The organism is Deltaproteobacteria bacterium, from assembly GCA_016875395.1.
In the GTDB taxonomy this organism is placed as follows: domain Bacteria; phylum Myxococcota_A; class UBA9160; order UBA9160; family UBA6930; genus VGRF01.
The window spans coordinates 57,672-110,667 of sequence record VGRF01000015.1; the positions used below are offsets into that span (position 1 = coordinate 57,672).

52 protein-coding genes and 2 tRNA genes (1 of these 54 running past the window's edge) are annotated in these 52,996 nt (G+C 70.7%); 5 read left to right on the forward strand and 49 right to left on the reverse strand.

Annotation, left to right across the window (positions count from 1 at the left end):
* The 10 genes from bamA to FJ091_12865 form a co-directional block, all read right to left on the reverse strand.
* On the reverse strand, positions 1 to 1,120 hold the 5' portion of the coding sequence (gene bamA, locus FJ091_12820) for an outer membrane protein assembly factor BamA (protein MBM4384232.1). 2,234 nt of this gene lie to the left of the window's left edge; only the first 1,120 of its 3,354 coding nucleotides appear in the window; it begins with the start codon at positions 1,118 to 1,120; its stop codon lies off the left edge, out of view.
* Between the two features lie 389 nt (positions 1,121 to 1,509).
* The gene (locus FJ091_12825; GenBank protein MBM4384233.1) at positions 1,510 to 2,193 is read right to left on the reverse strand and encodes an ABC transporter ATP-binding protein; all 684 of its coding nucleotides are present in this window, start codon (positions 2,191 to 2,193) and stop codon (positions 1,510 to 1,512) included.
* Positions 2,193 to 4,184 (reverse strand): ABC transporter permease, encoded by a 1,992-nt coding sequence (locus FJ091_12830; GenBank protein MBM4384234.1) that lies wholly within the window; start codon positions 4,182 to 4,184, stop codon positions 2,193 to 2,195. Before FJ091_12830 ends, FJ091_12825 begins: the two co-directional genes overlap by 1 nt.
* Positions 4,181 to 5,659 carry a lysine--tRNA ligase gene (lysS, locus tag FJ091_12835; GenBank protein MBM4384235.1) on the reverse strand — a complete coding sequence of 493 codons (1,479 nt, stop codon included), beginning with the start codon at positions 5,657 to 5,659 and terminating at the stop codon, positions 4,181 to 4,183. The genes FJ091_12830 and lysS overlap by 4 nt, the downstream gene beginning before the upstream one ends.
* Positions 5,656 to 6,777, reverse strand: a complete 1,122-nt coding sequence (prfB, locus tag FJ091_12840; GenBank protein ID MBM4384236.1) for a peptide chain release factor 2 — start codon at positions 6,775 to 6,777, stop codon at positions 5,656 to 5,658. Before prfB ends, lysS begins: the two co-directional genes overlap by 4 nt.
* Before the next feature lie 27 nt (positions 6,778 to 6,804).
* A complete protein-coding gene (gene lnt, locus FJ091_12845; GenBank protein MBM4384237.1) occupies positions 6,805 to 8,376 on the reverse strand; it encodes an apolipoprotein N-acyltransferase in 1,572 nt (523 codons plus the stop codon).
* A 22-nt stretch (positions 8,377 to 8,398) separates the two neighbouring features.
* Complete coding sequence (gene ybeY / locus FJ091_12850) at positions 8,399 to 8,833, reverse strand: rRNA maturation RNase YbeY (protein ID MBM4384238.1); 435 nt, start codon at positions 8,831 to 8,833, stop codon at positions 8,399 to 8,401.
* Positions 8,830 to 9,855 (reverse strand): PhoH family protein, encoded by a 1,026-nt coding sequence (locus FJ091_12855; protein ID MBM4384239.1) that lies wholly within the window; start codon positions 9,853 to 9,855, stop codon positions 8,830 to 8,832. Before FJ091_12855 ends, ybeY begins: the two co-directional genes overlap by 4 nt.
* Positions 9,856 to 9,880: 25 nt before the next feature.
* On the reverse strand, positions 9,881 to 10,978 hold the full coding sequence (locus tag FJ091_12860; protein ID MBM4384240.1) for a DUF4388 domain-containing protein: 1,098 nt from the start codon (positions 10,976 to 10,978) through the stop codon (positions 9,881 to 9,883).
* A gap of 1 nt (position 10,979) precedes the next feature.
* Positions 10,980 to 12,866 carry a hypothetical protein gene (locus FJ091_12865; GenBank protein MBM4384241.1) on the reverse strand — a complete coding sequence of 629 codons (1,887 nt, stop codon included), beginning with the start codon at positions 12,864 to 12,866 and terminating at the stop codon, positions 10,980 to 10,982.
* A 170-nt stretch (positions 12,867 to 13,036) separates the two neighbouring features.
* Between FJ091_12865 and rpsT the strand changes: the two genes are divergently transcribed.
* Positions 13,037 to 13,300 (forward strand): 30S ribosomal protein S20, encoded by a 264-nt coding sequence (gene rpsT, locus FJ091_12870; protein MBM4384242.1) that lies wholly within the window; start codon positions 13,037 to 13,039, stop codon positions 13,298 to 13,300.
* Between the two features lie 299 nt (positions 13,301 to 13,599).
* Here the strand turns inward: rpsT and holA are convergent, their stop codons facing one another.
* From holA to FJ091_13005, 27 genes are all read right to left on the reverse strand, one after another.
* Positions 13,600 to 14,580, reverse strand: a complete 981-nt coding sequence (holA, locus tag FJ091_12875) for a DNA polymerase III subunit delta (GenBank protein MBM4384243.1) — start codon at positions 14,578 to 14,580, stop codon at positions 13,600 to 13,602.
* Positions 14,577 to 15,098 carry a hypothetical protein gene (locus FJ091_12880; GenBank protein MBM4384244.1) on the reverse strand — a complete coding sequence of 174 codons (522 nt, stop codon included), beginning with the start codon at positions 15,096 to 15,098 and terminating at the stop codon, positions 14,577 to 14,579. Before FJ091_12880 ends, holA begins: the two co-directional genes overlap by 4 nt.
* Before the next feature lie 103 nt (positions 15,099 to 15,201).
* Positions 15,202 to 15,348: a hypothetical protein gene (locus FJ091_12885; GenBank protein ID MBM4384245.1), complete on the reverse strand. Its 147-nt coding sequence runs from the start codon at positions 15,346 to 15,348 to the stop codon at positions 15,202 to 15,204.
* Positions 15,349 to 15,468: 120 nt separating this feature from the next.
* Complete coding sequence (locus FJ091_12890) at positions 15,469 to 17,616, reverse strand: chemotaxis protein CheA (GenBank protein MBM4384246.1); 2,148 nt, start codon at positions 17,614 to 17,616, stop codon at positions 15,469 to 15,471.
* 1 nt (position 17,617) lies between these two features.
* Positions 17,618 to 17,998, reverse strand: a complete 381-nt coding sequence (locus FJ091_12895) for a response regulator (protein ID MBM4384247.1) — start codon at positions 17,996 to 17,998, stop codon at positions 17,618 to 17,620.
* Positions 17,999 to 18,187: 189 nt separating this feature from the next.
* On the reverse strand, positions 18,188 to 19,999 hold the full coding sequence (locus FJ091_12900; GenBank protein MBM4384248.1) for a DUF4388 domain-containing protein: 1,812 nt from the start codon (positions 19,997 to 19,999) through the stop codon (positions 18,188 to 18,190).
* A 119-nt stretch (positions 20,000 to 20,118) separates the two neighbouring features.
* Complete coding sequence (locus FJ091_12905) at positions 20,119 to 20,754, reverse strand: hypothetical protein (GenBank protein ID MBM4384249.1); 636 nt, start codon at positions 20,752 to 20,754, stop codon at positions 20,119 to 20,121.
* Positions 20,751 to 21,188, reverse strand: a complete 438-nt coding sequence (nusB, locus tag FJ091_12910) for a transcription antitermination factor NusB (GenBank protein MBM4384250.1) — start codon at positions 21,186 to 21,188, stop codon at positions 20,751 to 20,753. The genes FJ091_12905 and nusB overlap by 4 nt, the downstream gene beginning before the upstream one ends.
* Positions 21,185 to 21,670 carry a 6,7-dimethyl-8-ribityllumazine synthase gene (locus FJ091_12915; GenBank protein MBM4384251.1) on the reverse strand — a complete coding sequence of 162 codons (486 nt, stop codon included), beginning with the start codon at positions 21,668 to 21,670 and terminating at the stop codon, positions 21,185 to 21,187. Before FJ091_12915 ends, nusB begins: the two co-directional genes overlap by 4 nt.
* A 13-nt stretch (positions 21,671 to 21,683) precedes the next feature.
* The gene (gene ribD, locus FJ091_12920) at positions 21,684 to 22,796 is read right to left on the reverse strand and encodes a bifunctional diaminohydroxyphosphoribosylaminopyrimidine deaminase/5-amino-6-(5-phosphoribosylamino)uracil reductase RibD (GenBank protein ID MBM4384252.1); all 1,113 of its coding nucleotides are present in this window, start codon (positions 22,794 to 22,796) and stop codon (positions 21,684 to 21,686) included.
* Positions 22,797 to 22,803: 7 nt separating this feature from the next.
* The gene (nrdR, locus tag FJ091_12925; protein ID MBM4384253.1) at positions 22,804 to 23,274 is read right to left on the reverse strand and encodes a transcriptional repressor NrdR; all 471 of its coding nucleotides are present in this window, start codon (positions 23,272 to 23,274) and stop codon (positions 22,804 to 22,806) included.
* Between the two features lie 18 nt (positions 23,275 to 23,292).
* A complete protein-coding gene (locus FJ091_12930; protein MBM4384254.1) occupies positions 23,293 to 24,996 on the reverse strand; it encodes a serine hydroxymethyltransferase in 1,704 nt (567 codons plus the stop codon).
* Positions 24,997 to 25,136: 140 nt separating this feature from the next.
* Positions 25,137 to 26,393 (reverse strand): beta-ketoacyl-ACP synthase II, encoded by a 1,257-nt coding sequence (gene fabF, locus FJ091_12935; GenBank protein ID MBM4384255.1) that lies wholly within the window; start codon positions 26,391 to 26,393, stop codon positions 25,137 to 25,139.
* A gap of 28 nt (positions 26,394 to 26,421) precedes the next feature.
* Positions 26,422 to 26,664 (reverse strand): acyl carrier protein, encoded by a 243-nt coding sequence (locus tag FJ091_12940; protein MBM4384256.1) that lies wholly within the window; start codon positions 26,662 to 26,664, stop codon positions 26,422 to 26,424.
* A gap of 36 nt (positions 26,665 to 26,700) precedes the next feature.
* Complete coding sequence (fabD, locus tag FJ091_12945) at positions 26,701 to 27,597, reverse strand: ACP S-malonyltransferase (protein ID MBM4384257.1); 897 nt, start codon at positions 27,595 to 27,597, stop codon at positions 26,701 to 26,703.
* A 49-nt stretch (positions 27,598 to 27,646) separates the two neighbouring features.
* On the reverse strand, positions 27,647 to 27,835 hold the full coding sequence (gene rpmF / locus FJ091_12950) for a 50S ribosomal protein L32 (GenBank protein ID MBM4384258.1): 189 nt from the start codon (positions 27,833 to 27,835) through the stop codon (positions 27,647 to 27,649).
* 19 nt (positions 27,836 to 27,854) lie between these two features.
* Positions 27,855 to 28,433, reverse strand: coding sequence for a DUF177 domain-containing protein (locus FJ091_12955; protein ID MBM4384259.1), 579 nt, complete (start codon positions 28,431 to 28,433; stop codon positions 27,855 to 27,857).
* Positions 28,434 to 28,600: 167 nt separating this feature from the next.
* Positions 28,601 to 28,674, reverse strand: a tRNA-Gln gene (locus FJ091_12960).
* 45 nt (positions 28,675 to 28,719) lie between these two features.
* The gene (locus FJ091_12965; GenBank protein ID MBM4384260.1) at positions 28,720 to 29,571 is read right to left on the reverse strand and encodes a methyltransferase domain-containing protein; all 852 of its coding nucleotides are present in this window, start codon (positions 29,569 to 29,571) and stop codon (positions 28,720 to 28,722) included.
* Positions 29,572 to 29,646: 75 nt separating this feature from the next.
* On the reverse strand, positions 29,647 to 31,788 hold the full coding sequence (locus tag FJ091_12970; GenBank protein ID MBM4384261.1) for a sulfatase-like hydrolase/transferase: 2,142 nt from the start codon (positions 31,786 to 31,788) through the stop codon (positions 29,647 to 29,649).
* 51 nt (positions 31,789 to 31,839) lie between these two features.
* Positions 31,840 to 32,703, reverse strand: a complete 864-nt coding sequence (locus tag FJ091_12975; protein MBM4384262.1) for a prepilin peptidase — start codon at positions 32,701 to 32,703, stop codon at positions 31,840 to 31,842.
* A 13-nt stretch (positions 32,704 to 32,716) separates the two neighbouring features.
* Positions 32,717 to 33,493, reverse strand: coding sequence for an ABC transporter permease (locus tag FJ091_12980; protein MBM4384263.1), 777 nt, complete (start codon positions 33,491 to 33,493; stop codon positions 32,717 to 32,719).
* Complete coding sequence (locus tag FJ091_12985) at positions 33,490 to 34,440, reverse strand: ABC transporter ATP-binding protein (GenBank protein MBM4384264.1); 951 nt, start codon at positions 34,438 to 34,440, stop codon at positions 33,490 to 33,492. Before FJ091_12985 ends, FJ091_12980 begins: the two co-directional genes overlap by 4 nt.
* Before the next feature lie 12 nt (positions 34,441 to 34,452).
* Entirely contained in the window at positions 34,453 to 35,322 is an 870-nt protein-coding gene (locus FJ091_12990) for a hypothetical protein (GenBank protein ID MBM4384265.1), read from the reverse strand.
* An 11-nt stretch (positions 35,323 to 35,333) separates the two neighbouring features.
* Positions 35,334 to 35,894, reverse strand: a complete 561-nt coding sequence (locus FJ091_12995) for a prepilin-type N-terminal cleavage/methylation domain-containing protein (GenBank protein MBM4384266.1) — start codon at positions 35,892 to 35,894, stop codon at positions 35,334 to 35,336.
* A 109-nt stretch (positions 35,895 to 36,003) separates the two neighbouring features.
* Positions 36,004 to 36,519 (reverse strand): prepilin-type N-terminal cleavage/methylation domain-containing protein, encoded by a 516-nt coding sequence (locus FJ091_13000; protein MBM4384267.1) that lies wholly within the window; start codon positions 36,517 to 36,519, stop codon positions 36,004 to 36,006.
* A 385-nt stretch (positions 36,520 to 36,904) separates the two neighbouring features.
* Complete coding sequence (locus FJ091_13005) at positions 36,905 to 37,396, reverse strand: prepilin-type N-terminal cleavage/methylation domain-containing protein (protein ID MBM4384268.1); 492 nt, start codon at positions 37,394 to 37,396, stop codon at positions 36,905 to 36,907.
* 210 nt (positions 37,397 to 37,606) lie between these two features.
* On the opposite strand from FJ091_13005, the gene FJ091_13010 reads away from it, so the two are divergent.
* Together FJ091_13010 and FJ091_13015 are read left to right on the forward strand one after the other, a co-directional pair.
* Positions 37,607 to 37,682, forward strand: a tRNA-Glu gene (locus tag FJ091_13010).
* A gap of 87 nt (positions 37,683 to 37,769) precedes the next feature.
* Complete coding sequence (locus tag FJ091_13015) at positions 37,770 to 38,354, forward strand: 3'-5' exonuclease (protein ID MBM4384269.1); 585 nt, start codon at positions 37,770 to 37,772, stop codon at positions 38,352 to 38,354.
* On the opposite strand, the gene FJ091_13020 is transcribed toward FJ091_13015, so the two are convergent.
* The 11 genes from FJ091_13020 to FJ091_13070 form a co-directional block, all read right to left on the reverse strand.
* Positions 38,297 to 38,941 (reverse strand): hypothetical protein, encoded by a 645-nt coding sequence (locus FJ091_13020; protein MBM4384270.1) that lies wholly within the window; start codon positions 38,939 to 38,941, stop codon positions 38,297 to 38,299. The two genes, FJ091_13015 and FJ091_13020, sit on opposite strands and share 58 nt — an antisense overlap.
* 53 nt (positions 38,942 to 38,994) lie before the next feature.
* The gene (locus FJ091_13025) at positions 38,995 to 39,234 is read right to left on the reverse strand and encodes a hypothetical protein (protein ID MBM4384271.1); all 240 of its coding nucleotides are present in this window, start codon (positions 39,232 to 39,234) and stop codon (positions 38,995 to 38,997) included.
* On the reverse strand, positions 39,231 to 39,800 hold the full coding sequence (locus FJ091_13030; protein ID MBM4384272.1) for a sigma-70 family RNA polymerase sigma factor: 570 nt from the start codon (positions 39,798 to 39,800) through the stop codon (positions 39,231 to 39,233). The genes FJ091_13025 and FJ091_13030 overlap by 4 nt, the downstream gene beginning before the upstream one ends.
* A 194-nt stretch (positions 39,801 to 39,994) precedes the next feature.
* Positions 39,995 to 40,663 (reverse strand): sigma-70 family RNA polymerase sigma factor, encoded by a 669-nt coding sequence (locus FJ091_13035; protein ID MBM4384273.1) that lies wholly within the window; start codon positions 40,661 to 40,663, stop codon positions 39,995 to 39,997.
* Between the two features lie 366 nt (positions 40,664 to 41,029).
* Entirely contained in the window at positions 41,030 to 41,551 is a 522-nt protein-coding gene (locus tag FJ091_13040) for a hypothetical protein (GenBank protein MBM4384274.1), read from the reverse strand.
* Positions 41,548 to 44,286: a pyruvate, phosphate dikinase gene (locus FJ091_13045; protein ID MBM4384275.1), complete on the reverse strand. Its 2,739-nt coding sequence runs from the start codon at positions 44,284 to 44,286 to the stop codon at positions 41,548 to 41,550. Before FJ091_13045 ends, FJ091_13040 begins: the two co-directional genes overlap by 4 nt.
* Positions 44,277 to 45,575, reverse strand: coding sequence for a glycine--tRNA ligase (locus FJ091_13050; protein ID MBM4384276.1), 1,299 nt, complete (start codon positions 45,573 to 45,575; stop codon positions 44,277 to 44,279). The genes FJ091_13045 and FJ091_13050 overlap by 10 nt, the downstream gene beginning before the upstream one ends.
* A gap of 279 nt (positions 45,576 to 45,854) precedes the next feature.
* Complete coding sequence (gene recO / locus FJ091_13055; protein MBM4384277.1) at positions 45,855 to 46,622, reverse strand: DNA repair protein RecO; 768 nt, start codon at positions 46,620 to 46,622, stop codon at positions 45,855 to 45,857.
* Positions 46,603 to 47,454: a helix-turn-helix domain-containing protein gene (locus tag FJ091_13060; GenBank protein MBM4384278.1), complete on the reverse strand. Its 852-nt coding sequence runs from the start codon at positions 47,452 to 47,454 to the stop codon at positions 46,603 to 46,605. The genes recO and FJ091_13060 overlap by 20 nt, the downstream gene beginning before the upstream one ends.
* Entirely contained in the window at positions 47,412 to 48,194 is a 783-nt protein-coding gene (locus FJ091_13065) for a tetratricopeptide repeat protein (GenBank protein ID MBM4384279.1), read from the reverse strand. The genes FJ091_13060 and FJ091_13065 overlap by 43 nt, the downstream gene beginning before the upstream one ends.
* Before the next feature lie 17 nt (positions 48,195 to 48,211).
* Positions 48,212 to 48,943 (reverse strand): hypothetical protein, encoded by a 732-nt coding sequence (locus FJ091_13070; protein MBM4384280.1) that lies wholly within the window; start codon positions 48,941 to 48,943, stop codon positions 48,212 to 48,214.
* Between the two features lie 186 nt (positions 48,944 to 49,129).
* Here FJ091_13070 and FJ091_13075 point away from each other — a divergent pair, with 186 nt between their 5' ends.
* Positions 49,130 to 51,025 carry a 2-oxoacid:acceptor oxidoreductase subunit alpha gene (locus FJ091_13075; GenBank protein ID MBM4384281.1) on the forward strand — a complete coding sequence of 632 codons (1,896 nt, stop codon included), beginning with the start codon at positions 49,130 to 49,132 and terminating at the stop codon, positions 51,023 to 51,025.
* Positions 51,025 to 52,050, forward strand: a complete 1,026-nt coding sequence (locus tag FJ091_13080; protein ID MBM4384282.1) for a 2-oxoacid:ferredoxin oxidoreductase subunit beta — start codon at positions 51,025 to 51,027, stop codon at positions 52,048 to 52,050. Before FJ091_13075 ends, FJ091_13080 begins: the two co-directional genes overlap by 1 nt.
* A gap of 294 nt (positions 52,051 to 52,344) precedes the next feature.
* Here the strand turns inward: FJ091_13080 and FJ091_13085 are convergent.
* Positions 52,345 to 52,996 (reverse strand): polyphosphate kinase 2 family protein (locus tag FJ091_13085; GenBank protein MBM4384283.1); only part of this gene is annotated, 652 nt, incomplete at its 5' end.

A 52,996-nucleotide genomic window follows, 5' to 3' on the forward strand; every position in this document is an offset into this window, starting at 1 on the left:
CGGCGCGGTAGAGGCCCTGAATGCGCTGCACGTTCTCGGTGAGCAGCGGGTAGTCGAGCGTCGAGCCCGTGGTCAGCGTGAGGTTGTCCTTGATCTTGTCGCTGTCGACTTCGTCGTTGCCGGTGACGGAGACCTGCCGAACGATGGGGTTCTCTTCGACCGCGAACGTGATCGCGACGCCGCCGGCCACCTCGTCCTGCAGCACGCGCACGTTCTTGAAGAAGCCGAGCGAGTAGATCTCGCGGACATCGCGCGCGAGGCGCGCCGCGCTGAGCTGCCCGTTCACGGCGGTGGTGATGCGCGCGCGGATCGCGGCTTCCTCGATGCGGCGGTTACCGCGCACGCGCACCTCGGCGACGCGCGAGCCGGCGGTCGCCTGCTGCTCGCCACCCGGGACGATGCGGGCGATCTCGACGACGCGGAACACGATGTCGATGCCGCGCTCGCTCTGGCTCGACTCGACCGTGGCAGTCGCGAAGCCAGGCTGCCGCCCGAGCAGCTCCGCGTCGGCGCGCGCGACGTCGCCGTCGAACGGCTCGCCGACCTGGGTCTCGATCAGCGCCTTCGCGGCGAGCTCGTCCGGGACGCCCTCGATCTCGATGCTCGCGACGCGCGGCCGCGCGGCGCGCCCGCCCACCACCTCGGCGATCTGGAGCGCGAGGTCGCCGATGCGGTCGAGCAGCTGATCGTCGCCGCTCGCTGCGGCGTCGAGCGTGGTCGCCGCGCCGCCCGCGGCGGGCGCCACGCGTAGGTCGAGGCTGTACTGCCCAGCGAGCTCGGTCAGGCTGCCCGTGATCACGAAGCGCGCACCGCGCTCGAGCGCGATCGCGCGCAGGCCGGGCTCGGAGCCCGTCGCGTTCTTGTACGGGTCGGTCGCGGCGTCGCGCTCCAGCACGTCGACCGCGCCGGTCGCTTCGAGGCGGGTCGTGAGCAGATCCGCGAGCGAGGCTTCGAGGTACCCGAGCTGGCGCGCGCTGTGCACCTGGAACGGGAGCACGATCACGCGCGCGCTCGGCTCGCGCGCCGGCTGCGCGGCGACCGGCAGCGCGGCGACCAAGAATGCGAGCGCCGCCGCGAGGGCGCGCGTCAGCAGGGGATGGACATGGCGCTCGGCACCCAACGTGGGCCGTCCTCCTGTGTTGGGTCCGGAAAGCTCAGCAAGCAAGGCGCGCAGCGAGGCGGAGTGCCCGAAGCCGAGCGGAGTCGAACAGTGGCTCGGACGCACGATACGTCGTCGCTGTCCGGTGCTCGCGCATCCTGAGGCGTCTCCTACTTCGAGTCTCGGACCCCGCAGCCAGCGGGGCGGTTTTGTTTGGCAGAAAAATCTGAGCCGCGGAGGTCCAACCCAGGGCCGAGCGAGACGTCACTCATCTCGCACGCGAATCGAAGCCCACGGCGCGGCCGGCCCCGAAGCGGCGCGCACTCTAACCGGGTGGGTTTTCGCGAGCAATCGGAATCGCGAGAGAATTCGGGGCGTTAGCGCGTGCGGAGCGCTGCTCTCGGAGCGCACTACAGCGCCGCAGGCTCGAGCTTCCCCTCTCGCACGACCAGCGCGCGGCCCATTCGCCGCGCCAGCTCATAGTTGTGGGTCACCACGACCAGCGCCGTGCCGCGCGCGCGGTTGAGGCCGAGCATCAGCTCGTGCACGCGCTCGCCGGTGTCGGGATCGAGGTTGCCCGTGGGCTCGTCGGCGAGCACGAGCGCGGGATCCATCACGAGCGCGCGCGTCACCGCCACGCGCTGGCGCTCGCCACCGGAGAGCTTGCCCACGCGCTGATCGATGCGGTGCCCGAGCCCGGCTTCCTCGAGCAGGCCGCCAGCCTTCGCGCGCAGCTCGGCGCGCGGCAGGCCTGCGAGCAGGCCCGGCATCATCACGTTCTCGAGCGCGCTGAACTCCGGCAGCAGGTGATGCAGCTGGAAGATGAAGCCGAGCGAGCGGCCGCGGAAGCGCGCGAGCTCTTCGGGCGGCTTCGCGAAGGCGTCTTCGCCCTGAAACAGCACGCGCCCGCTGGTCGGGCGATCGAGCGTGCCGAGCACGTGCAGCAGCGTCGACTTGCCCACGCCCGACTGGCCGAGGATCGCGACGGTCTCGCCGGGCGCGACCGCGAGCTCGAGCTCGCGCAGGATGTGCAGCTCGCCGTTCGGTGTCGCGAACGACTTCGAGAGCGCGATGGCTTCGAGGATCGCGCCCATCACTCGGCCCGGAGCGCTTCGGCGGGATCGAGCTTCGAGCCGTGGCGGCTCGGCAGCAGCGTCGCGCCGAGCGCCAGCACCATCGCGATCGCGACCACGATCGCGACCTGCCCCGGGTCGATCTCCCACGGCAGCGTGCCGAACTGGTAGATCGTGGCGGGCAGCACGTCGATGCCGGTGATGGTCTCGATCTGCGCCTGCACCCACGGCAGGCGGGTCGTCACGGCGATGCCGGCGACGACTCCCGCGGCGGTCCCTAACAATCCGATCAGCGTGCCTTCGATCGCGAAGATGCGCTCGACCGCCGAGTCGGTCGCGCCCATCGTCTTCAGAATCGCGATGTCCGCCGACTTCTCCATGATCATCATGATGAGCGTCACGACGATCGCGAACGCCGCGACGACCATGATCATCGTGAGCAGCACGAACATCATCACGCGCTCGGTCTTCAGCGCCTGGAAGAACGCAGGGAAGAACTCCTTCCAGTCGCGCGCGAAGTAGGGGAAGCCGAGGCCTTCTTGCAGCTGCGCGGCGACGCGGCCCGAGCGGTAGAAGTCGGTGGTGCGCACCTCGATGCCGTCGACGATGTCGCCGGCTTTGCGGAAGTCGCGCGCGGCTGCGAGGTCGACGAAGGTGAAGACCTCGTCGTATTGGAAGAAGCTCGTCTGGAACACGCCCGCGACGCGGAAGCGCTTGAGGCGCGGGCCGGGGCCGAGCGGCGTGGGCGGCCCGCCGAAGGGCGAGATCACGACGATCGAGTCGCCGGGGCCGACGTTCGCCGTCGCGGCCAGCTGGCTCCCTAACAAGATGCCGGGCAGGGGCACGCCGTCTGCGCTTGGCTCGGGTGCGAGGTGCGCGAGCGCGTCCTCGGAGCCGTAGAGCAGATCCTCCTGCAAGTCCGTCACCTGCGTGATGCGCTGCGGATCGATGCCGCGCACCTTCACGCCCACGATCTCGCCGTGCGGCCCGCGGATCATGCCCTCGGCATCGAGGAACGGAGACGCGCCCACGACGTCGGGGTGCTTCAGGATGTCCGCGATAACGCCCTCGTAGCGCTCGATCGGAAGGCCGCGTCCGTCGAAGACGGTGAGGTGCGCGCGATTCCCGATGATCTCTTCGCGCCACACGTTCTCGAAGCCGTTCATCACGGAGAGCACGGTGATGATCAGCCACACGCCCGCGGCGACCCCGGCGACGCAGATGCCAGTGATGACGGAGATGAACGTCTGCCGGCGCTTGGCGAACATGTAACGCCGCGCGATGAACCACTCCGCGCTGCCGCGCGCGCCGAGGAACCCCGCCGCCGCGAGCGGCGCGAGGCCGAGCGCGACCAGCGCGGCGAACGCGATGCCCGCGAGTGCGCCGAACGCGCCGAGATCGGGCCGCGACTCCGGGAGCGCGAGCGCGATCGGCACGCCCACCGCGAGCGCGCCGGCGAGCAGCGCCGCGAGCGTCTCGTCGACGCCGGCCTCGGCTTCGCCTGCGCGCTGGCGGCGCACGCGCAGCGCGAACGCGATCACCGCTGCGAGCGCCGCAGGCGCCGCGACGTAGCCGAGTTGATCGAGGCAGCCGGCGTAGACCGCGAACGCGAGGCCGAGCACCACGATCGCGACGTAGGCGAGCGCGCGCGGCGGTACGAAACGCAGCAACGCCGCAACCAGGCCCTGCGCGACGACGACGACGCCGAGCGCACACGCGGCGAAGAAGAGCCACGATTGCCAGAGCCCGGGCCACTCGATGCCGAGGCCCTCCACGAACTCCTCGTCGGTGCCGAGCAAGCCTAACAAGGCGGCCCACGCGAGCGTGACGAGCACGAGGTGCAGCCAGCGCTTGCCGCCGCGCGCGAAGCGTTCGAGCACGACGACGGCGGAGCCGAAGAAGAGCAGCGCGTTCGCGGCGATCGCGAGCAGCAGCGCGACGATGAAGGTGAGCGCGAAAACCCCGAGTGCCTGCGCGAGCAGCGAGGTCTGCGCCGCGTCGACGCTGTTCACTTCGCGTCCGGCCGCAGGTGCGGGAACAGGATCACCTCCCGCAGGTTCGGCGCGTCCGCGAGGATGCGCACGAGCCGATCGACGCCGACGCCGAGGCCGCCGGTCGGCGGCATGCCGTGCTCGAGCGCGATGAGGAAGTCCTCGTCCATCGGGTGCGCCTCGGCGTCGCCGGCGGCGGCGTCCTTGCGCAGCTCCTCGAAGCGCGCGCGCTGGTCGTCGGGGTCGTTCAGCTCGCTGAACGCGTTCGCGAGCTCCATGCCCGCCATGAACAGCTCGAAGCGCTCCACGAGCCGCGGATCGTTTGGGTCGCGCTTCGCGAGCGGCGAGAGCTCGGTCGGGTGGTGCGTGATGAATGTGGGCTGAATCAGCTTCGGCTCGACGCGCTCGCTGAAGATCTCGTCCACGAGCAGCGCCCAGGTCGGCGCGTCGAGCCGCTGGATGCCCGCGCGCGCCGCCGCCGCGCGCAGCTTCGCGAGATCGTTCTCGGCGAGGATGTCGATGCCCGTCGCGTCGCGAATCGCGTCCGTCATCGTGACGCGCCGCCACGCGCCGCCGAGCTCGAGCGTGCCGTTGCCGTGCGGCACCGAGAGCGTGCCGAGCGCGGTCTGCGCGGCGTCGACGATCATCGCCTGCACGAGCTCCATCATGTGCGTGTAATCGGCGTACGCCTGATAACACTCGAGCATGGTGAATTCGGGGCTGTGCTTGTGGCTGATGCCCTCGTTGCGGAAGTCGTGGCCGATCTCGTACACGCGATCGAGCCCGCCGATCACACAGCGCTTCAAGTAGAGCTCGTCGGAGATGCGCAGGTAGAGGTGCTGGTCGAACTTCTCGTGGTGTGTGGAGAACGGCGTCGCGCTGCCGCCGCCGTAGAGCGGCTGGAGCACGGGCGTCTCGACCTCGAGGAAGCCGCGCGCGTCGAGCGTGCGCCGCAGCGAGGACGTGACCTTGCTGCGCAGCAGCGCGATCTCTCGCGCGCGCGGGTTCGAGAGCAGGTCGAGGTAGCGCTGGCGGTAGCGCGCTTCGACGTCGGCGAGGCCGTGCCACTTCTCAGGCAGCGGACGCAGCGCCTTCGCGAGCATCTGCGCGCTCTGCGCATCGAGCGTGAGCTCGCCCTTCTGCGTGCGCCACACCGTGCCTTCGACGCGCACGAAGTCGCCCACGTCGAGGCTCTTCACGAACGCGAACGTCTCCTCGGGCGTGATGCCGCGGCGCGCGCTCACCTGTAGCTGCGCGCCGTCGTCGCCGAGCGTCACGAACACGAGCTTGCCGAAGCTGCGCGCCGCGCGGACGCGGCCCGCGATCGCGGCGACGGGCTTCTCCGCATCGAGCTGCTCCGCGCTCTTCGCGTCGTGCGCTTCGCGCAGCGCGGCCACGCGCACGTGCGCGCCGGTGCGCGCGGGGAACGGGTCGAGGCCCGCGGCGCGCAGCTTCTCGAGCCGCTCGCGCCGGGACTTCAGCTCTTGGTCGCTCACGCCGTCGCTCCAGGTTTTCGCGCCGCCGCCTTCTGCAGGAGCGAGGCGCGAATGAACTCGTCGATCTCGCCGTCGAGCACGGCCATCGCGTTGCCGATCTCGACGTCGGTGCGGTGATCCTTCACGCGCTGCGTCGGATTCAGCGTGTACGAGCGGATCTGGCTGCCGAACGACACGTCCGCCTTCACGCCCGCGAGCGCCGCCTTCTTCTCTTCCTGCTCGAGCCGCGCGCGCTCGTGAAGGCGCGCACGCAGTACCTTCATCGCCTTCGACTTGTTCTTGTGTTGTGAGCGCTCGCTCTGGCACTGCACGACGATGCCGCTCGGGATGTGCGTGAGGCGCACTGCGGAATCGGTCTTGTTGACGTGCTGCCCGCCCGCGCCGCCCGACCGGTACGTGTCGATGCGCAGGTCCTTCTCGTCGATCTCGACCTCGACCTCGTCGTCGAGCTCGGGAACGATCAGCACGTTGGCGAACGCCGTGTGGCGGCGCGCCTGCGCGTCGAAGGGAGAGATGCGCACGAGGCGGTGCACGCCGTTCTCTTCCTTCAGGTACCCGAACGCGTAGTCGCCGCTCACGGTGAAGGTCACGCTGCGCAGCCCGGCTTCGTCGCCCTCCTGCGCGTCGATCAGCTCGACCTTGTAGTCGTGCTCCTCACACCAGCGCCCATACATCTTGAGCAGCATCTGCGCCCAGTCCGCGGCGTCGGTGCCGCCGGCGCCGGCGCTGATCGTCACGATCGCGCTGCCCGCGTCGTACTCGCCGCCGAGCATGCGCTGCAGCTCCGCGTCCGCGAGGCGCTTCTCCGCGAGCGCGAGCTTCTCGGCGGCCTCGCGCGTGGCTTCCGCGTCGTCGGCCTCGGCGGCGAGCTCGAGCAGCACCTCGGCGTCGCTCTGCGCGTCCTCGATCGCCTTGAGCCCCGCGAGCTCGCGCTCGACCGCGCGCTTCGCCGTCAGGACTTGTTGGGCTCGCTCGCGGTTGTCCCAGAGGTCGGGCTTGGCGGCGTCGGCGTCCAGGCGCTCGAGCCGCGCGCGCAGCGCAGCCTCGTCAAAGCCGCCCCCGAAACTCGTCGAAGCGCGCGCGCTGCGCCTTGGCCCGCTCGGCGAGCTCGGCGCGATCGAGTTGTTGGGAACTTCCTGCTGCGCTCATGATTTCTTGCGGCCTCGGATCAACGCGACGAAAGAGGCGAGCACCGTAGCGGCTGTGCAGAGGTGGGCGAAGAGGTCGCCGTGGCGGGTGTAGAAGGTTCGGCGCACAGGAGCCGAGGAAACGGCGACCGCTCCGTAAACGAGATCGCGCTCGAAGATCCTCGTTTGCGACTGCAAGCGGCCGTCCGAGTGGATCACCGCCGACACGCCCGTGTTGGCGGCCCGTACACCGGGGAGCCCCGTCTCCGCCGAGCGCATCGCGGTCATCGCGAGGAACTGGTACGGCGATCCGGTGCGCCCGTACCACGCGTCGTTGGTGATGCCCACGAGCAGCTGCGCGCCGTCTGCGGCGAAGCGGCGCACCAGATCTGGTAAGATCAGCTCGTAACAGATCGGGACGCCGACGCGAATCGTCGTGCCGTCCGCGAGCGGCACATCGATCGCGCGCACGCGATCGCCCTCGCTCACGTCGCTCGAGATCGAGCCCGTCGCGAGCGCCTTGACGAAGCGCCCCAAGAGCGGGCGCAGCGGCAGGTACTCGCCGAACGGCACGAGGTGCGTCTTGTCGTAGCGATCGAGCAGCACGCCTTCGTGCGAGAACAAGAAAGCGCTGTCGTAGTGCGCGGTCGGGCGACCTTGCGCGTCGAAGTCGAGGCCCACTGCGCCGACGATCAGCGGCGTCCGCACCTCGCGCGCGAGCGAAGCGATGCGGTCGTGCAGGTCGGGGTACGCGAGCGGCGCCGGCACCGCGGTCTCCGGCCAAGCGATCAGCTGAGCGCCATCGGCGGCGGCGCGACGTGTTAGGTCCTCGTAGGCGAGCAGCGTTTCCTCGAACGCTCGCGAATCCCACTTGCGCCCCTGGTCGATGTTGCCCTGGAGCGCGGCGACCACGATCAGCCGTTCCGACGGGAGCGGGTCGTAGAGTTCGTACACGTAGTGGCGCGTGATCCGCGGGAGGGCGAGCAAGCCGAGCAACCCGACGTGGAGAGCGATCGCAACACCACCCGCCCAGCGCGCGCCGCGGCCTCGCGAGGCGACGAGCGCGCCGACCAACGCTGCGCCGAAGGTCAGCGCATAGACGCCGCCGCCAGCTGCGAGCGGGAGCAAGGAACTCTCGTGCCACGCATACCCAAGCCCGCCCCACGTGAAGCCGGTGAGCACCCACGAGCGCAGCCACTCGAACGTCGTCCACGCCGCCGCGAGCAGGAACGGATTCGCGAGCCCGCGCTGCGCGAGCAGCGCCGCGACCCACGCGAAGCCCGCGATGAAGGGCGCGACGTAGAGCGACATGCCGAACGGCGCGAGCAGGCCGACGACGACGGGCGCGTGGCCGTAGACGACGGTGACGACGTACGCCCAGTGGAGCAGCGCCGCGTGCGCGAGCCAGCCCGCGACGAAGCCGACCTTGAGCGCGCGTGAAGGCGTGAGGCCGCGCAGCGCGACGAGCAGCAGCGCGGGCGCGGCGGGCGCGAGCACGAGGCCGAGGTCGAGCACGAACGTGTCGCCGAGCGGCTGCGGGAACGCGAAGAACGTCGCCGCCACGTACGCGAGCATCCAGCGCCAGGGCATCAGCGCACCGCCCTCGTCGGCACTACGCCACCGCCTTCCGGAGCGCGCGCTCTTTCGCCTGCATGCGCTTCGCGTCGCGCGCGATCTCGTGGTCGTAGCCGAGCAGGTGCAGCACGCCGTGAATCAGCAGGCGCAGCAGCTCCTCGTTCAGTGAGTGCCCGATCTCGCGCGCTTGCCGCGCGGCGACGCCGACCGCGATCACCACGTCCCCTAACAGCTCGCCGCGCCGCGCCGCATGCGCGCCTTCGAGCAGCGAGTAGGAGAGCACGTCGGTCGGGCCGCGCTTCCCGCGGTGCGCCTCGTTCAGCTGCGCGATCGCGTCGTCGCTCACCAGCGCGAGCGAGAGCTCCGCTCGCGGCAGCGCGAGCGCGGCGAGCACTTTGCGCGCGCGGCGTGCGAACAGGCGCTGGTCGAAGCGCGGCGCGCCGCGCGGCGGGCCCGCGACGCGCACGCTCATTTCGCACCCGCGCCGCCCTCGCTGTCGCCGTTCTCGCCGCGCGGTTGCAGCAGCCCCGCGGCGCGGCGGTCATACGCGCGCACGATCGACTGCACGAGGGGATGCCGCACCACGTCGAGGTCGGTGAACTGCATGAAGCCGATGCCGTCGATGTCGCGCAGCACGTCGAGCGCGTCGACGAGCCCGCTGCCTTGATGACTCGGCAAGTCGATCTGCGTGATGTCGCCCGTGATCACTGCCTTCGAGTCGTAGCCGAGGCGCGTGAGGAACATCTTCATCTGCTCGGGCGTCGTGTTCTGCGCTTCGTCGAGAATCACGAACGACTCGTTCAGCGTGCGGCCGCGCATGAACGCGAGCGGCGCCACCTCGATCACGCCGCGCTCCATCAGTCGCTGCGCTTTCTCGAAGTCCATCATGTCGTGCAGCGCGTCGTAGAGCGGGCGCAGGTACGGGTTCACCTTCTCGGCGAGGTTGCCCGGCAAGAAGCCGAGCTTCTCGCCCGCCTCCACGGCCGGCCGCGCGAGGATCACCCGCGCGATCTCCTGGCGGTTGAGCGCGGCGATCGCCATCGCCATCGCGAGGTACGTCTTGCCGGTGCCGGCGGGCCCGATCGAGATCACGACATCGTGCTGCTCGATCAGGTCGAGGTAGCGGCGCTGCGAGAGATTCTTCGCGGCGATGCGGCGGCGCGAGCCCACGTGCGAGAGCACGTCGCTGTAGACCTCGCGCAGCGGCGTGCCGGGCACCGTCGCCACGTCCTGGATCGCGCTGTGCACGTCGCTCGGCGCAACCTCGCGGCCCTCGCGCACGAGCCCGTACAGCTCTTCCAGCACTTGGCGGCCGAGGCGCACGCGATCCTCGGCGCCCGACAACCGCACCTGATTGCCCCGCGCGTGCACGGCGATCCCGAGGTCCTGCTCGACGATGCGAAGCGTTCGCTCGCGTTCCCCGTACAAAGTCGAGGCGAGTTGGTTGTCGTCGAAGACGAGGGTCTGACGACTGGTGGCCTCGTGCGCGCTCAGTGGGGTCGCTCCGTCGTCGTAACCGCTACTCCTCGGGCATCAGCACCACGAAGTTGTCGCCGCGGTGCGCGAAATAGTATTCGCCGGGGTTTGCGGTCGCCATCGCGCCGGGCACTTCTGCGAGAGCCGTCGCAATGTCCTTCGGCCACGCGCCGTGCGCGAAGCGATACGCCTCGACGGCGGCCCGCGCCCGTGCGCGCGCAAAGGCGGCGTCGCCCTGCTGCGCGAGCGCAGCGCCCGCCGCGAGCTCGGGGCGCTCGCGGCTGTCCGTGGCGAGCCCGGCCAGCGCCAATCCGAGGAGCACGACCGGAATCACGGCCGAGGCCGACGCGAGCGACTCGAACAGGTCGAAGCGGAGCCGGGCGCGGACGCGCGCTGGCGCACTCACGCGCGCGAGCGGCTCGATCACGCCCGCGCGGCGCAGGCGCGAGATCCAGTAGACGCCGTCGAACTCGGAGATGCGCGCCAGATCCACCAAGCGCGCCCCGCTCGCTCTTCCGTCGATCCCCTCGAAGATCCGCCGCGCGAGCTCGATGCGCTTCGGCGACTCGCCCTCGGCGCGCTCGCGGAAGACGTCGAACGCATCGCTGCGCTTCCACACTGTGTCGAGCGCGCGCGCGTCGGCGTCGAACGTGCGCCACTCGTCCACCATGCGCAGCGCATCCATCAGGATCTGCTCGGCCGGCGTGGCCGCGGCGGTGTCGCCCTCGCCCATCACGGGCTGCGCGGTGAAGTGGAACGAGCCCTGCGTCCAGCGCAGCAAGAGGAACATCGTGTTGTGCGTGAGCAGGTCGACCGCTTCCTGCACCTGCGCTTCGCCGAGGTCGCCGCGCGTCGTCAGCAGCGTGCGCAGGTCGCCCTCGCCGTCCTGCACCGCGCGCTCGAGCGCGAGCAGGCGCTCGGGCTTCACGAGACCGCTGCGCACCACGAGGTCGCCGAGGGCGGCGTGCTCGTAGGGGCCCATGGTCTCGCCCCACACCACGCCGCCGCGATCGAACGCGATTCGCACGCGCACGTTCTCCGCGGCGACGTCGAGGACGCCGGTCTTCTGCTGCTGGCCGATCAGCTGGAAGACTTCGCCGATGCCGAAGTCGCGGAGATTGCCGTGCAGCGCGACGCCCACGTTAGTCCTCCACCTTCAGCAGGAAGGCTGCGGCGGTGGAGACTGCGTAGAGAACGGCCGCGACGACGAGCAGCGCCCGCACGAGCAGGCCCGGCAGCGCGCCGACGGCCAACGGATCGGCGGGCGCGGCGGCGATCGCGCCGAGCGCTGCGACGGCCAGAGCAAACGCGAACGTGGCGAGCCACGCGAGCAAGGGGCGCCCAAAGCGGAAGCCGGCGGCGCCCGGCACCACGAACGCGAGTGCGGTGAGGAGTGCCTCGCTGCGCGCGCGCTGCCGCTTGAGGCGGGCGAGCTGCGCCACGCGCTGCGACGAGTCGCCCACGCCGGAGCGCAGGGTGCGCGCGAGGTCGGCGTAGAAGTCGCGGGGACCCGCCGTGCGCTCGAGCGCGACGCCGCCCGCGATGCCGAGAGCGAGCACGACTCCGAGCAGCCCGAGCGCGCCCGCGAGCGAGTCCGCCGCGAACCCGCGCACCACACGCGCGCGCAGCGCACGCGCGAGGCGCGCCGGAGCGCCGGTGTCCGCGGTGCGCGCGAACACGGCTTCGACCGAGACCGGGATGTCGGCGACGAACGGCCGATCGCCATTCGTCGCGAGATCGGTGAGGCGCGCGACCACCTCCGCGTCGATCCCCTGCGCGATCGACAGCGCGCGGTCTTGATCGTCGAGGCGCACCGCGCGGCCGTAGGCCTGCGCGAGGTTGAAGTACGCGACGGGAGCGGGAGTCAGCTTCACCGCCTGTTCGTAGTGCGCGATCGCGCCAGGCATGTCGCCGAGCCGGAACGCGACGTTGGCCGCGTTGTTGCGAACGTCGCCGAGATCGCGCTGCTTCAGCGCGCGCGCGAAGTAGTCGCGAGCAACGAGTAGATCGCCCGACCGCTTCTGGTGCAGCGCAACCGCGCGAAGCGCGAAGGGATCGCGCGGCGCGGCTTGCAGGACGAGACCGAGATCCGCCGGCGTGCCCAGCCCGGCTTCGAGGCGATGCGCCGCCACGGCCACGGGGTCCGCGCTAAGCGCGACGCGCCCGAGCGCCTCGCGCTCGCTCGCGTGGAAGATCGCGAAGACGGCGAGCGCAGCGGTGAGCGCGACGGTGCTGCGCTTCACGAGCCCGCCGTGCGCCGCGGCAACCCCTGCCAGGCCGACCAGGGCACCGAGCGGCCCGGCGACCCAGCCGAGCGCGAGCACGCCGGCTGCGAGCGCCGCGAGCGAGACCGGTCCGTCCCACGCAACGCGCGTCGATCCGAGGCCATGGAGCAAGTGCGGGAGCGACGCGATCGCGCCGAGCAGGCTGAACCCCAGCGCCCACAGGAACGCCAGCCTCGCGCCGGCGCCGAACGCGGCGGCGTCCATCCATGCGCGGGCCTCGAGGTGCCCCGGAATCGCTGCGAGCGCCGTCAGAATCGCCGACACGGCTGCGCGCGGATCGCCCGCACCGAGGTGCGCGGAGGCGAGCGCGGCATGCGCCGCCGGCAAGGCGGGTGCGAGAGCCACCGCGTCCAGCGCGCGCTCGACCGCATCCTCCGTGCTGCCCGAGAAGACGAGGCCGCGAGCGGGGCCTTCGAGGGTGCGCAGGCCGAGATCGAGTCCCGCGCGCTGCGTGCGCGCGACCTTCTCTTCCGGCTTCTGCGATCCGAGCCGCCACGACCGATCGACGCTGCCGCGCGCGGGGTCGCGCGCCGAAAGCTCGCCGGGGAGCGCGGGCGGCCAGGGCGACGCGACTCGCGGGGGCGGCGCAGGCGGAGGTGCGGGCACCGGGTCGGCGATCGCGGTCGCCGGCCCCGTCGGAACTTCGGCAGCGAGCTCCGGCGCAGCGAACACCGCGCGTGCGCCGAAAAGGCACACGGCGATCAGCGCTGCCGCACACCGGTTGCCGCCGCTCGAGACGCGCAAATCCCCTTGCCTCCGCAGGGAGGCTGATCGGTGGCCCGCGGGGCGCGCTGGAGTGCGGCGCGCGCAAAACGGCTCGCCTATGTTGCGCCGCCTTTTCGGCCGGCCCGAGCGCTGGCCCCGACGCGGCGCCCGCCGCCGCGAGCCGAATCGATCGATCAAGGAGATTTGCCGTGGCCAATCACAAGTCCGCTGAGAAACGTGCTCGCCAGGCCGAGCGCCGCCGCGCCCGCAATCGCGGCGTCACGAGCGCGCTGCGCACGCGCGTGAAGGCGCTGCGCGAGGCGATCGCCAGCGGCGACAAGGCGGCAGCCACCGCGAGGCTGCGCGATGCCGAGAAGGCGCTGCGCCAGGCGGCGACCAAGGGCGTGATGAAGAAGGAGACCGCGAGCCGCCAGGTCTCGCGCCTCGCGAAGGCCGTGCACAAAGTCGCTTAGCGCGGCGCGGCGAAGCCGCGCCGGGCGGCCCTGTGGCCTGGAGGGAGCTGGGCGTTCCGGGGCGGCTCGTTGGGAGCGGCGTGCGGCCTGTGAGCGGCGTGGCCGCCGTTTTTCTTGGGCGTCGCTCGCCTCCGAGGACTCCGGCTCGCTGCGCGCCGCGTTATGCAGCGTGCCTTCGCCTGCTTGGGCGCTCGCGGCTTGCGGTTTCCATCGAGCCCGCGTTTCGTCGTCAGGTGCAAGGGGATTGGCTGGGCTGCCGCTTCGCTCCTAGATCCGCTGTTCTCCTAGCTCCGCGGTTGTTAGGCCGAGAGTCCTAGGACGAGGCGTTCGAGCGCGAGGCCCTGGGGGATGGCGCCGGCGCCCTTCAGGACTTCGTCGACTTCGTGGATGGCGCGCAGGCAGGAGACGAGTCGCGTGGGGGTGTAGCGGCGGGCCTGGCGCTCGAGCTTCTGCACGACGAAGGGCGGGCCGGCGGGTGCTTCGCCCGCGCGGGTGCGCGCGAGGCGGCGGAAGTGGGAGGCGAGCGCGCCTAACAACACGGGCGCGGGCGCTCCTGCCGCCAGCATGCGGCCGAGCAGGCCGAGCGCGTCGGCGCTGCGGCCTTCGCCGATCGCGTCGGTGAGATCCCAGATCGGCTCCTCGGCGACCGCTGAGATCGTCTCCTGCACGTGGGCGCGAGTGATCTTCGCGCCCGGGCCCGCATAGAGCGCGGCCTTCGCGAGCTCTTGGCGCAGCGCGAGCAGATTCGGCCCGACGGACTCGGCGAGCAGCTCGGCCGCGCCGGCGTCGAGCGAAACGCCCTGCGCCTTCGCCTCCTCGCGTAGGAAGCCTTGCGCCTCGCGCGCGTTCTTCGGCGGATCGCACGCGACGAACGCGGCGGGCTCCGCGAACGCCTTCACCCACTTCGAGCGCCGGTCGATCTGCTCGGCGACGACGACCAGCACGCACGTGTCGCTCGCCGCGGCGTCCGTAACGACTCCGGCGAGCGCCTCCGCCAGCGCCTCGCCCTTGCCGCCCTTGCGCGCCTCGGGCTCGCGCAGCACGACGAGCCGCTGCTTCGCGAGCATCGGCAGCGAGCGCACGGCATCTTGCAGCTGCCCCGGCGTGGTCTTGTCGCCCGCGAGCTTGTCGACGTCGAAGTCGCCGCCGTCCTCGCCGAGCGCGGCGCGCCGGATCGCGGCGAGCGCGTCGTCGCGCAGCAGCGCCTCTGCGCCGGCGAGCAGGTAGGCGGGGCGAACGCGTCCGCCCGCGAGCTCGCGCGCGAGCTCCGCCGGCGTCACGGCGCGATGCGCTCGAACAGCGCGTCGTGGATGCGACCCGCGAGCAGCCCTGCGAGGCGGCGCAGCGCTTCTTCGCGGTGCGTGCGCTCCACCTCGACGTCGGCGCTCGCGACGTAGCGCTCCGTCTCGATCTGCGAGCTCGCGTCGAGCGGCACGACGGTGCCGTCGCGGCGCGTGATCTTCACGGCGAGCGTGAGCTCGAGCTCGTACTCGAGCGCCAGCGCCACGGAGGAGAAGCTCTTGCGCGCGACGCCGAGCCTCTGCACGGCGCCCGAGATCACGAGGTCTGCACGGGCAGGCTCTTCCACCATTCGCAGCGCGCCGCGGCGCAGGAACTCGCGCGCGAGCGCGTCCGAGACGAGCGTGTCGAGGCCGGGCTCGAAGCTGTCGTTGCGCAGCGCCACGAGCGCGACGGTCTTCGCGTCGCCGAGCGCGTCCGCGTAACGCACGGGCGTGTAGCCGCAGCCGAGCGCGGCGCTCGCGAGCGCGAGGGTCGTGAGAAGAGTGCGCCGCTTCACGCCGCGCGGGTTAGCAGAGCCCCCTCGCCGTCGCGACGCGCTCCTCGCCGCCGCCGGCGCGCAGCGCCGCCCGCTGCATCGCCGGGCACCACGCCGGCGCGAGCTACTCGGAAAGCTTCAGAAGTGCGCGCGCGACCTGCAACACGCGATTCGCCTGGATCGGCTTCGCCAAGTACTCGTTCGCGCCGAGCGCGAGCGCGCGGTCGCGATCCTCCGAGGCGCCTTCGGTGGTGATCACCACGATCGGCATCGTCGCGAGGTCGGGCTCCTGCCGGATCAGGTGGATCAGCTAGCGCGCGCGTCTGCACCTGTGCACCGCGCGCAGCGGCGGCGCGCGCGAGCACGTCCCAAGCGCGATCGGCGGCGGTCATCACGCGGCCTCGGAGCGCAGGCCGGCGCCGACCGCGCTGCTCACGAGGGCGGCGACGTCGAGCACGAGCACGGCGGCCTGATCGCCGAGCTCGGTGGCTCCGGCCACGCCGCGCACGCTGCGCACCGGGCCCTGGATCGGCTTGATCACGGAATCCCGCTGGCCTTCGAGCCGATCGACGAGCAGCGCGAGGCGCGCATCGCCGAGGCCGAGGATCACCGCGAAGGGTTTGTCCGCACTCGCGGCGCCGCTCGTGACGGAGAACTCCTCGCGCAGGCGCAGCACCGGCAGCGCTTCACCGCGCAGCGCGAGCAGCTCACGCGAGCCGCTGCGCTGCAGCGCGTCCGGCTCGGGGATCAGCACCTCGCGCACGCTGTTGAGCGGGATCGCGTAGCGCTCGCCGCCGACGCCCACGACCAGCGCTTGGATGATCGCGAGGGTGATCGGCAGCGTCAGCGTGACGACCGTGCCCTTGCCGAGCGTCGAGTCGATCGAGGCGATGCCGCCGAGCGCCGACACGTTCGCGCGCACCACGTCCATGCCCACGCCGCGGCCGCTGGTCTCGGTGACTTCGCTGCGCGTCGAGAGACCCGGCGCGAACACTAGGTCGAGCAAGTCGCGCTGCGTGAGCTGCGCGTCGGCGGAGATGAGGCCGCGCTCGATCGCGCGCGCACGCACGCGGGCGGTGTCGATGCCGCGCCCGTCGTCCGCGACGCTGATCACGACGTCGTTGCCGCGCTGCGTGGCCTCGATGCGGACGTGACCGTGCTCGGGCTTCCCGGCGGCAACGCGCTCCTGCGCGCTCTCGAGCGCGTGGTCGAACGCGTTGCGGACGATGTGCATCAGCGGATCGACGAGCTGCTCGACGATCAGCTTGTCGAGCTCGGTGTCGGCGCCCTTGATCTCGAGCTGCGCGTTCTTGCCGAGATCGAGCTTGAGGCGCCGCGCGACGCGAGAGAGTTTGTCGAAGACCTGCCGCAGCGGAACCATGCGCACTTCGATCACGCTGGCCTGCAGGTCTTGCAGCTTGCGATCGAGCGCCTTGTGGATCTTGTCGAGCTCGGCGCCGAGCTTCGCCGCGTGGGTGTCCGCCGCGAGCTTGCGCGCGAAGGCCGCGAGCGCGCCGCGCTCCTGCGCGAGCTCGCCCACGAGGTTCATCAGCTCGTCGAGCTTGCGAATGTCGACGCGCACCGTGTCGCTGATCGAGCGCAGCGTCGCGGCGTCCGCGTCCGTCGCTTCGCGCGGCGAGCCGGGGCGGTCGGCGAGCGCGATGTCCGGCTCGCCGACGGCGGGCGCCGCCGCCGGGCTCGCGCTCGGCTTCGCCACCGGCTGTGCCGCGGCGCGGCGTGGGCTCGCAGGCGCGGCCGAGCGGGTGCCTGCGCGCGCGGTGTGAATCGCGCTCGGCTCGAGATCGAGGCGGCGCGCGAGCGTCGCCGCGTCGAGGTCGGTCGCGGCGAGCAGCGCGAAGCGAATCTCGCCGGGATTGCCGTCGCCCGGGGAAGGCAGCGTCGAGAGCAGCTCGCCGACCTCGCGCAGCGCGGTGCCGATCTCGGAGAGCCGCTCCTCGAAGCTCGCGAGCTCGAGCACGGCCGTGATCACGTAGATCGCGCGGCCGCGCTGGAGGTTCTCCCGCAGGCGGTGCTCTTCGTACTCCGTGAGCGCGCGCAGCAGCGCCGGCGGCGCATCGAGCGCATCGCCCGTCGCCGCTTGCGGCGCAGGGGCGCCCGAGCGCCACGCGTCGATGCGCGCGAGCAGCTGCGCCACTGCGTCCGCGAAGCCGGGCGCGAGCGCGCCCGCGGCGAGCTGCTCGAGCGCGCGGCCGAACAGCGCCACGGCCTCCTCGAACAACGCGAGCCCGTCGGCCGTCACGCGCGCGCGGCCGAGGCGCCAGGCGTCGAGCAAGTCTTCGGTGCGGTGCGTGAGCTCGGCGAGCGCTCCGAGGCCGAACAGCCCCGAGAGGCCCTTCAGCGAGTGCGCCGAACGAAACAGGCGGTTGAGCACGTCGGGCGCGATTTCCTCGTCAGCCGTCGCCGACTCGAGGCAGAGCGCGAGGTCGTCGCGCATGCGCTCGAGAATCTCCTCGGCCTCCGAGAGAAACTCGCGCTCGGCTCGCGCCGCGGGCGTCGACTTGTTACGGCGCGCCGCCATCTCAGCCTCTCGCTCCGGGCAGCAGGTCCTCGACGACGCGCAGCAGCTCCTGCGCGGCGAACGGTTTCACGAGGTACGCGTTCGCGCCGAGCGCGAGCCCGCGGCGGCGGTCTTCCTCGCCGCTCTCCGTCGACACGATCACGAGCGGGACGCCGGCGTGGCGCGGGTCGCGGCGGATGAACGAGATCAGCTCGAGCCCGTGGATGTCGGGCATGTTGATGTCGGTGATGACGAGGTCGTAGGTCTGCCGGGGTAGGAGACGCAGCGCCTCGAAGCCGCTCGTCGCGAGATCAACTTTCAGCGCCTGGTCGCCCTCTTCGAGCGCTGCGCCGATCCACTCGCGCATGGTCTGCGAGTCTTCCACCACGAGTACGCGTCGCACCGCTCCCCTCCCAGCGCGCGCACTGCGCGCACTCGCGAGACTTCGGCCTCGGGAAGGCAATTCTTGAGGGAGTCCGCCGACTTCTGCGCGCTAGGCGCGGGCGCGACGCGGGTTCGCGAGGCAGGCCGAAATCGGGCTAGCGACGCCCGGCGGACAAAGCGTGGCCCGCGAGGGCGGCTGCCGCCCGGATCAGCGGGTGGCCGCGCCGGTCGTCTCGCTCAGTGCGCGCTCGAGCAGGCTGCGATCGAGCGCGAGCCCGGCTTCGTGGAGTACGACTTCGAGGGCCCCGGTCTCGGGCAGCAGGAGCCCGCCGGGCAGGTTGTCGGCGTAGAGGATCGCGACCACGCGGTTGGCGCTCTCGATCGGCGCGAGGAACGCCTCGCGCGGGATGTCGTTGCCGAGCATCACGCACAGGCGCTGATCGCCTTCGTCCGTGGGGCGGCCGCGCACCGGGGCGAGCGTGTCGAGGACGCGCCGCACCCATGCGGACTCGCGCAGCGGCAGCTGCACCTCGCGCAGCGCGGCGTCGTCGGGGCCGCCCACCTTCGCGAGGCCGAGCTGGGCGATGCCGGCGAGCGTCTCGTCGCGAACCATGAACAGCGCGACGCGCGAGAAGCTTTGCGCCGCGAAGCTGAGAACGTTCGTCAGCACCTCGCCTTGGTGGGCGCGCTCGCGCAGGCGCGAGCTGGCTTCGCGCAGGCGTGCGAGGTCGCCCTGCGGCAGCGCCGCGCGCGAGGGCGCAGGCTGAGTCGCGGCGAGCGAGCTCGCGTCGGGCAGAGCTTCGAGGGCCGAGCGCAAGGCAGCGGCGAGCTCGAGCCGCTCGGCGCCGCGCCGGGAGTCGGAGAGCGCGCCGTCCTTGGGGCGTTCGACGAATGCAGACGGCGCCGCGCCGGTGCGGCGGCGCGCCGGCGGGCGCGCGCCGGCGGGCGTCAGCACCACGATCGGGAGCCGAGGCGCTTGCCGTCGCAGGCGTGCCGCCACGTCGTACACGTCGCGCGCGCCGGAGATCGGATCGGGCGGCGCGTTCGCGCCGATCAGCACGAGCGGCAGCTCGCGCCGTAACAAGTATTGCCGGATGCGCTGGATGCCGAGCTCGGTGTGCTGGAAGGCGTGAATGCGCGCGTAGCCCGCGAGCGCAGACTTGACCCACTCGAGCACGGCGAGCGACGCATCGATCGCGATCACCGGCGGCGGCTGCGCGGGCGGCGCGGAGTCGGCGACGGGCTGCGGCTCGCTCTCGCGCAGCGACTCGTCGAGGCTCGGCGCAGGCGCGCTGGCACGCTGCGGCGCGGCTTCCACGCGCGGCGCCGGTTCGGGCTCGAACGTCGGCTCCGGCTCGATCTCGGCCGGCACGACGGGCTCCGCTTCCGCAATCTCCGCGGACAGCGCCTCCTCGACTGCCGCAGCCGCGGGCTCTCGCACCGCGGCGACGGGCGGAGGCGGATCCGCGAACGGATCGTCTTCGGGCCCGAGCGGCGGGGCCGCGACGGTGGCCGTGGAGTCGTCTTCGTCTTCAACGTTCTCGTCGCTCTCGCGAGCGCTCTCGAGGGCGAGGAACTGCGGGTTCAACCCGCGCGCGAGCGCGAGGTCGTCGGCGCCTGCGGCGCCCTCGCGCACCTCGAAGCTGAACTCGCCGGCGCGCCAGCGGAACATCGCCATGACCGCGTCGGCCACGGCCTGCGCGCGCAGCTCTTCGAGCGGATCGGTCTCGATCAGCGCGCGCTCGAAGAGCACCGACGACAGCGGCAGCGAGCGCTTGCGCGCCTCGCGCGCCGCGTCGGCGAGCGCGTCGACCTCGATCGCCTTGCGCCGGGCGAGCAGCTCGCGCAGATCCTGAGGGAGATCGCGCGTCGTCGCGACGCGCACGAGGCCGCGTTCGAAGACGATCTGGCCTTCGCCGACATCGCCGCGCAGCGCGAGCACTCCGGACTTCCCGGAGAGGTGCACGATCTGGAGGATGTCGCCGAGGCCCAGGTCCTCCAGGCTTCCGACGAGACTCATAGGCGGTCCATCGGCGCGTAGCTGTGCGAACTAAATGGGTGATCGGGCTTGCGATCCCCCGAGTCTCAGCGTTGCGCGGGGCGCCCGTTTCTCCCTCGCGGAGGCCGCGCGCGGCGTCGTCAGACCTGCGTCGCGCTCAGCGCGGGGCGTAGCCCCGGCGCCGCCGCACCGGCGATCGGCTGCGGAGGCTCTTCCGGGTCGGCGCGGTCGATGCGCAAGGCGACGCCGCCGGGGTAATGCCGCGGCGCTGCTGCGAGCGCCGCCTCTGCGCGGGTGAGCTCGGGCTGCGAGACGACGAGCGTGAGCCGCAGCGGCGCGGGCCGCGCGGCGAGGGCCGCGGCGACGCCTGCGAGCGTCGCGGCGATCGTGCGATCGAGCGCCAGGCGCGAGATGCGATCCGGGGCGATTGCCAGCGCGAGCGCGCCGACGCGCAGCTCTGCGGCGCGCTGCGTCGCGTCCTGCGCCCAGGCGCGCGCGCCGGCCTCGCCGAACGCGGCGGGATCGCCCGCGCCGCCTAACAACACCCAGCTCGCGCGCAGCCGGCCGCGCGCGGGCAACAGGAGCACGCCGCTGCCGCGAGCGGCGGCGGGCGCGCTCGCGGCGGCCCGCGCCGCGAGTCCACACAGTCGCCAGTCGAGCCACGCGGCGGGCCCGCGCATCGGCAGGCCCGTCGCGAACAGCGGCGCGGCGATCAGGTCGCACGGGACGCGCTGGAACGTGCGCGCATCGAGACCGACCGGCAGCACCACGCTCATCGCGGCGACTCCGCCGCCCGCGCGAGCGCGTCGAGCACGCCGTTCACGAAGCGCGGCGAAGCGTCGTCGCCGAAGCGGCGCGCCAGCTCGACGGCCTCGTCGATCGCGACTTCGCGCGGCGTGTCCGCGTACACGATCTCGTAGGCCGCGAGGCGCAGCACGTTGCGATCGACCGCGGCCATGCGCTCGAGCCGCCAGCGATGCGCGACCGCGGTGATGCGCGCGTCGATGTCGTCGCGATTCGACGCGACGCCGAGCACGAGCTCCTTCGCGAACGCCCGCGCACCGGCGGGCAGCTCGAAGTGCTCGGCGAGCGCCTCGAGCGAAGCCTGCGCGCGGGAGAGATCCGCCTCGCCGGACATGTCGGCGGCGTAGAGCGCCTGCAGCGCCGCCTCACGCGAGCGATGCCGCGGCGCGCTCTGCTTCGCGCTCACGACTCGACCTCGGGCGGCTTCGCGAGCGCGCGCACGAGGCGCGCCATCTCCACTGCCGCGAGCGCCGCCTCGACGCCCTTGTTCCCCTCGCTGCCGCCCGCGCGAGCGAGCGCGGAGTCGACATCGTCCGTGGTGAGCACGCCGAACGCGACGGGCACGCCGGTGTCGCGCATGACGGCGCCGACGCCGTCGGTGACGCCTTGGCACACGTACTCGAAGTGCGGGGTGCCGCCGCGAATCACGGCACCGAGCGTGACGATCGCGTCGTAGCGCCCGCTCTCGGCGAGCTTGCGCGCCGCGAGCGGAATCTCGAACGCGCCCGGGACCCAGGCGACGTGCACGTCGTCGCCGCTCGCGCCCCGCGAAGTCAGCTCCTCACGGCAGCCTTCGAGCAGCGCGGACGAGATCGGGTGGTTGAAGCGGCCGACGACCACCGCGAAGCGGAGGCCGGCTGCATCGCGATCGCTCGGGTAGGTGCGCACGTGGGTGAGACGCTCACGGTCGGAAGGTGGCGTGAACGTACAGATCCGAACCGAGGCGTCGCATGCTTCGCAGCTCGAACTGAGCACGATCCGCGAGCTTTGTGAGCCCGAGTGCGGCGACCGCAGGCCTGCCGTCGCCGCCGATCACACTCGGCGCGACGAACCAGTGCAGCTCGTCGACGAGCCGCGCGCGCAGCAGCGCCGCCGCGAGCCCGCCGCCGCCCTCGACCAAGATCTGCGTGAGACCTGCGCCTGCGAGCTGGGCGAGCGCGCGCTCGAGGTCGAGGTGCTTGCCGCGCTTCGGCGCTTCGAGCGTGCGGGCGCCGCGCGCCGTGCGCGCCGCGAGCGCGCGCGCGGGGTGGCCGTGTGCGGTGAGCAGCCACGTGCGGTCTGCGTAGGCGTCGCGATAGAGCGCAAGCCGCGGCGGCGTGGCGAGCGCGCTGTCGACGACGACGCGCACCGGCGCTCGCACGAGCTCGCCCGCAGGCGTGCGCACGGTGAGCGCGGGGTCGTCCGCGAGCGCAGTGCCGGCGCCCACCATCACCGCGTCGGCCACGTCGCGCAGCTGGTGCGCAAGTGCGCGCGCGGGCTCGCCCGTGATCCAGCGTGACTCGCCGCGCGCCGTCGCGATGCGCCCGTCGAGGGTCGCCGCCAGCTTCAGCGCCACCCACGGTCGGCCGCGCTCCTGCACGGAGAAGAAGCCGCGGTGCTGGTAGACGCACTCGGCGGCGAGCACGTCCGTCACGACCTCGATGCCCGCGCGGCGCAGCGCGCGAATGCCGCGGCCCGACACGAGCGGATGCGGATCGCGCGCGCCGATCCACACGCGCGCGATTCCGGCAGCGCGAATCGCGTCGGTGCACGGCGGCGTGCGGCCGTGATGCCCGCACGGCTCGAGCGTCACGGCGAGCGTGGCCCCGCGCAGCGCGCGCTCACCGTGGCGGCGCAGCGCCTGCCGGATCGCGCGCACCTCGGCGTGCGCCGAGCCCGGCGGCTGCGTCTCGCCCGCACCCAACACCTTCGCGCCTCGCAGCACGACGGCGCCCACCGCGGGATTCGGGAACGTGCGCCCCGACGCGCGGCGCGCTCGTGCGAGTGCGAGCTGCATGGCTTCTTCGGGGCGCATGGCTCGCCTAGCGGGATTCGTCTTCGTCGCGCGCAGCCAACGTCGCGAAGAAGGCTTCGTAGTCGGCGGGGCTCTTCCAGTCGTGAAAGACCGAGGCGAAACGCGAGGCTGCGATTGCGTCGACGGCGCTCAGCTCCTCGAGTGCGAGCTCGCCGACACGGCGCGTCGGCACCTCGGAGTCGCCCGTCTCGGCGAGCCTGGTCTCGATGCGGTCGATCATGTTTTGGATCGCGTCTTCGGAGATCGGCCGCTTCACCACGGCCTTCTGGATCGAGTGCTCGAGCTTCGCGCGGCTGAACTCTTCGCGGCGTTCGTCGCGCTTGATGATCTTCGGCACCAGCTCTTCGACGCGCTCGCGCGTGGTGAAGCGCCGCCCGCACTCGTCGCACTCGCGCCGGCGCCGAATCTCCTGACCCTCGCGCGTGAGGCGCGAGTCGATCACGCGATTCGACGGGTCGTTGCAGTACGGGCACTGCACGAGGCGCGACCTCCCTGACTACTGCTCGCGACGCCAGCGCGTCGGGTAGAGCGGGAAGCGCGCACAGAGGGCGAGCACGTCGGCGCGCACGGCAGTGCGTACCGCCTCGTCCGCCGGCGCATCCAGCACACGGGCGACGAGCCCCGCGATCTCTCGCATCTCGCCCTCGCGGAGGCCGCGCGTCGTCATCGCCGGCGTGCCGAAGCGCAGGCCGGAGGTGACGAAGGGCGTGCGCGTGTCGAACGGCACCATGTTTCGATTCGCGGTGATGCCCGCGAGCTCGAGCGCCTCCTGTGCCTTCCTTCCGCTCAGCTCGCGGCCGAGCAGCGAGAGCAGGAACAGGTGATTGTCCGTGCCGCCCGAGACGATCTTGAAGCCTCGCTGCGCCAGCCCGTCGGCCAGCACGCGCGCATTCGCGACGATCTGCGCGCAGTAATCGCCGAAGCTCGGCGCGAGCGCCTCGCGGAACGCGACCGCCTTCGCCGCGATCACGTGCATGAGCGGGCCGCCCTGCCCGCCCGGGAACACCGCGCTGTCGACGGCCTTCGCGAACGCGGCGTCGCACAGGATCATGCCGCCGCGCGGGCCGCGCAGCGTCTTGTGCGTGGTGGTGCCGATCAGCTGCGCTTTGCCGACGGGGCTTGGGTGATGGCCCGTCGCGACCAAGCCGGCAATGTGCGCGATGTCGGCGAACAAGAGCGCGCCGACTTCGTCGGCGATCTCGCGGAAGCGTGCGAAGTCGATCACGCGCGAGTACGCCGTCGCGCCGCACTGGATCAGCTTCGGGTGATGCGCGCGCGCGAGGTCGCGCAGCTGGTCGTAGTCGATGCGCTCGTCGCTCTCGCGCACGCCGTAAGGGACGATCTTGTAGAGCTGCCCCGAGAAGTTCACCGGGCTGCCGTGCGTCAGGTGCCCGCCGTGATCGAGATTCATCGCGAGGATGGTGTCGCCCGGCTTCAGCACGGCGCGGTAGATGCTCTCGTTCGCCTGCGAGCCCGAGTGCGGCTGGACGTTCGCGTGCTCGCAGCCGAACAGCGTCTTGGCGCGCGCGACCGCGAGCTCCTCGACTTCGTCGAGCACTTCGCAGCCGCCGTAGAAGCGCCGGCCCGGATAGCCCTCGGCGTACTTGTTGGTGCCGACGGAACCGACCGCTTCGAGCACGGCCTCGGAGACGAAGTTCTCCGACGCGATCAGCTCGAGGCCCTCCGCCTGCCGGCGCGCTTCGCGCCGCAGGATGTCGGCGACGATCGGGTCCGCCGCTTCGAGCGCGCCGTCGTGCGACTTCGTGAGCGTGTCGATCGCCGCGACGCGGCCGGCGTGACGCCCGCCCTCGAACGGCGTCGCGAGCCAGCGCTCGACGATCGCCCACGCCGTCGCGGGATCGGTCTTGTCGCCGGCGAGCGCGAGCATGTTCGCGTCGTTGTGCTGGCGCGCGACGGCGGCGGTGTCGGCGTCGTGCACGAGCGCGGCGCGGACGCGCGGAAAGCGGTTCGCGGTGTACATCACGCCGAGGCCGCTGCCGCAGATCACGATGCCGCGCGAGGCCGCGCCCGTGGAGACTGCGCGCGCCGCGGGCGCCGCGAACTCGGGGTAGCTCACCGAGTCGGCGCTGTTCGGGCCGTAGTCGACCACCGCGTAGCCCGCCGCTTCGAGCTTCTCGCGCAGCGCCTTCTTCAGCGCGAACCCACGGTGGTCGCCGCCCATCGCGATCACATCGGCCATCTTTGCGATCTCCGTTCGCCTGCGGCTCACTGCGCGCCGCGTCGCAGCCGACGCGGCTTGCTGCTTCAGGCTGTGTTGACTTCGCTCGCCTTCGGCTCGCTGCGCGTCGCAGCTGCGCTGCGACTTGCGGGCCTCTGTCATTAGGAATCCTTGCTGCCGAAAACCAACGCCGCGTTCACGCCGCCGAACCCGAAGCTGTTGCTCAGCGCGACGCGCACCCGCGCAGCGCGGGCCTTGTTCGCGACGTGGTCGAGCATGCATTCCGGGTCGGGCCGATCGAGATTCAGCGTCGGCGGCAACATACCCGTCTCGAGCGAACGCACCGTCAGCAGCGCTTCGAGCGCGCCGGCGGCGCCGAGCAGGTGGCCCGTCGCGCCCTTCGTCGAGGACACCGCGAGGCGGTCCGTGTGCGCGCCGAACACGTCCCGCAGCGCCTTCGCCTCCACCACGTCGCCCGCGGGCGTGCTGGTGGCGTGCGCGTTCACGTAGTCCACGTCCGTGGGCGCGAGGCCGGCGTTCGCGAGCGCAGCTTTCATGCAGCGCAGCGCGCCGCCGCTCTCGGGATCGGGCGCGGCCATGTGTGCGGCGTCGGCGGAGGCGCCGTAGCCGAGCAGCCTCGCGCGCACCGGCGCGCCGCGGGCGCGCGCGTGCTCGGCGCGCTCGATCACCAGCACCGCAGCGCCTTCGCCGAGCACGAAGCCGTCGCGCTCCGCGTCGAACGGCCGGCTCGCGCGCGCGGGCTCCGCGTTGCGCTTCGAGAGCGCCTGCATGTTCGTGAAGCCCGCGATCACGAGATCGACGACGGCGGCCTCGGTGGCGCCGACGACCATCGCGTCGGCCTCGCCCGCGCGTAACAAGCGAAGCGACTCGCCGATCGCGTGGGCGCCGCTCGCGCAGGCGGTCACGTGACACAAGTTCGGGCCGCGCAAGCCGTGGTGAATCGCGACCACGCCGGCTGGCATGTTCGCGAGAGTCATCGGGATGAAGAAGGGCGAGATGCGCGTCGGCCCCTTCTCGACGTAGATGCGGTCCTGCTGCGTGAGCGTGTGGATGCCGCCGATGCCGGAGCCGATCGCGACGCCGATGCGGTCGCGATCCACCGCGCTGCCCACACGCCCTGACAGCTGCGCGTCCGCGAGCGCCTCGCGCGCGGCGCACAGCGCGAGCAGGATCGCGCGGTCCATGCGGCGCAGCTCTTTGCGCTCCACCTCGCCGGGGTTCAGCTCGCCGGTCACGAGCCCGGCGATGCGCACCTCGAGCCGCGCGTCGAACTCTTCGGGCAGCGCCGCGATGCCGCCCTTCCCTGCGACGATCGCGTCCCAGGTCTCCGCCGCGCTCGTGCCGAGCGGCGAAACACAGCCGACGCCGGTGACCACGATTTCTTGCGCCGCTGACACGTGGTGCTCCGGCTCGATCGGAAGACGCCTACGAAGCGAGGCGTTCCTTGAGGTACTCGACCGCGGAGCCAATCGTCTGCAGGCGCTCCGCGTGCTCGTCGGGAATCTCGATGTCGAACTCTTCTTCCATCGCCATCACGAGCTCGACGATGTCGAGCGAGTCGGCGCCGAGGTCGTCGATGAAGTTCGCCTCGGGCACGACCTCTTCTGGCGTGACGCCGAGCTGCTCGACGATGATCGCCTCGACTCGCTTGGCGAGACCCGCATCCATGTTCGACCCCCTCTCGTCGTCCCCGGTGGCGGCAACCTACGCCGCAGCGCCGCTCGCCACCACCGCGTTCACTTCTTCCAGGGACGAAACGTTCGCCCGCTCGATCCCGCGCTCGATGCGTGCGACGAGGCCCGTGAGCACCGAACCCGGCCCAATCTCGATCACGCGCGTCACGCCGAGCGCCGCGAGCTGCTTGACCGACTCGATGAAGCGCACCGGCGCAGTGACCTGCTGCTCGAGCAGCGCGGGGATGCGCGAGCCGCTGGCATTCGGCGCGGCCTCGACGTTCGTGATCACCGGGACACGCGGGTCCGCGAACTTCACGCGCGCGAGCTCACCCGCGAGCCGCTCGGCCGCGGGCCGCATCAGCGCGCAGTGGAAGGGTGCGCTCACCGGCAGCGGCACCGCGCGCTTCGCACCGCGCTCTTTCGCGACGGCGATGGCCCGCTCGACGGCGCTCGCGTCGCCCGCGATCACGATCTGCTGCGAGGAGTTGTAGTTCGCGGGCGAGACCACGAGGCCCGTCTCCGCCGCTGCGGTCCGGCACGCCTCGTCGACGCTCGCCGGCTCGAGGCCCATCAGCGCCGCCATCGCGCCCTTCCCGGCCGGCACCGCCTCCTGCATGAAGCGCCCGCGCTTGTTCACGAGCACGACGGCGTCTTCGAGCGACAGCGCACCCGCGGCGACGAGCGCCGAGTACTCGCCGAGGCTGTGGCCGGCGACGAAACGCGGCGCGAGGGGAAGCTTCTCCTCGACGGCGCGCAGCAATGCGATGCTGGTCGTGACGATCGCGGGCTGCTGGATCTCGGTGCGGCGCAGCTCGTCCTCGGGTCCCTCGAAGCACAGCTTCGAGATCGAGAAGCCGAGCGCGCGATCCGCCGCCTCGAACACGGCGCGGGCGGCGGGCGACGCGTCGAACACGTCGCGGCCCATCCCGACCGCCTGCGAGCCCTGCCCGGGGAAGAGGAGCGCGAGCAACGCCCTACTCCTCGTCGTCGACCTTCAGCACCTGCCGCCCGTCGTACGTGCCGCAGAAGCGGCACACGCGGTGCGGCGCGCGCGGCTCGCCGCACTTCGGGCACGCGGCGCTAGCCGGGTTCGCGAGGTGGTGGTGGCTGCGGCGCATGTTCTTGCGCGACTTCGAGACTTTCTTCTTCGGGACCGCGGACATTGCTCTCTCCGATCGAGACTTAGGACTGAGGCGCCGGGCCTGGCCTTTTGAGCTTGCTCAGCACGGCAAACGGGGATTCGGGGCGGGACTCGGCACAGTTGCACGACTCGGCGTTGCGGTCCACGCCACAGCGCGGGCACAGCCCTTTGCACTCCTCCCGGCAAAGCGGCTGCATGGGCAACGCGAGCGAGATGACCTCTCCGATGAAGCGATCGAGCCTGATTTCCTGCCCGCGGAACCAACCCGTCTCCGCCTCGTCGCCCAGGTACACGCCATCGCTGGAGAGAGCTTCGGCGCCCTCGGGATCTGCAGGAACTCTGGCTCCGGCGGGCTCCAGCACGAGGCGGAAGGGCTCGCGGACCGGCGCACGATAGCGGCGGAGGCATCGGCTGCATCCGAGCTCGACCTCGCCGCGCACGCTCCCCTCGACCAGCACGTCCGCCGCCGCCCGATACGCCCGCCCCTCGATCGCGAGCGCCTCGCTCAGCCCCTCCCGCGGCGCCGCACCCCCCGCAAACCGCTCCCGAAACCACTGCGGCGTGGCCGTGAACTGAAACGCGACGGGCGTCTCGGTCAGCGAATCGATGGCGAGCTTCATGGCGGTTCTACCTAGCTACCTGCTCGAAACGAAGGTGAGCGGACCAACCCCGATCCCCAGCAAGCCGACCGAGCGAGCGACAGCTCGCTCAGTCGGCGCGCAGCGAGGCGGTCAACTCGTGATGCCACGATTCACCCAAACAGAGCCGAGCGAAGCCCACGAAGAACTGGATCCCCGACGAGGATTCGAACCTCGACTAGCAGAGTCAGAATCTGCGGTCCTACCGTTAGACGATCGGGGAACAGGCGGCGCAGAATAAGCCTTCGGAACGACCGCGCGAGGGGCTTTAGGCTGGCTTTCTCGCGCTCACGACCCAGATCGCGCTGCCCAGCTCCACCTTGCCCCCTCGCGCGTGAGGCGCGATGGCGGCTTTGATCGCCTCGGTGCACTTCGCGCGCAGCTCGTCGCCGCCGCCGGCTTCGCGGATGGCGCGGCTCGCGGGGCCGAGGTCCGTGAGGAATGCCGCAGCCTCGTCGACTCCGCCGAAGGCCATCGGCAGCGACTCGCTGCGGAGCTCGATCTCGCGAAGGCCCGCTTCGCCGAGGATCCCGCGCACGCGCTCGGGGTCGCCGAACGCGAAGGGACCGGGCGCGCCGGGCGGAGGAGGCGGCGGCAGCGTGAGCACGCCAGCCAGCGCGCTCATCGGCGCCGCGACCCAGAGGTTATGCGCCACGGGCTGCCAGCACGCGAACACGACGCGCCCGCCGGGCCGCAGCGCGCGCGCGAGGTTCGTGAAGGCCGCGCCAGGCGCCTCGAAGAACATCACGCCGAAGCGCGAGAAGAGCGCGTCGAAGGCGCCCGCCGCAAGCGCGTGCGTCTGCGCGTCGGCGAGCTCGAACGTGGTACTGGTCAGGCCCGCAGCCGCCGCGCGCTCGCGGGCCCGCGCGAGCATCGGGGCGGAGATGTCGACGCCGAGCACGCGCCCGCTCGCGCCGACCGCGCGCGCGATCGCGAGCGCGGTGTCGCCGCAGCCGCAGCCGACATCGAGCACACGCTCGCCCGGCTGCGCCGCGAGCACGCGCAGCGCGCGCTCGCCGTGCGCGCCGATCTGCACATCCATGCGCTCCTGCATCGCGACCCAGATGGGGCCCGCCTGCTCGTTCCAGTAGGCGCGTTGCTCAGCGTTCGTCTCGGCCATGTCCCCTCCGCGCTCGGCGCGAAGGCGCGACGGTAACTGCGCGGGCGCCGCGATGTCGCTCTCGCGACCGCGCGCTCAGCCTCGACTTCGCTGCCGGCGTTCGCGCTCGAGCTTCTCGAGCATCCGCTGTGCGCCGCCAGAGAGATCGCGAACTGCGAGAAACCGGAAGATCGCCTCGGCGCGTTCGCTTTGTCCGCGGGCGGCGAAGGCGATGCCCAGCTCGCGCGCCAGATCGAGATCGCGTGCGGCGGGGCCCGCTTGCGCCGCGTGCGCCGCGAGCAGCTCGTCGTCGCCGAGTCGAGCCGCGTGGATCGCGAGGAGCATGTGCAGCCGGCTCTCGTCGCCCTGGCCGTCTTCGAGACCGCTCTGAAAACAGTCGAGCGCGCGCTCGTACTCGCGAACGGACTCCCAGGCGCGTCCGCACGCCTCGTACGCGCGTGTGCTCCGGCCTCCCGCGTCGAGGCCAGCACGCGCGAGCGCTTCGAGCTCCTCGATGGGCGCTCCGATCGCGCGCTTCACAAACAACGCGAAGTGGGCCTCGGGCAGCGCAGGGTCGAGCGCGCGCGCGCGCTCGAAGGCCGCGACCGCGCCCCGGAGATCTCCGTTCACACGCCTCGCTTCACCGAGCAAAGCCTGCGCGCTCGGGTTGCTCGGAGCGCGCTGTGCCGCCGCCTCGGCGACGGCGAGCGCCTCGGCGCTGCGCCCGCGCAGCGCGTGGATGCGCCAGAGGTTCTGCGCGAGCACGATGCTGTTCGGCAGCTTCGCGAGCCCGAGCCTCGCCACCTGTTCGGCTTCTTCGAGGCGTCCGAGGGAGAGGAGTCCGGTCGAAGCGAGCTCGAGCTCCGCGTACTGCACCACATCCTTCGGGTCCGGAGCGTTCGCGCTCTCGGACGCTTCGGCCGCACGCGGAACGACGTAGCCGAGCGCCTCGATTTGCGCGCGCGTCTCGGCGTCGAGCGGGGCTGCGACGCTCGCCTTGGCCTCGCTCATCAGGTCGGAGATCTGCCTTCGCGCCTCGGCGACTCGCTCGAGCTGCGCTGGGTCCTGCGTCGGCAGCAGGTTTCGCTGCTCGCGCGGGTCGACGTCGAGCGCGTAGAGCTCGGGGCGCGGCGCTTCGATGAAGCGGAAGCGCGCCGTCCGAATCGCGTGCAGCGGCGCCCAGCCGTGATCGAGCTGACCCGCGAGCGCCTCGGAGTACGCCCAGCCCGCCCCGCCGCTCTCGCTGCGCGCCAACTGCAGGAGGTCGCCCACCTGCGCGCGCGGCAGCGGCGCGAGGCCCGCGCGCGCGAGCAGCGTTTGCGCCGCCCCCGCGTTGGAGACGACTTCGTCGACGCGTACGCCCGCCGGCACGCCGGGGCCCGCGAGAATGAACGGCACGTGCGTGACGCCTTCGTACACGAGATACGAGTGCGTTCCCTCACCGTGCTCGCCCAGACTCTCGCCATGGTCAGACGTGATGAGAACGACCGTGTTCTCGAAACGCTTCGACCCTCGCAGCGCATCGAGCAGCCTTCCGACCTGCGCATCTACGAATGCGATCTCGCCCGAGTACGGGTCTCCCGCGTGCCGCGACGCGAACGGCTCCGGCGGCGAGTACGTGAAGTGCGGGTCGTAGTAGTGCACCCAAGCGAAGAACGGCCGGTCGATCTGCGCCAGCCACGCAATCGCTTTGTCCGAGACTTCGTTCCCCGGCAACTCGTACGTCCCGCCCGAAACGGCGCTTCGCCGAGACATGTGGTCGTCGTAGACGTCAAAGCCGCGATCGAGACCGAACATGCCGTCGAGCACGGCGGCGGCCACGAACGCGCCGGTGGCGTAGCCAACCGCCTGAAAGCGCTGGGCAACCGTTTCGGCGTCGGGTGCGAGCTTGTGGACGCCGTTGTGCCGCACGCCGTGCGCCGGCGGATACACCCCTGTCAGGATCGAGGTGTGCGAGGGCAGCGTCGTGGGAACGGTCGCGATCGCATTCGTGAAGGAGGTTCCCGAAGCGGCGAGCTGATCGAGCGCGGGAGTGAGGCTCGTGCGTTCGCCGCGCGGGCCGACGTGATCCGCGCGCAGCGTGTCGATCGTGATGAGCAGAACGTTCGGCGCGCCGTCGCGCGGCCGCGCGACTTCGATCTGATTGCAGCCCGCCAGCGCGATGAGCGCCGCGACGCGAATCGCGCGGCGCCAGCGGGCGCGCGCGTGAGCGGTCTCGAGCCGCCGGCCTCTCTCCATGAAGCACCGCTTCGGTGCGTTGCGGCGCGGAGTTGAGAGCCCGACTGCGCGTCAGTGAGAGGTCGAGAGCAGGCCCGCCGCGATCGCGGCGAGCGAGATCGCGGGCGCGAACCCGAACGGCGCGGCTTCGCGCCGGAACAACAGCGGCGCGAGCCCGAACGCGAGGCCGATCAGCGCGGCGAGAACGATGCTGTAGAGCACGCCGATCGGCCCGAGGAACGCGCCGACGGCTGCCATCAACTTCACGTCGCCGAAGCCGAGGCCCGGGAACCAGGTCCAGTAGTCGAGCGATGCGGGCTTCGGCAGCACTTCGCCATCGCCGGGCCAGTGCTCGAACTTCCGCCCGAGGGCGACGGATACGCGCGCATGCGCGAATCCGACGAGCCAGAGGAAGCCGCCGCCGAGCGCGGCGCCCAAGCCGGAATGCACGAGCGCGTCCGTGTACGCCGCGCCGAGCTGCCAGTGTGCGAGCGGAACGGCACCGAGGCCGAGCGCGAGGCCGCCGAGCGAGATCGAGTCGGGGATCCAGCGCTCGTCGAAGTCGATGCCCGCCGCGACGACGAGGCCGGAGCCGAACATCCACCAGAGTGGCGTCAACCACGTCGCGCCGTAGCGCCACGCGATCAGCACGAACAGCGCGCCCGTCGCGAGCTCGACGAGCGGATAGCGGGGCGAGATTGCGGCGCTGCACTTTCGGCAGCGCCCGCGCAGCGCGAGCCACGACAACACCGGCACGTTGTCGAGCGCCGTGATCTCGTGCTTGCACGAGGGGCAGCGCGAGCGCGGGCGCACGACGGATTCGCCGCGCGGCACGCGATGGATCACCACGTTCAGGAACGAGCCGACCAGCAGGCCGAGCAGGCCGACGAGCGCGAAGCCCGCCGGCAGAAGCGTCGCGGTGGAGCTCGGAGGCATCTCGCGCGCGAAGCTATCGGAAGTCGCGCCGCTCGAACGTCATCACCGCGACGAGCAGGAAGCCGAACACCCAAGCGAGGCCCATCACCGCGGCCCACGCCGTCTCGGTGGGAGGAATCGGCAGCTGGTGCGCCGCCTCGATCGTGCGGTTGAACGCCTCGAGGTCGGGCAGCAGGCGCTTCACCCACAGCGAGAAGGTTTGTGTCGCCTCCGAGCTCGACGCTCTCCCGATCGCGTAGAGGTCGCGCGTCATGTGGCCGATCAGATAGATGCCGAGCGAGTAACAACCCGCGAGGAACGGCGTGGCGAACGACGAGAACATCGTCGCGAAGGCCACCACCACGGCGAACTCGATCGCGATCAGACCGAGCGCAGTCGCGTGGCCGGAGTCGAGCGGCGCGCTCGACGCGAGCGACATGCCGACGAACCACACGATCATCACCGCGAGCAGCATCCAGAGCGTGGCGACCAGGCCGAGGTACTTGCCCGCGATGAAGGCGCTGCGATCCACCGGCTTCGAGAGGATCGTGAAGATCGTGCGGCGGTCGACCTCGCGGTGCACCAGGCCGACGCCGACGAAGATCGCGATCGCGGCGCCGAAGAAGCGGATCGCGGCGAAGCTCACGTCTTGCAGGATGCGATCGCGCTCGACGTACGAGAGCGTCGAGAGCGCCGCGCTGGTGCCGATCAGCAGCAGCGCGAAAAAGAGCAGCACGTAGAGCACCTTGCTGCGAATCGCGTCGCGCCAGGTGTTGCCCGCGATCGCGAGCGTCGCGCTCAGCCACCTCATTTCGCGCCTCCCGGGATCTTGCCGGCCACGGCGTCGAGGAACAGCGACTCGAGATCCGCGCGCACGGGCTCCAGCTCTTCGAGGATCGCACCGCGCGCGAGCGCGACCTGCACGAGCTCGCTCACGTGCTTGTGCGCGACGCGCAGCGTGACGCGCTCGCCGCGGCCCGAGAGCTTCGCCTCGAAGCGCGACTCCGCCTCCTCCGCGAGCTCGGGCGAGAGCGCGGAGAAAGTCGCCTCGACCTCGCGCTCGCCGCTCGGCAGCGCGCCGTCGAGGACGCCCTGATAAGCGATGCGGCCCTGCACGATGATCGCGACGCGATCGCACAGCGACTCCACGTCCGAGAGGATGTGCGTGTTCATGAAGATCGTCTTGCCGCCGGCGGAGAGCTGCGCGACGAGGTCGCGGATCTCCTTGCGGCCGACGGGATCGAGCCCGCTCATCGGCTCGTCGAGGAACACGACGCTCGGATCGTGCACGATCGCCTGCGCGATGCCGATGCGCTGGAGCATGCCCTTCGAGTACGTGCGCAGCCGCGCGTCGGCGGCATGCGCGAGGCCGACCTGCGCGAGCACTTCGCGCACGCGCTCGCGGCGGCGCTGCGCCGGCACCGCGCACAGCTTCGCGTAGAAGTCGAGAATCTCGGCGCCGGTCAGGAAGTCGTAGAAGTACGGCGCCTCGGGTGCGAAGCCGATGTGCTCGCGGAAGGCGGTCTCGCGCACGTCGTGGCCGAGAATGCTCGCCTCGCCCGCCGTCGCGCGAATCAGACCCATCAGGATCTTCAGCGTCGTGGTCTTGCCGGCGCCGTTCGGTCCGATGAAGCCGAACAGCTCGCCGCGCTTCACCTCGAGATCGATGCCGTGCAGCACGCGCTTCTTGCGCAAGCCGAGGCCCGGCCGGAAGTCCTTAACGAGTCCGGAAACCCGGACGACCGTCTCCCGCTCCATCCCCTCTGCCCCTCACTTCGCCGACTCGCGCTCGCGCGCGAGCGTTCCCCTGAGCCGGTAGCGGTATCGGATGCCCGCCGAAACGATTTCACCGGTTTCTTCGCTGATCTCCCAGCCGCTCTCATAGGGATCCGCGGGCAGATTGCGAAGCACTCGCCCGGAGACGAGATCGTCCACCCGCGAGATGTCGCGCTTGAAGATCCGCACGTACTCCGCGCGAGCCGCGTCGAGGAACCTCGCGCGACGCTCGGTCTCGATCTCTTGGAGCGCCGCGGTGTAGTGCAAGCGCTCGCGCTCTTCCGTCGCGTTCTCGAGCAGCTCCTGCACGAACGCCGCCGCGGCGTCCAGCCCGGCGCCCTGCGACTCGAGGCGCGCCGCGAGGCGCCCGAGGTACGGCGGCGCATCTTCGAGCGCGACCGCTCGCTTCAGCGCGGCGGCCGCAGCGGCCTGGTCGTCGAGGTAGTAGAAGTGGTTGAAGCCGAGATAGAAGTAGTGCCGCCAGTCGTCCGGATGAATCATGATCGCGCGCTCGAGCAGCTCGTTGCCCTTGCGCACGGCGTCATCGTCGTCGATCAGCCACACCGCGGCGAAGCGATAGGCGTGGTCGACGTAGGGATCGAGGGTCGTCACGACGTCGATCAGCGCGCCGAGCGTGCCGTTCCGGCCCGAAGCTCCGTGCTCGCTGCCGACGATCTGTACGGCGCGGAGCCAGTAGAGATCGGCGAGCGCGGCGTGGAAGCCGAAGGCGGTCGCCCGCGCGGTCTGCGGATCGGGAACGAATTCGTCCCCACTCGCTTGCTGGGGGTCGTCCGGGAGTTTCGCGTCAGAGAGTGCGATCGCGGCGGCGGCCGCGACGCCGAGTGCGCAGCGGAGAAGAAACACCGGAGCGCGTCTCAGTAGTCGTCTGTGGGGCCGAGCTTCGGCCAGACCGCGACCTGGTCGTAAATCGGGTTGCCTCCGCCGTCGAGAGGCGGGAACCAGCCCGTGATGTTGGTCGGGCACGGCGCGCCGGTGGCGTTGTCGGCATGGAAGTAACCGATGCCGCCGGGCCACAGATCGCCATCGAGGTTCGAGTAGGCGACGATCGTGAAGCACGTCGTGCACGGGCACTCGGCGTTGGAGTCGAAGTCGTAGCGGTATCGAACGTCGCCCTCGGGTCTCCACCCGAGCTGAGAGAAGGCGGCCGTCGATCCCGGGGTCCACGCCGTCGGAATCGGATTGATCGGGGGCGGCGGCCAACCGGCGCCCGGGACCGTGGGAACGTTGCCGGTTTCGCCAAAGAACGCCTTGGCGGTCTTCGAGAGCGCCTCGAGGTTCGTCAGTCCTTCGGCGCGCTTCGCGCGCAGCTGCTGCCCGCGCAGAATCGGGATTGCGACCGTCGCCAGGGTGCCGATCACGGCCACCACGACAATCAGCTCGATCAGCGTGAAACCGCGATCTCTCCGCATCTTCATCGCCTCCCCTCTCATCGCTCGAGCCCCCGCGCGCCGATCGGCGCTGCGGGAGGAAGGAAGCCTGGGGACCGGAGCAAGCTCCGATCCCCAGGCGGGCACTAAGCGCGAACTAGAACACGTTGTTCGCTTCGCACACCGAGACCTGACCCTGCGCAGAAGCGGCGCAGAGCGGGCCCGGGCCAGCCATCGTCGCACCCGGGTTCGCGACGTCCTTGCCGACGATCCACTCAGCCGTGGTGCCGTCGAAGTCGATGTCCGACGTCGCCGTCGCCAGGTAGTCCGTGGTCGCGCCCGACACGACGTCGTACACGAAGTACACGTTGCCTTCGGGTGCCCAGCCGATCGTGTCGAAGCCGAGCGCCGGCAGCGTCCACGTCACCTTCTGGTTGTCCGGTGCCGGGCGGGGATGAGCGACCGCGCCGACGTACGTATCCAGCTCGGCCGCGTAGCTCTCCTCGGCGGTGCGGATACCGGCGAGGTTCGTCTTGCCCTCGCTCGTCTTCGAGCGGAGCTGGAACTGCAGGAAGTTCGGGATGGCGATCGCCGCCAGGATCCCGATGATGGCCACCACGATCATCAGCTCGATGAGCGTGAAGCCACCCTTGCGCGAGTGAAGCTTTCGCATTTGGGGTAGTTCTCACTTTGCGTCCGAGGAGGCTTCACACGGCGACTTGCCGGGATCGACTTCGCTCGGATTGGCGTTGCGCGGGACCGGAGCAACCGACGTGCCAGCGGTTCTGCGTGACGCATGGCATCGGCAGGCGAGTGCCGCAGCTGTAGGCGCGATCACTCGATCGGGCGCTGCGGCCGGCGACGCCGCGACTGCTGTGTTTGCGCGCACAGTGACGCGCGCCGGCGGCAGGGTGACGAAACGCGGCGCTCGAGGCGGGGCGGAATCGCGAGTGCCCGCGGCAACCGTGTGCGCCAGAGACACGAACGGGGCCAGAGCGTGAGCCCCGGCCCCGCCTCGGGACGCGCTGCACGATCGGGCGCGCCCCGCGAGCCTCCTCTCAGTACACGTTGTTCGGCGTGCAGAGCGCGACTTGGCCCGGCCCCCCGCAGCCGCCCGGAGGAACACCGTTCGTCGACTGACCTACGTCGAAGATGCGGGTGTTGTTGTCGTCGTCGAGATCGCTCTTCGCCGTCGCGAGGAACATGTTCGCGCCAGTGACGACGGTGTAGTTGAAGCGAACCTCTCCTTCGGGCGAGAAGCCGAGCTGGTCGAAGCCCGGTGCGATGGCGGGCCACGGAGCCGTCGTTCCGCCGAGAGCAGCGTCCGCCCGAGGCAACACGGCCGCGGCCACGTAGACATCGGCGGCGGCGCGGTAGGTCTCCTCCGCGGCGCGGATCGCGGCGAGATTCATCGCGCCCTCCGCGGTTTTCGAGCGGAGTTGGAACTGGAGGAAGCTCGGAATCGCGATCGCCGCGAGAGTCCCGACGATGGCGACGACGATCATCAGCTCGATCAGCGTGAAGCCTCCCGCCTGGTCGTGTCGGCGCATGGCGAGCCATCCCTACTGGTTGAGAGTCGACTCCCGAGGAGCAACTCGCGTGCCGACCGCTCAGCGATGCGCAGCTGCAGCGCGCGACCGCGCGCAGCGGCTCTCGCCTTCGCGGTCCTCCGCTCCGTTCGATCGCGCTCTTGCAGTGACGATTTCGGTCGCAGCGGCGCTTTCGCCGCCAAAACGTGGCCGCTAGCGTGCGCGCCCTTCGCTCCCTTCGTCTAGTGGCCTAGGACGTGGCCCTCTCAAGGCCGAAACATGGGTTCGACTCCCATAGGGAGCGCCACCACCGGCGCGCGGGCGGCCAAAGGGGATCAGCGGCGGCCGCGCGCCGCCCGCCGCATCCGCCAAGCACGAGGCTCGCGACAACGACATGGCCGACTTCGCGTTCGCTTTCCTTGATTGCGAGTTCGGCGGCCTCGACCCCGAGCTGCACGACATCACCGAGATTGGCGTGATCTTGACGGACGACCGCCTCGCCGAGTCGGTGGAGCGCGAGTGGAAGGTGATCGCGCGCGCCGAGCGCATCACGCCGTCCTCGATCGAGATCTCCGGCTACGACGCTGCCGTGTGGGCGAAGGAGGCGGTGCCGGTCCGCCAGGCGCTGACGGAGCTCGCCGCGATGCTGCCCAAGAACTGCAAGATCGTTCCAGCAGGTCAGAACGTGCGCATGGATGTCGCGTTTCTCGAGCGCGCGTACAAGAACTGCGGGATCGCGTGGCCGTTCGACTACCACGTGATCGATCTCGCGACGCTCTTCTACGCCTGGTCGCTCGTGGCGGGAGAGAAGGTGGAGGCGCTCTCACTGCGGCAGGCCGCGACCCGCGCGGGGCTCGCGCAGAACAAGGTCGCTCACCGCGCGCTCGCGGACGCACGCCTCACGCTCGAGACGTTCCGGCACTACGTCGGCCGGCTCTCGCTGCGCGAGCTGCGCGAAGAGGCGCCGCTACCGCTCTGAGGTCCGCTCGGCTCGCTGGTCGCGTAGCTGCGCCACTTCGCGACGGCGCTGCGGTCGATCCAGCCGAGCAGCGCGACTGCCACGCGCGCGAACAGGCTGCCCGGCGCGAACACGAGCGCGGAGCCGAAGTCGAGCAGCACGGGCGCGCCGTCCTCGCCCACGAGCACGTTGCCCTGGTGGCGCAGATCGAGGTGCACGACTCCGCACGCGTGCATCTCGGCGACCGCGGCTTCGAGCCGCGCGAAGAACTCCGGCGGCGTCTCGCGCGCGACGCTGCGCGAGAGCTTTGCGCCCGCGCGGTGCTCCACCGCGAACGCGAGCGCGTCGACGGCCCCGACGTAGCGCGGCACCGCCGCGTGCCCCGCCAGCGCGCGCCACGCCCGCTGCTCGCGGCGCGTGATCCAGCGCCCGAGCGTCGCGCGCACGAGCGCGCTGCGCGGCGCGAAGTCCTTCACCACGGCCCGCGCGCCCCCGAGCTCCCATGACGACACGTCGGGGTTCGCGAAGCCGCCGCGGCTCAGCAGCTGCGCGCTCGCGAGCTCGGCGCGCGTCGGGGCGCGCGGCGGAAGCGCGGGCTGCATCGGCATGGCGCGCATTCTCGGCGCACTGAGCGCGCGCCGCGACCTCGGGCCGCCGCTCGCTAGTGGTCGCGCTTTCGCCGCGACGGGTCGCCGTACTGCTCCTGCACCAGCGCCCACAAATCCTCGCGCAGCTCCTCGCGAAACTCGGGGCGCGCGTCATTCGGGTAGAGGTCGCCCTCGAGGAAGTCGGCCAGCTCCTCGGTCGTGAACTCCGCCGCGATCTCTCGCGCCGCGCCCGGGCGTCGGCTGCGAAGGCGAGAGAAGCGCTCGCTGATGCGCGCGAAGAGCGCCCACCTCATTCATCGCCCCCCTCGATCTCGGCCGCGTCGAACAACATGCGCTTGGCGCGATACAGCCCGGAACGAACTGCGTCGGCCGAGCGCTGCGTCCGGCGCGAGATCTCTTCGATCGTCAAGTCTTCGAGATGACGTAACCGAAACGCATCGAGCTGACAGGGAGCGAGCGTCCCCATGCGCCGCTCGATCTCGGCGCTGAGCCGCTCTTCGCGCACTCGCTCCTCCGGCGTGAACGTCCACTCGGGCGAAGCCGGCAGCACCGCAACGCCGCGCAGCATCCGCTCCTCCTTCGCGCTCTCTGCCTGCTGACGACGCACGTAGCTGAGCGCCGTGTTGCGAGCGATGCCGTAGATCCACGAAAGCGGCGACGAGCTATCTCCGTACCCCGACGCGGAGCGGAAGACCGCGGTGAACACTTCCTGCGTGAGCTCTTCGGCGTCGGCGCGGCTGCGCACGCGCAGTGCGAGGTAGCTGTAGATGCGAGCGAAGTAGCGGTCGTAGAGCACGTTGAAGTGCGCCTCGCTACCGGCTCTCAGCCCGTCGAACAGCGCTTCGTCGCCGAGGGCCACGAGGCTCTCCGCGCAATCGCTCCGCGCGGCCACGCGCTCACGAGCGCCTGGCTTCCGACCTGCCACGACTCGAGTCCCCCAGGCGAGCCGCGTCCCTGGCGCGGCTCTCCGCGCAGGAAGTGGTACGGGAGGGGCAGAAGTGGCACAGAAAGGTGCAACTCGTGCTCACGGAACGATCTCGTGAGCGTGGGTCGCTACGCGCGCAGCACCTGCTCGAGTCCCGGCGCGGCCTGCGCGATCGCGCGCCGCATGCGGTAGAGGTTGGCCTTCACGGCGTCCTCTGACTTGCCGAGCGCCTCCGCGATCGAGCGAATCGACTGCCGGCGCAGGTGCTTCAGGTGGAAGATTCGGCGCTGAAGCGGAGTCAGGCGGTGCTCGATCGCCTCTTCGCACTGCGGCAGAAGGATGCGCGCCTGGACCTGCTCGTCGGCGGGAGCATCGGGCGACGCGGCGTGGAAGGTCTCGGGATCGATCGACTCCATCCACGGCCGGGCGCCCCTGAAGCGGCGGTTCACCTTGTTGCGCGCAATCCCGAAAATCCAAACGAGCAGGCTGGAGTTGCCCTGGTAGCTGCGCAGCGCGCGAAACACCGTGACGAACACTTCCTGCGTCACGTCCTCCGCCTCGCCGGCGTCGCGCATGCGCTTCAGCGCGAAGCGGTACACGCGCGGGAAGTAGGCCTCGTAGAGCATCTCGAAGTGCGCGCGGCTGCCCGCGAGGATGTGCGCGACGAGCTCACTGTCGCTTTCCCACGCGACGTTGCGTCGGCGGCTCGGGCGCGAAGGCGCAGCGCTCCGCTTCGGGGTCGCGGAGCGATTCGTGGACGAGCTCGGGGAGCGCTCGGGGCTTTCGGAGGTGAACAAGGGGGTACTCCCTGGCGGGTGGGGGCTTCTCTGGGGGGTGGGGACGTCGTCCCGGGGAGATGCGGGAGCAACGGTCGTGCCAGCTGCGCACCATACGCTTCCTGCAAGACCTTTTGCGTGCAATCTCAATGAGCTTGGTGACTGAAACGCACGAACCTGTTCCCTACGCATGACTTTTCGGGTGTGAAACGCCGTTCCGCAGGGAGTGAACGCGCCTTCGTCGTGGGGTGCGCCAGAGCGTCTCACGCGAGAAGCCTCGAGCGCTGTGAGGCAATTCGCAGCGCGAAACGGGTCAGACGCGTGACCGAACCGCCGCCATCGCGGCCAATTAGGGTCTGGCACGAAGTGGCCGCGATCGGCGCTCGGCTAGATGCGGCCCGGCGCGATCCACCAGCGCTCGCCGACGCGCTCCCACTTGTCCTCGCGCACGAGGTCGACGTCGGTCCAGCGCAGCGGGCGGCTGTTGTCGCCGACGAAGCGCGTCGTGACGACGGCCTTGCCCGGCCCGTCGGAGCGCACCTCGACGATCTCGATCGCGAGGGGCCGCAGGCGCTTGAAGTGCGCCCAGCGCAGCTGGCCCGTCATGTTCGCGTAGAAGTCGGCGTACGCAGATTCCGTGCGGAAGTACGCGCCGAGCTTCGGGTCCATGAACGTGTTGCGGTCGTTGAAACGGCGCAGCGCGAGGCGCGAATAGAAGCCGTGCGCGTACGCGAAGAAGTCGGTGAGATCCGCGGCGCTCGTCTCGACGAGGCCCTGACTCAGGTCGGGCCCCGCCGGCTTCGCCACCTCGGGGCCCGGCCGCACCCAGGCGGTCGCCTTGCGCCAAGTCGCGCATCCCGCGAGCGGCGTGAGGCTCAGGGCGATCAGCAGGACTGCGAGTTTCTTCATGTGCGTTTCGCCCTCTTCGCCGCGAGCTGCTCGGCCGCCGCCTGCGCCGCCGCGAGCCGGGCCACCGGCACGCGGAAGGGCGAGCACGACACGTAGTCGAAACCCAGCCGCGCGCAGAAGCGCACGCTCTTGGGATCCCCTCCGTGCTCGCCGCAGATGCCCACCTTGAGATCGCCGCGCACGCGCCGACCGTTCTCGAGACCGATGCGCATCAGCGCGCCAATGCCCTCTTCGTCGACGGATACGAACGGGTCGTCCGTGAGAATTCCGCGGTCGACGTAGTCGGGCAGGAACTTGCCGGCGTCGTCGCGCGAGAGGGCGTAGCCGGTCTGCGTGAGGTCGTTCGTGCCGAACGAGAAGAAGTCCGCCAGCTCCGCGAGCTGATCCGCGATCAGCGCAGCGCGCGGCACTTCGATCATCGTGCCGATCGTCGGCTTCACCTTCGCGCCGGGGCGCTCACGCAGCACCGCCGCGGTCTCGTCTTCCACGAGCTTCCGCAACAAGGCGAGCTCACCACGGTGCGCGATCAGCGGCAGCATGATCTCGGGCTGCACGCGCCCGCGCGCGCCGCCCACTTCGCAGGCGGCCTCGACGATCGCGCGCGTTTGCATGCGGTAGATCTCGGGGAACGAGATGCCGAGCCGGCAGCCGCGATGACCGAGCATCGGGTTGAACTCGCTCAGCTCCTCGACCTTCGCGCGCACCATCGCCGCGCTCTCGCCGAGCGCCTCGGCGACCTCGTGAATCTCGTCGTCGCCGTGCGGCAGGAACTCGTGCAGCGGCGGGTCGAGCAGACGAATCGTCACGGGCAGGCCCGCCATCGCGCGGAAGATTCCCGCGAAGTCGCCGCGCTGCATCGGCAGCAGCTTCGCGAGCGCCCGCTCACGCGCCGCCAGGTCGGGCGCGAGGATCATCTCGCGCACGGCGAGAATGCGGCTCGGCTCGAAGAACATGTGCTCCGTGCGGCACAGCCCGATGCCTTCGGCGCCGAAGCGCCGCGCGAGCTCGGCGTCCGCCGGCGTGTCGGCGTTCGTGCGCACCTTCACGACGCGGATCGCGTCGGCCCAGCGCATCAGATCCGAGAACGAGCCGCCGAGCTCGGGCGTCACCGTCGGCACTTGGCCGCGGAACACTTCGCCGCTCGCGCCGTCGAGCGTGATCCAGTCGCCCGCCGCGAGCACTTGGCCGCCCACGCGCACCTCGCGCGTCGCAGCGTCGATGCGCAGCGCGCCGCAGCCCGCGACGCAGCTCTTGCCCATGCCGCGCGCGACGACCGCTGCATGCGAGGTCATGCCGCCGCGCGCGGTGAGAATGCCCTCGGCGGCGTGCATGCCGTGAATGTCGTCGGGCGAAGTCTCGATGCGCACGAGCACGACCTTGTCGCCGGCCTTCGCGCGCTGCTCCGCCTCGTCGGCGCTCAGCACGATGCGGCCCACCGCGGCGCCGGGCGATGCGGGCAAGCCCTTCGCGATCAGCTCCTTCGCGGCGTCGGGATCGAGCGTCGGATGCAGCAGCTTCTCGAGCGACTCCGGCGCGACGCGAGTCACCGCCACGTCCTTCGAGATCAGGCCTTCCTTCGCCATGTCGACGGCGATCTTCACGGCCGCCTTCACGGTGCGCTTGCCGGTGCGCGTCTGCAGCATCCAGAGCTTCCCGCGCTCGATCGTGAACTCGATGTCCTGCATCTCTCGGTAGTGCTTCTCGAGCCGCAGCTGGACCCGTAACAACTCCTTGTATGCGCGCGGCATCTCCTGCTCGAGCGTCGGCAGGTGCTGAGACTCCGCAGTGCGGCTGCCCTTGTTGATGGGCTGCGGCGTGCGGATGCCCGCCACCACGTCCTCGCCCTGCGCGTTCTTCAAATACTCGCCGTAGAAGACGCGGTCGCCCGTAGACGGGTTGCGCGTGAAGGCGACGCCCGTCGCGCAGTCGTCGCCCATGTTTCCGAACACCATCGCCTGCACGTTGACGGCGGTGCCCCAGCTCTCGGGAATCGCGTGAATCTCGCGGTACTTCTTCGCGCGGTCGTTCTGCCACGAACGAAACACCGCAGCGACCGCGCCCCACAGCTGCTCGTGCGGATCCTGCGGAAACGGCTTGCCGGTCACGTCGCGCACGATCTCGAGGTACTCGGCGACGAGCTGCTTCAGATCGTCCGCGCCGAGCTCCGTGTCCTGGAAGACGCCGCGCTGCTCCTTCAGCTCGTCGAGGCGCGTCTCGAAGCGCTCGTGCGGGACGTTCTCCACGACGTCGCCGTACATCTGGATGAAGCGGCGGTAGCTGTCGTACGCGAAGCGCGGGCCGGCCTGCGCGGCGAGGCCCTCGGCCGTCGCGTCGTTGAGGCCGAGGTTCAAGATCGTGTCCATCATGCCCGGCATCGAGGCGCGCGCTCCGGAGCGCACGGAAACGAGCAGCGGGTTCGCAGCGTCGCCGAACTTCTTCTCGACGAAGCGTTCGATCTTGGCGAGCGCCTCGAGGACGTCGCGCTTCACCGCGTCGGGAATCTTGCCGCCACGCGCGTTGAACTCGGTGCAGATCTCGGTCGAGATCGTGAAGCCGGGCGGCACCGGCACGCCGAGCCGCGTCATCTCGGCCAGGTTCGCGCCCTTCCCGCCCAACAACTCCTTCATGGCGCCGCTGCCCTGCGCCTGGCCGTTGCCGAAGAAGAAGACGGCGCGAGCGGTCTTCGCGCTGCGCGGCGTCGCCTGCTTCTTCGCCGCGCGCTTCTTCACCGCCATCCTTCGAGCCGCTCCTCGAGATACCCGCGCAGCGAGTCGAGCGAGACGCGGTCCTGCGTCATCGCATCGCGCTCGCGCACAGTCACCTTGGCGTCCGTATCCGAGTCGAAGTCGTAGGTGACGCAGTACGGCGTGCCCACTTCGTCTTGGCGGCGATAGCGGCGCCCGATGTTGCCCGCGTCGTCGTGGAACACGTTCCAGCGCTTGCGCAGATCCGCCGCGATGCGCTGTGTCTTCTCGCTGAGCTTCTTCGAGAGCGGCAGCACCGCGGCCTTGATCGGCGCGACGACGGGCGCGAGGCGCAGCACGGTGCGCGTCTCGCCGTCGGGCAGCTTCTCTTCCGCGTAGCCGTTGCAGAGCAGCGCGAGCGCAGTGCGGTCCACGCCGACCGAGGTCTCGACGACCGCGGGCACGAAGCGCTCCTTGGTCTCTTCGATGGTGACGGAGAGATCCTTGCCCGAGAACTCGGCGTGCTGCGTGAGGTCGAAGCTGCCGCGATCGTGGATGCCCTCGATCTCCTGCCAACCGAACGGGAACAGGAACTCGATGTCGACGGCGGCCTTCGCGTAATGCGCGAGCGTCGTGTGCGGAATGATGCGCAGCTGATCCGCGCCCATGCCGAGATCGCGGTGGAACTGGATGCGCAAGTCGCGCCAGTGCTCGAACCACTTCGCGCTCTCGCCCGGGTGGCAGAAGAACTCCATCTCGGCCTGCTCGAACTCGCGCGAGCGGAAGGTGAAGTTGCGCGGGTTGATCTCGTTGCGGAACGCCTTGCCGATCTGCGCGATCCCGAACGGGATTTTCTGGCGCCCCGCTTCACGCACGCGGCGGAAGTCCGTGAAGATCGAGCCGCACGTCTCGGCGCGGAGGTACGCGACGGCCGATGCGTCCGACGACGCGCCGATCTGCGTGCTCAGCATCAGGTTGAAGGCGCGCGGCTCGGTGAAGTCGTGCTGCGAGGTGCCCTCGCGCGCGTCGCAGCCCGCGATGCCGTCGAGTTGGTCCGCGCGAAAGCGCTTCTTGCACGCGCGGCAGTCGACCATCGGGTCGCTGAAGTTCGCGACGTGGCCGGACGCCTCCCACGTGCGCGGGTGCGTGATGATCGCGCTGTCGATGCCCTCGATGTCCTCGCGATCGCGCACCATGCGCTGCCACCAAAACGCCTTCAGGTTGTTCTTCAGCTCGACGCCGAGCGGCCCGTAGTCCCAGAAGCCGTTGATCCCGCCGTAGATCTCGCCGCTTTGAAAGATGAAGCCGCGGCGGGCGCAGAGAGAGACGATCTCGTCCATACGGACGGCGGGGCGGACGGCGGGGGCGGCAGTCATTCGAGGAAGCTTCCCGAAAAGGGGCGCAGTCTCTCGTCAGGCCTGGGGGGTGTCAACGAGAGGACCGAGCCCCGCGCCGGCGGCTCTGCACCTGTCATCGAAACGCGGGCTCGATGTGTGCCGCAAGCCGCGAGCGCCCAGGCAGGTACGTCCTCGACGCGTAACGCGGCGCGCAGCGAGCCGGAGTCTGCGGAGGCGAGCGAAGCCAAAGGAACTCCGAGACGGCGTGAGGAAACGCCGCGACTACCTCTCGAGCTGCGCAGTGACGAACGCCTCGCTTCTCAGCTCGACGCCGACGTGGAAGCGCAGAAAGCGGCCGATCACGGTCTGGGCTTCCTCGAGCGCTCGTTCGCCCAGCGCGATGCGGCCGGTGTGCGCGAGGGGGAACGCGAGGCTTTGGTCGAGGGCGCGCAGCGTTCCCAAGTGGATGGGGATGCCCTGCTCGTGCGGCCGTGTGCAGCGCTCGCAGATGGCGCCGCCTTCGGCGATCCAGAACTGCGCACGCGGGGTCGTGATCGCGTTGCCGCAGCGCACGCAGCTCGCAAGCTCGGGGCGCAGGCCGACGGCGGCGAGCAGGCGCAGCTCGAGGAGTGCGCGCAGGCGCGGCGTGGGGGGGAGCGCGTCGATGGCGCCGAGCGCATCGAGGGCGAAGCGATAGAGCGCGGCGAGATCGCCGCGCCGGCCGCCTTCGGGCGCGAGGCGGTCGAGCAGCTCGAGCACGTAACAACCGAGCGCGAAGCGGCCGGCGTTCTCGCGCACGCCGTGGAAGGCGCGGATCAGCTTCGCGTGCTCGAGCCGCGCGAGTTGCGCGACGCCGCGTTTGCGCTCTAGCGAGATGCTCAGCTGATTGAAGAAATCGAGCGTGCCCGGGAAGCGCTTCACGCTGCGGCGCGCGCCCTTCGCGATCGCCGCGATGCGGCCGGTCTCGGGCGTGAGCAAGTGAACGACGCGATCGGACTCGCCGAGATCGACGGCGCGCAGAACGAGCGCCTCAGTCGTGAGCTTCTGCATCGGGCTCGCTAGCGGAGTCGGCAGGAAGCGGCGCAGGCTCGCTCACCGGCGCGGCGGTCGCCGAAGCGCTGAGCGCCGGCGCCGCGTTGGCGGCGCCTCGCGCGGGCGCAGGCGGAGCCGACGGCGGCGGCGCTTCAGTCTCTGCGCGCGACGTCGATGCGGGAGGCGCTGGCGGCGGCGCGGGTGCGCTCGCGACGGGCGTGGCCGCCGGAGGTGCGGACTGCGTGGGCGCGCGCTGCACCGCGGCGACCGCGGGCGCCCCCTCGCTCGCGACTTCGGTCTCGGCGACCGGCTCCGCGACACGAGCGGGCTCGAGCGCGATCACCGCGGCGCGGGCTCCGAGGTCGCTCGCCGCGATGCCGCGCGCCTGCGCGAGCTCGCGCACGTAGTCGCGGCGCACGGGCAGCTCGCCGTCGCGCGCAGCGAAGGCGGGCGCCGGCGGCGCGAACACGCGCGCGGCCGCGAACAGCGTCACGACCACGAGCGCTGCGACCGCAGCGAGCGCCGCCGCGACGCGCTCCCAGCGCGGACCGCCACGGATCTGCGCGTCGGGCTCGGGCAGCATGCGCGCCACCGCGTCGTCGGGATCGAGCCCGTTCGCTTCGGCGACGGTGCGGACGAATCCGCGCGAGAACCCGTCGGGCGAGTGATCGAACGCGCCCGCTTCGAGGCGCTCGAGCGAGCGGCGCGGGATGCGCGTTCGCGCGGCGAGGTCGTCGAGGTCGACGCCGCGCAGCTTTCGCTGCTGCGCGAGGTAGCGCCCGATCGGCTCGCGGTCGTCGGCCGCGCCTACTGCAGCCGCTTCAGGTACTCCACGGACGCCCTGCCCCATTCGCCTTCCGGGTTCCGCTCGCGCACCGCGAGCAAGTGACGAATCGCGCGGCCTTGGTCGCCGCGCGCGTCGTAGATCTCGGCCGTGCGGTAGTTCGCTTCCGCCTCGCCCAGCGTGCCCGCGCCGTGCTTCAGCACGATCGCGTAGTGCGCAAGCGCAGCGTCTCGATCGCCCAGCTGCAGAGCCAAGTTGCCGAGGTTGAGATGCACGCGCCACTCGTTGGGCCGGAAGTCCGACGCCATCTCGAGCGAGACGCGCGCATACTCGAGCTTGCCGAGCTTCAGCTGCGCGATGCCCTTGTTGAGGAGCGGCATCCACACGTCCGCGAACGTCGCGTCGTCGATCAGCACCTGCGCGTGGCGAATCGAGTCCTCGTAGCGCGCGAGCTGGATGTAGAGCGCCGAGAGCGTGAGGTGCGCCTTCTGGAAGCTCGCGTCGATCGCGAGCGCCTCCTTCAGCTCGTGCTCGGCTTCGGCGAGGAGGCCCCGCACTCGGTACGCCTCCCCGAGCGCCAGCCGAATCTCCGCGTTGTTGGGATCGAGGCTGACGGCGAAGCGCAGGTCGCGGATCGCCTGCGGGAGCTTGCCTTCGCGCAGATGGCCCTGTCCCTGACTGAAGCGCGAGAGCGCGAGGCGCTTCGAGTCCTCGCTGACTTCCGGGCGCTTCGTGGACTGGGAGGTCGCGCAGCCGGCGAGCGTGGCGAGCGCGACGGCGAGCGCGAGTGCGACGAGCTTCGACATGCGGAGCCTCCTCGAGTTCAAAACGAAGTGAGCAGCCGGCGGAGCAGCAGCTTGCGCTCCTCCTCCGGCGAGCGGCGTTTCACGAGCTGGAGCTTTGCGAGCGGCTGACGAATCGGTCCTTTGCGCGCGGCGGGAGCCGGCGCGGAAGCTGGCGGGCGCGCGGGGCGCGGGGCGGCCGGCCCGTCGTGCGCGCGGAACTTCGAGAGCATGCGCTTCGCGGGCGCTGCGGCCGGCGCAAAGGGCGGCTTCGGCTCGCCCGGTCGTGGCCCCTCCTCGACGGGTTCGAGGAGAAGGTCGCCGAGCTCGAGCTCGGGCATCTCGTCGCTGCCTAACAACTCGTCGCTGCCCCCGCCGAACAGCTTGGCGCCGGACGAGAGCGCCGGGGCCTCGCCGGCGAACCACGCTCGCCAGGCCTTGCCCGCTTCGGCGCCCTCCAGCGAGCCCTCGTCGAAGATGAAGCCGAGGCTCTCCGCGAAGGTCAGCGCAGCGTCGGCCGCGACCGCGAGATCGTCCTCGCTCGTCAGCTCGCCGTCGAAGCTCCAGTACGCGATTTCGCCGCTCGCTTGCGAGCGCACACCGACCGTCGCGTCCATCAGCCCGCGCGTGTCGCGGTGCACCACGATCACCGCTCGGCCCGGCGCGGCCGGCAGGTCCGGAGTCGCGAGCACGGGCGTGTTCAGCGAGACGCGCAGTGCGCGCACTCGCTCGCCCGACACCTCGAGAGGCCGCAGCCGGCGGAGGAAGTACATGGCCGTCGTTTCGGCTCACGAGGCGGCAAGCTTGAGTCACGAATCGGCAGCGATCGCGCCGAAGGCCGCTGGAACAAAGGCGAATCGCGCGGGGGTCGCCTGCCGGGCCGTCGGTTTGGGGAGGCTGCGGGGTCCGACCCTGCGTTTTCGGCCGCCCCACCCGCGCTGACCCGAAGTCTGGATACAATGCGCGACCCTGCGCAGCCGGCTGTGGCGCGCATACCTCTAGGAGCAGACACACCCGTGTCCGAACACAAAAAGCCGGTCGAAGAGATCGAGCGCGTAGCGGTTCGTTTCGCAGGCGACTCGGGCGACGGCATCCAGCTGACCGGCACGAAGTTCACCGAGGCCACCGCCCTCGCGGGCAACGACCTCAGCACCTTCCCCGACTTCCCCGCCGAGATTCGCGCCCCTGCGGGCTCGCTGGCCGGCGTCTCCGGCTTCCAGATTCACTTCGCATCGAGCGACATCCGCACGCCCGCCGACCAGCCCGACGTGCTCGTGGCGCTGAACCCCGCCGCTCTGCGCGCGAACATCGAAGACCTGCGCCCCGGCGGCATGCTCGTCATCAACAGCGACGCATTCGTCACGAAGAACATCGAGCGCGCGGGTTATCAGGGCGATCCACTGCCCGCGCTGCGCTCGAAGTTCCGCGTGGTCGAAGTGCCCTTCAGCAAGCTCACCGCGAAGGCGCTCGAAGATCTGAAGATGGGCACGCGCGACGCGGAGCGCTCGAAGAACTTCTTCGGCCTCGGTCTCGTGTATTGGCTCTACAACCGGCCGATCGAACCGACGCTGCGCTGGCTCGAGTCGCGCTTCAAGGGCGAGATTCGCGAGGCGAACATTCGCGCGCTCAAGGCCGGCCTGAACTTCGGCGAGACGACTGAGCTGTTCCCGACGTCGTTCGCGATTCCGAAGGCGAAGATCCAGCCGGGCACGTATCGCAACATCACCGGCAACGTCGCGCTCGCGTACGGGATCGTCGCCGCCGGGCAGTGCCTCGAGAAGCCCGTGTTCCTCGGGGCGTATCCGATCACGCCGGCGAGCGACGTGCTCCACGAGCTGTCCGCGTACCGCAACTTCAACGTGCGCACGTTCCAGGCCGAGGATGAGATCGCGGCCGCGAGCGTCGCGATCGGCGCCGCCTACGCGGGCCATCTCGGCATGTGCACCACGAGCGGCCCCGGCTTCATCCTGAAGCAGGAAGCCGTCGGCCTCGCGGTGATGACCGAGCTGCCGTCCGTGATCATCGACATCCAGCGCGCGGGTCCGTCGACGGGCTTGCCCACCAAGACCGAGCAGGCCGACCTGCTCGCCGCGATGTACGGCCGCAACAGCGAGAGCCCGCTGCCGATCCTCGCAGCGGCGACGCCCGGCGACTGCTTCCACATCATGATCGAAGCCGCGCAGATGGCGGTGAAGTACATGACGCCCGTGGTCGTGCTGAGCGACGGCTACATCGCGAACAGCTCGGAGCCGTGGCTGATCCCCGACGTGAAGACGCTGCCCCGCGTGAAGGTGCAGCACCGCACGGAGCCCGAAGGCTTCTTCCCGTACCTGCGCAACGAAGAGACGCTCGCTCGCCCCTGGGCGATCCCGGGCACGCCCGGGCTCGAGCACCGCATCGGCGGCCTCGAGAAGGAGGAGAAGACGGGCAACGTCTCGTACACGCCGCAGAACCACGGCCGCATGGGCTTCCTGCGCGCCGAGAAGATTCGGCGCATCGCGAACGATCTGCCGCCGGTGGAGATCAACGGCGCGGATCGCGGCGAGCTACTCGTCGTCGGCTGGGGCGGCACGCACGGCGCGATCACGTCCGCGGTGAACGATGCGCGCGCGGCAGGTCAGGATGTGTCGAGCATCCACATCCGCCACCTGCACCCGTTCCCGCTGAACCTCGGCGACGTGCTGAAGCGCTTCAAACAAGTGCTCGTGTGCGAGCTCAACGGCGGCCAGCTCTGGCGCCTGCTCCGCGCCGAGTACCTCGTGCCGGCCGAGAGCCTGTCGAAGGTCGTGGGCCAACCGTTCAAAGTGGGCGAGATCCGCGCCCGCATCAACCAAATGCTCGGAGGCAAAGCCTAATGGCTGCCGCTGCAACGCTCTCTCGCAAGGACTTCGTCAGCGATCAGGACGTGCGCTGGTGCCCCGGCTGCGGGGACTACTCGATTCTCGCGAACGTGCAGAAGGTGATGCCGGAGCTCGGCGTGCCGCGCGAGAACGTCGTGTTCGTGTCGGGCATCGGCTGCTCGAGCCGCTTCCCCTACTACATGAACACGTACGGGTTCCACACCATCCACGGCCGCGCGCCGGCGTTCGCGTCGGGCATCAAGTCGGCGCGGCCCGAGCTCAGCGTGTGGGTTGTTACGGGCGACGGCGACGGGCTCTCGATCGGCGGCAACCACCTGCTGCACGTGATCCGCCGCAACATCAATCTGCAGATCCTGCTCTTCAACAACCGCATCTACGGCCTCACCAAGGGCCAGTACTCGCCGACCTCGAAGCTCGGCTCGAAGTCGAAGTCGACGCCCGCGGGCACGATCGATCACCCGGTGGATCCGATCTCGTTCGCGCTCGGCGCGGGCGCGACGTTCGTGGCGCGCACCGTCGACGTCGACGCCGCGCACTCGCAGGAGATGCTGCTGCGCGCACATCAGCACAAGGGCACCGCGTTCGTGGAGATTCTCCAGAACTGCCCCGTGTACAACGACAACGAGTGGCTCGAGATCGAGGACCGCAAGACGCGCGCCGAGGCGGGGCTCGTGCTCGAGCACGGCAAGCCGCTCGTGTGGGGGCCGAAGGGCCAGAAGCGCGGCATCAAGATCACCGACGGCGTGCCCTCGATCGTCGAGCTCGCCGAGGGCGAGGATCCCGTCGCGAAGGGCGTCGCAGTGCACAACGAGAAGCACGCGAGCGCGGCCTACGCGTTCGCGCTCGCCTCGCTGGCGCGACCGGAGTTCCCGATGCCGCTCGGCGTGCTGCGCGCGGTCGAGAAGAGCACCTACGAGGACATGCTCGACGCGCAGGTCACCGGCGCCCTCAACAAGCAGGGCCCCGGCGATCTGCAGAAGCTGCTGATGAGCGCCGACACGTGGACGGTCGGCGGCTGACGCGGAAGCCGTCAGGTAGCCAACAAGGGGCGGGCTGCGGCGACGCGGTCCGCCTCTGCCTTTTCTGAGCGGCACCGCGGCCGAAACATCGAGTTACACCGCGCGCGTCTCGCCGTGGCGGGACTTTGGCCCGCGAGCTTCGCGATGAACGCACGCACGCAGCCTCGCCGTCACGCGCCTCGAGCGAGCCAGCGGCGTGCGGCCGATCGCGAGCTCACGGCGCGTACAGCGCGCTGACGGTGCGGCTGCCGTTCAGCGTCACTCCGCGAGCGCGCGGCGCCGTAACAACTCGGCTCAGCGCTCGCGCACGAGCTTCCTGCGCGCCGCAGCGAACTCCCCCAACTCCTGCTTCGAAAGCTTCGGATACGCGAGGCCGAGCCCCTCGAGCGCGTCGACCATGGCCGCGCCGACGATCAGCCGCGTGTACCACTTGTTGTCTGCGGGCACGACGTACCACGGCGACTCCGCCGTCGCGGTCGCGCGAATCGCATCCTCGAACGCGCGCTGGTAGTCGTTCCAGTGCTTGCGCAGGCCCACGTCGCCGAGGCGGAACTTCCAGTTCTTGCCCGGCACGTCGATGCGCGCGAGCAGCCGCTTCTTCTGCTCCGCCTTCGACACGTTCAGGAAGAACTTGCGGATCACGATGCCCTGCCGCGTCGCATAGCGCTCGAAGGCCGCGATGTCCTCGAAGCGCTCCTTCCAGATCGACTTCGTCACCAGCTCCGGCGGCAGCTTCTGATTCGCGAGCACCTCGCGGTGCACGCGCGCGACGAGCACTTCCTCGTAATAGGAGCGATTGAAGATCCCGATCCGCCCGCGCTCGGGCAGCGCGCGAAAACAGCGCCACATGTAATCGTGATCGAGCTCCTCTTCGGACGGCTTGCGGAACGAGAAGACCTGGCAGCCCTGCGGGTTCACCCCCGACATGACTTCGCGGATCGTCGTG

What these genes read in the sequence shown, in the direction of transcription:
- FJ091_12825 (MBM4384233.1), bottom strand. Translation starts at nt 2,193, where the DNA reads ATGGGCGCGATCCTCGAAGCCATCGCGCTCTCGAAGTCGTTCGCGACA.
- lnt (MBM4384237.1), bottom strand. Translation starts at nt 8,376, where the DNA reads ATGCCCTGGCGCTGGATGCTCGCGTACGTGGCGGCGACGTTCTTCGCG.
- ybeY (MBM4384238.1), bottom strand. Translation starts at nt 8,833, where the DNA reads ATGAGCGTGCGCGTCGCGGGCCCGCCGCGCGGCGCGCCGCGCTTCGAC.
- FJ091_12885 (MBM4384245.1), bottom strand. Translation starts at nt 15,348, where the DNA reads ATGCCGATCGTGGTGATCACCACCGAAGGCGCCTCGGAGGATCGCGAC.
- FJ091_12890 (MBM4384246.1), bottom strand. Translation starts at nt 17,616, where the DNA reads ATGGCGGCGCGCCGTAACAAGTCGACGCCCGCGGCGCGAGCCGAGCGC.
- FJ091_12900 (MBM4384248.1), bottom strand. Translation starts at nt 19,999, where the DNA reads ATGAGTCTCGTCGGAAGCCTGGAGGACCTGGGCCTCGGCGACATCCTC.
- FJ091_12905 (MBM4384249.1), bottom strand. Translation starts at nt 20,754, where the DNA reads ATGAGCGTGGTGCTGCCGGTCGGTCTCGATGCGCGCACGTTCCAGCGC.
- ribD (MBM4384252.1), bottom strand. Translation starts at nt 22,796, where the DNA reads ATGCGCCCCGAAGAAGCCATGCAGCTCGCACTCGCACGAGCGCGCCGC.
- FJ091_12930 (MBM4384254.1), bottom strand. Translation starts at nt 24,996, where the DNA reads ATGGCCGATGTGATCGCGATGGGCGGCGACCACCGTGGGTTCGCGCTG.
- FJ091_12940 (MBM4384256.1), bottom strand. Translation starts at nt 26,664, where the DNA reads ATGGATGCGGGTCTCGCCAAGCGAGTCGAGGCGATCATCGTCGAGCAG.
- fabD (MBM4384257.1), bottom strand. Translation starts at nt 27,597, where the DNA reads ATGGGCCGCGACGTGTTCGACGCGTCGCCCGCCGCCCGCGCCGTGTTC.
- rpmF (MBM4384258.1), bottom strand. Translation starts at nt 27,835, where the DNA reads ATGTCCGCGGTCCCGAAGAAGAAAGTCTCGAAGTCGCGCAAGAACATG.
- FJ091_12955 (MBM4384259.1), bottom strand. Translation starts at nt 28,433, where the DNA reads ATGAAGCTCGCCATCGATTCGCTGACCGAGACGCCCGTCGCGTTTCAG.
- FJ091_12965 (MBM4384260.1), bottom strand. Translation starts at nt 29,571, where the DNA reads ATGGCCGAGACGAACGCTGAGCAACGCGCCTACTGGAACGAGCAGGCG.
- FJ091_12970 (MBM4384261.1), bottom strand. Translation starts at nt 31,788, where the DNA reads ATGGAGAGAGGCCGGCGGCTCGAGACCGCTCACGCGCGCGCCCGCTGG.
- FJ091_12975 (MBM4384262.1), bottom strand. Translation starts at nt 32,703, where the DNA reads ATGCCTCCGAGCTCCACCGCGACGCTTCTGCCGGCGGGCTTCGCGCTC.
- FJ091_12980 (MBM4384263.1), bottom strand. Translation starts at nt 33,493, where the DNA reads ATGAGGTGGCTGAGCGCGACGCTCGCGATCGCGGGCAACACCTGGCGC.
- FJ091_12985 (MBM4384264.1), bottom strand. Translation starts at nt 34,440, where the DNA reads ATGGAGCGGGAGACGGTCGTCCGGGTTTCCGGACTCGTTAAGGACTTC.
- FJ091_12995 (MBM4384266.1), bottom strand. Translation starts at nt 35,894, where the DNA reads ATGAAGATGCGGAGAGATCGCGGTTTCACGCTGATCGAGCTGATTGTC.
- FJ091_13000 (MBM4384267.1), bottom strand. Translation starts at nt 36,519, where the DNA reads ATGCGAAAGCTTCACTCGCGCAAGGGTGGCTTCACGCTCATCGAGCTG.
- FJ091_13005 (MBM4384268.1), bottom strand. Translation starts at nt 37,396, where the DNA reads ATGCGCCGACACGACCAGGCGGGAGGCTTCACGCTGATCGAGCTGATG.
- FJ091_13015 (MBM4384269.1), top strand. Translation starts at nt 37,770, where the DNA reads ATGGCCGACTTCGCGTTCGCTTTCCTTGATTGCGAGTTCGGCGGCCTC.
- FJ091_13020 (MBM4384270.1), bottom strand. Translation starts at nt 38,941, where the DNA reads ATGCCGATGCAGCCCGCGCTTCCGCCGCGCGCCCCGACGCGCGCCGAG.
- FJ091_13025 (MBM4384271.1), bottom strand. Translation starts at nt 39,234, where the DNA reads ATGAGGTGGGCGCTCTTCGCGCGCATCAGCGAGCGCTTCTCTCGCCTT.
- FJ091_13040 (MBM4384274.1), bottom strand. Translation starts at nt 41,551, where the DNA reads ATGAAGAAACTCGCAGTCCTGCTGATCGCCCTGAGCCTCACGCCGCTC.
- FJ091_13045 (MBM4384275.1), bottom strand. Translation starts at nt 44,286, where the DNA reads ATGGCGGTGAAGAAGCGCGCGGCGAAGAAGCAGGCGACGCCGCGCAGC.
- FJ091_13050 (MBM4384276.1), bottom strand. Translation starts at nt 45,575, where the DNA reads ATGGACGAGATCGTCTCTCTCTGCGCCCGCCGCGGCTTCATCTTTCAA.
- recO (MBM4384277.1), bottom strand. Translation starts at nt 46,622, where the DNA reads ATGCAGAAGCTCACGACTGAGGCGCTCGTTCTGCGCGCCGTCGATCTC.
- FJ091_13060 (MBM4384278.1), bottom strand. Translation starts at nt 47,454, where the DNA reads ATGGGGCAGGGCGTCCGTGGAGTACCTGAAGCGGCTGCAGTAGGCGCG.
- FJ091_13065 (MBM4384279.1), bottom strand. Translation starts at nt 48,194, where the DNA reads ATGTCGAAGCTCGTCGCACTCGCGCTCGCCGTCGCGCTCGCCACGCTC.
- FJ091_13070 (MBM4384280.1), bottom strand. Translation starts at nt 48,943, where the DNA reads ATGTACTTCCTCCGCCGGCTGCGGCCTCTCGAGGTGTCGGGCGAGCGA.
- FJ091_13075 (MBM4384281.1), top strand. Translation starts at nt 49,130, where the DNA reads ATGCGCGACCCTGCGCAGCCGGCTGTGGCGCGCATACCTCTAGGAGCA.
- FJ091_13080 (MBM4384282.1), top strand. Translation starts at nt 51,025, where the DNA reads ATGGCTGCCGCTGCAACGCTCTCTCGCAAGGACTTCGTCAGCGATCAG.